Annotated in this window: 56 protein-coding genes (2 of these 56 cut by a window edge); 38 read left to right on the plus strand and 18 right to left on the minus strand. The window is 63.0% G+C overall.

From position 1 onward, the window contains the following. Window positions 1-446 carry the start of a M24 family metallopeptidase gene (locus NUH88_RS16395; RefSeq protein WP_257767472.1) on the minus strand. It extends 754 nt beyond the left edge of the window, so only the first 446 of its 1,200 coding nucleotides appear in the window; the start codon lies at window positions 444-446; its stop codon lies beyond the left edge, outside the window. Window positions 447-686: 240 nt separating this feature from the next. On the opposite strand from NUH88_RS16395, the gene NUH88_RS16400 reads away from it, so the two are divergent. Together NUH88_RS16400 and NUH88_RS16405 are read left to right on the plus strand one after the other, a co-directional pair. Beyond that, window positions 687-1,163 carry an Lrp/AsnC family transcriptional regulator gene (locus NUH88_RS16400; protein WP_257767473.1) on the plus strand — a complete coding sequence of 159 codons (477 nt, stop codon included), beginning with the start codon at window positions 687-689 and terminating at the stop codon, window positions 1,161-1,163. A gap of 106 nt (window positions 1,164-1,269) precedes the next feature. Next, entirely contained in the window at window positions 1,270-2,643 is a 1,374-nt protein-coding gene (locus tag NUH88_RS16405) for an aspartate aminotransferase family protein (protein WP_257767474.1), read from the plus strand. A gap of 54 nt (window positions 2,644-2,697) precedes the next feature. Here the strand turns inward: NUH88_RS16405 and NUH88_RS16410 are convergent, their stop codons facing one another. Together NUH88_RS16410 and NUH88_RS16415 are read right to left on the minus strand one after the other, a co-directional pair. Beyond that, window positions 2,698-4,125 (minus strand): amidase, encoded by a 1,428-nt coding sequence (locus NUH88_RS16410; RefSeq protein WP_257767475.1) that lies wholly within the window; start codon window positions 4,123-4,125, stop codon window positions 2,698-2,700. Window positions 4,126-4,127: 2 nt separating this feature from the next. Beyond that, window positions 4,128-4,340 carry a hypothetical protein gene (locus tag NUH88_RS16415; RefSeq protein ID WP_257767476.1) on the minus strand — a complete coding sequence of 71 codons (213 nt, stop codon included), beginning with the start codon at window positions 4,338-4,340 and terminating at the stop codon, window positions 4,128-4,130. A 577-nt stretch (window positions 4,341-4,917) separates the two neighbouring features. On the opposite strand from NUH88_RS16415, the gene NUH88_RS16420 reads away from it, so the two are divergent. From NUH88_RS16420 to NUH88_RS16455, 8 genes are all read left to right on the plus strand, one after another. Beyond that, window positions 4,918-6,504 (plus strand): ABC transporter substrate-binding protein, encoded by a 1,587-nt coding sequence (locus tag NUH88_RS16420; RefSeq protein ID WP_257767477.1) that lies wholly within the window; start codon window positions 4,918-4,920, stop codon window positions 6,502-6,504. 122 nt (window positions 6,505-6,626) lie between these two features. Then, window positions 6,627-7,583: an ABC transporter permease gene (locus tag NUH88_RS16425; protein WP_257767478.1), complete on the plus strand. Its 957-nt coding sequence runs from the start codon at window positions 6,627-6,629 to the stop codon at window positions 7,581-7,583. Between the two features lie 13 nt (window positions 7,584-7,596). After that, window positions 7,597-8,499, plus strand: coding sequence for an ABC transporter permease (locus NUH88_RS16430; RefSeq protein ID WP_257767479.1), 903 nt, complete (start codon window positions 7,597-7,599; stop codon window positions 8,497-8,499). A gap of 11 nt (window positions 8,500-8,510) precedes the next feature. Next, window positions 8,511-9,626 (plus strand): ABC transporter ATP-binding protein, encoded by a 1,116-nt coding sequence (locus tag NUH88_RS16435; protein WP_257767480.1) that lies wholly within the window; start codon window positions 8,511-8,513, stop codon window positions 9,624-9,626. After that, entirely contained in the window at window positions 9,623-10,645 is a 1,023-nt protein-coding gene (locus tag NUH88_RS16440; RefSeq protein WP_257767481.1) for an ABC transporter ATP-binding protein, read from the plus strand. Before NUH88_RS16435 ends, NUH88_RS16440 begins: the two co-directional genes overlap by 4 nt. A gap of 26 nt (window positions 10,646-10,671) precedes the next feature. Next, a complete protein-coding gene (locus tag NUH88_RS16445) occupies window positions 10,672-11,382 on the plus strand; it encodes a cysteine hydrolase family protein (RefSeq protein ID WP_257767482.1) in 711 nt (236 codons plus the stop codon). A 30-nt stretch (window positions 11,383-11,412) separates the two neighbouring features. Beyond that, the gene (locus tag NUH88_RS16450; RefSeq protein WP_257767483.1) at window positions 11,413-12,408 is read left to right on the plus strand and encodes an asparaginase; all 996 of its coding nucleotides are present in this window, start codon (window positions 11,413-11,415) and stop codon (window positions 12,406-12,408) included. Between the two features lie 11 nt (window positions 12,409-12,419). After that, the gene (locus NUH88_RS16455) at window positions 12,420-13,337 is read left to right on the plus strand and encodes a DMT family transporter (RefSeq protein ID WP_257767484.1); all 918 of its coding nucleotides are present in this window, start codon (window positions 12,420-12,422) and stop codon (window positions 13,335-13,337) included. On the opposite strand, the gene NUH88_RS16460 is transcribed toward NUH88_RS16455, so the two are convergent. The 3 genes from NUH88_RS16460 to NUH88_RS16470 form a co-directional block, all read right to left on the minus strand. Beyond that, window positions 13,338-14,759, minus strand: a complete 1,422-nt coding sequence (locus tag NUH88_RS16460; protein ID WP_257767485.1) for an amidase — start codon at window positions 14,757-14,759, stop codon at window positions 13,338-13,340. Between the two features lie 10 nt (window positions 14,760-14,769). Continuing rightward, window positions 14,770-14,982 (minus strand): hypothetical protein, encoded by a 213-nt coding sequence (locus NUH88_RS16465; protein ID WP_257767486.1) that lies wholly within the window; start codon window positions 14,980-14,982, stop codon window positions 14,770-14,772. A gap of 134 nt (window positions 14,983-15,116) precedes the next feature. Continuing rightward, complete coding sequence (locus tag NUH88_RS16470) at window positions 15,117-16,109, minus strand: DMT family transporter (RefSeq protein WP_257767487.1); 993 nt, start codon at window positions 16,107-16,109, stop codon at window positions 15,117-15,119. Window positions 16,110-16,405: 296 nt separating this feature from the next. Between NUH88_RS16470 and NUH88_RS16475 the strand changes: the two genes are divergently transcribed. The 9 genes from NUH88_RS16475 to NUH88_RS16515 all read left to right on the plus strand — a co-directional run bounded on the left by NUH88_RS16475 (window position 16,406) and on the right by NUH88_RS16515 (window position 26,928). Next, window positions 16,406-17,122: a GntR family transcriptional regulator gene (locus NUH88_RS16475; RefSeq protein ID WP_257767488.1), complete on the plus strand. Its 717-nt coding sequence runs from the start codon at window positions 16,406-16,408 to the stop codon at window positions 17,120-17,122. A gap of 214 nt (window positions 17,123-17,336) precedes the next feature. Continuing rightward, window positions 17,337-18,365, plus strand: a complete 1,029-nt coding sequence (locus NUH88_RS16480) for an ABC transporter ATP-binding protein (RefSeq protein WP_372743525.1) — start codon at window positions 17,337-17,339, stop codon at window positions 18,363-18,365. A 23-nt stretch (window positions 18,366-18,388) separates the two neighbouring features. Beyond that, on the plus strand, window positions 18,389-19,693 hold the full coding sequence (locus NUH88_RS16485; RefSeq protein ID WP_257767489.1) for an ABC transporter substrate-binding protein: 1,305 nt from the start codon (window positions 18,389-18,391) through the stop codon (window positions 19,691-19,693). A 70-nt stretch (window positions 19,694-19,763) separates the two neighbouring features. Next, window positions 19,764-20,621 carry an ABC transporter permease gene (locus NUH88_RS16490; RefSeq protein ID WP_257767490.1) on the plus strand — a complete coding sequence of 286 codons (858 nt, stop codon included), beginning with the start codon at window positions 19,764-19,766 and terminating at the stop codon, window positions 20,619-20,621. Between the two features lies 1 nt (window position 20,622). Further along, complete coding sequence (locus tag NUH88_RS16495) at window positions 20,623-21,462, plus strand: ABC transporter permease (RefSeq protein WP_257767491.1); 840 nt, start codon at window positions 20,623-20,625, stop codon at window positions 21,460-21,462. Between the two features lie 8 nt (window positions 21,463-21,470). After that, on the plus strand, window positions 21,471-22,214 hold the full coding sequence (locus NUH88_RS16500) for an aspartate/glutamate racemase family protein (protein WP_257767492.1): 744 nt from the start codon (window positions 21,471-21,473) through the stop codon (window positions 22,212-22,214). Next, complete coding sequence (locus tag NUH88_RS16505; RefSeq protein ID WP_257767493.1) at window positions 22,214-23,059, plus strand: GNAT family N-acetyltransferase; 846 nt, start codon at window positions 22,214-22,216, stop codon at window positions 23,057-23,059. The genes NUH88_RS16500 and NUH88_RS16505 overlap by 1 nt, the downstream gene beginning before the upstream one ends. Window positions 23,060-23,062: 3 nt before the next feature. Then, window positions 23,063-25,144, plus strand: a complete 2,082-nt coding sequence (locus NUH88_RS16510) for a hydantoinase/oxoprolinase family protein (protein WP_257767494.1) — start codon at window positions 23,063-23,065, stop codon at window positions 25,142-25,144. After that, window positions 25,141-26,928, plus strand: coding sequence for a hydantoinase B/oxoprolinase family protein (locus NUH88_RS16515; RefSeq protein WP_257767495.1), 1,788 nt, complete (start codon window positions 25,141-25,143; stop codon window positions 26,926-26,928). The genes NUH88_RS16510 and NUH88_RS16515 overlap by 4 nt, the downstream gene beginning before the upstream one ends. Before the next feature lie 22 nt (window positions 26,929-26,950). On the opposite strand, the gene NUH88_RS16520 is transcribed toward NUH88_RS16515, so the two are convergent. From NUH88_RS16520 to NUH88_RS16535, 4 genes are read right to left on the minus strand one after another with little or no spacing between them, the layout of a single operon-like run. Continuing rightward, complete coding sequence (locus NUH88_RS16520) at window positions 26,951-28,489, minus strand: amidohydrolase family protein (RefSeq protein WP_257767496.1); 1,539 nt, start codon at window positions 28,487-28,489, stop codon at window positions 26,951-26,953. A gap of 55 nt (window positions 28,490-28,544) precedes the next feature. Beyond that, a complete protein-coding gene (locus tag NUH88_RS16525) occupies window positions 28,545-29,366 on the minus strand; it encodes an ABC transporter ATP-binding protein (protein WP_257767497.1) in 822 nt (273 codons plus the stop codon). After that, window positions 29,356-30,303 (minus strand): ABC transporter permease, encoded by a 948-nt coding sequence (locus tag NUH88_RS16530; protein WP_257767498.1) that lies wholly within the window; start codon window positions 30,301-30,303, stop codon window positions 29,356-29,358. Before NUH88_RS16530 ends, NUH88_RS16525 begins: the two co-directional genes overlap by 11 nt. A gap of 3 nt (window positions 30,304-30,306) precedes the next feature. Then, a complete protein-coding gene (locus tag NUH88_RS16535) occupies window positions 30,307-31,320 on the minus strand; it encodes an ABC transporter substrate-binding protein (RefSeq protein WP_257767499.1) in 1,014 nt (337 codons plus the stop codon). Window positions 31,321-31,989: 669 nt separating this feature from the next. Between NUH88_RS16535 and NUH88_RS16540 the strand changes: the two genes are divergently transcribed. The 6 genes from NUH88_RS16540 (at window position 31,990) to NUH88_RS16565 (ending at window position 37,736) form a co-directional block, all read left to right on the plus strand. Further along, window positions 31,990-32,952 (plus strand): N-carbamoyl-D-amino-acid hydrolase, encoded by a 963-nt coding sequence (locus tag NUH88_RS16540; RefSeq protein WP_257767500.1) that lies wholly within the window; start codon window positions 31,990-31,992, stop codon window positions 32,950-32,952. Window positions 32,953-33,001: 49 nt separating this feature from the next. Then, complete coding sequence (locus tag NUH88_RS16545; protein ID WP_257767501.1) at window positions 33,002-33,664, plus strand: aspartate/glutamate racemase family protein; 663 nt, start codon at window positions 33,002-33,004, stop codon at window positions 33,662-33,664. 1 nt (window position 33,665) lies between these two features. Further along, window positions 33,666-34,613 carry a polysaccharide deacetylase family protein gene (locus tag NUH88_RS16550; RefSeq protein ID WP_257767502.1) on the plus strand — a complete coding sequence of 316 codons (948 nt, stop codon included), beginning with the start codon at window positions 33,666-33,668 and terminating at the stop codon, window positions 34,611-34,613. Between the two features lie 227 nt (window positions 34,614-34,840). Then, window positions 34,841-35,821, plus strand: a complete 981-nt coding sequence (locus tag NUH88_RS16555) for a TRAP transporter substrate-binding protein (RefSeq protein ID WP_257767503.1) — start codon at window positions 34,841-34,843, stop codon at window positions 35,819-35,821. Between the two features lie 80 nt (window positions 35,822-35,901). Continuing rightward, on the plus strand, window positions 35,902-36,429 hold the full coding sequence (locus tag NUH88_RS16560) for a TRAP transporter small permease (RefSeq protein WP_257767504.1): 528 nt from the start codon (window positions 35,902-35,904) through the stop codon (window positions 36,427-36,429). After that, the gene (locus NUH88_RS16565) at window positions 36,429-37,736 is read left to right on the plus strand and encodes a TRAP transporter large permease (RefSeq protein WP_257767505.1); all 1,308 of its coding nucleotides are present in this window, start codon (window positions 36,429-36,431) and stop codon (window positions 37,734-37,736) included. The genes NUH88_RS16560 and NUH88_RS16565 overlap by 1 nt, the downstream gene beginning before the upstream one ends. A gap of 72 nt (window positions 37,737-37,808) precedes the next feature. Here NUH88_RS16565 and NUH88_RS16570 read toward each other — a convergent pair whose 3' ends face one another. From NUH88_RS16570 to NUH88_RS16575, 3 genes are all read right to left on the minus strand, one after another. Beyond that, window positions 37,809-39,884 carry a TonB-dependent receptor family protein gene (locus tag NUH88_RS16570; protein ID WP_257767506.1) on the minus strand — a complete coding sequence of 692 codons (2,076 nt, stop codon included), beginning with the start codon at window positions 39,882-39,884 and terminating at the stop codon, window positions 37,809-37,811. Window positions 39,885-39,972: 88 nt separating this feature from the next. Then, entirely contained in the window at window positions 39,973-40,374 is a 402-nt protein-coding gene (locus NUH88_RS22350) for a DUF2946 family protein (RefSeq protein ID WP_505483640.1), read from the minus strand. Between the two features lie 144 nt (window positions 40,375-40,518). Continuing rightward, window positions 40,519-40,977, minus strand: coding sequence for a MarR family winged helix-turn-helix transcriptional regulator (locus NUH88_RS16575; protein ID WP_257767507.1), 459 nt, complete (start codon window positions 40,975-40,977; stop codon window positions 40,519-40,521). 150 nt (window positions 40,978-41,127) lie between these two features. Between NUH88_RS16575 and NUH88_RS16580 the strand changes: the two genes are divergently transcribed. The 13 genes from NUH88_RS16580 to hmuQ all read left to right on the plus strand — a co-directional run bounded on the left by NUH88_RS16580 (window position 41,128) and on the right by hmuQ (window position 51,963). Continuing rightward, on the plus strand, window positions 41,128-42,240 hold the full coding sequence (locus NUH88_RS16580) for a cupin domain-containing protein (RefSeq protein WP_257767508.1): 1,113 nt from the start codon (window positions 41,128-41,130) through the stop codon (window positions 42,238-42,240). A gap of 106 nt (window positions 42,241-42,346) precedes the next feature. Continuing rightward, window positions 42,347-42,793, plus strand: coding sequence for a hypothetical protein (locus tag NUH88_RS16585; protein ID WP_257767509.1), 447 nt, complete (start codon window positions 42,347-42,349; stop codon window positions 42,791-42,793). A 25-nt stretch (window positions 42,794-42,818) separates the two neighbouring features. Further along, window positions 42,819-43,511, plus strand: coding sequence for a MotA/TolQ/ExbB proton channel family protein (locus tag NUH88_RS16590; protein WP_257767510.1), 693 nt, complete (start codon window positions 42,819-42,821; stop codon window positions 43,509-43,511). A gap of 6 nt (window positions 43,512-43,517) precedes the next feature. Continuing rightward, window positions 43,518-43,922, plus strand: a complete 405-nt coding sequence (locus NUH88_RS16595) for an ExbD/TolR family protein (RefSeq protein WP_257767511.1) — start codon at window positions 43,518-43,520, stop codon at window positions 43,920-43,922. 3 nt (window positions 43,923-43,925) lie between these two features. Then, a complete protein-coding gene (locus NUH88_RS16600; RefSeq protein WP_257767512.1) occupies window positions 43,926-44,327 on the plus strand; it encodes an ExbD/TolR family protein in 402 nt (133 codons plus the stop codon). Next, window positions 44,324-45,373, plus strand: coding sequence for an energy transducer TonB (locus NUH88_RS16605; protein WP_257767513.1), 1,050 nt, complete (start codon window positions 44,324-44,326; stop codon window positions 45,371-45,373). Before NUH88_RS16600 ends, NUH88_RS16605 begins: the two co-directional genes overlap by 4 nt. 83 nt (window positions 45,374-45,456) lie before the next feature. Then, complete coding sequence (hemP, locus tag NUH88_RS16610) at window positions 45,457-45,723, plus strand: hemin uptake protein HemP (protein WP_257767514.1); 267 nt, start codon at window positions 45,457-45,459, stop codon at window positions 45,721-45,723. A gap of 99 nt (window positions 45,724-45,822) precedes the next feature. Further along, window positions 45,823-47,838, plus strand: a complete 2,016-nt coding sequence (locus NUH88_RS16615; RefSeq protein WP_257767515.1) for a TonB-dependent receptor domain-containing protein — start codon at window positions 45,823-45,825, stop codon at window positions 47,836-47,838. A gap of 28 nt (window positions 47,839-47,866) precedes the next feature. Further along, window positions 47,867-48,934 (plus strand): hemin-degrading factor, encoded by a 1,068-nt coding sequence (locus NUH88_RS16620; protein ID WP_257767516.1) that lies wholly within the window; start codon window positions 47,867-47,869, stop codon window positions 48,932-48,934. Continuing rightward, the gene (locus NUH88_RS16625) at window positions 48,931-49,773 is read left to right on the plus strand and encodes a heme/hemin ABC transporter substrate-binding protein (RefSeq protein WP_257767517.1); all 843 of its coding nucleotides are present in this window, start codon (window positions 48,931-48,933) and stop codon (window positions 49,771-49,773) included. Before NUH88_RS16620 ends, NUH88_RS16625 begins: the two co-directional genes overlap by 4 nt. A 6-nt stretch (window positions 49,774-49,779) precedes the next feature. Beyond that, on the plus strand, window positions 49,780-50,838 hold the full coding sequence (locus NUH88_RS16630) for a FecCD family ABC transporter permease (protein WP_257767518.1): 1,059 nt from the start codon (window positions 49,780-49,782) through the stop codon (window positions 50,836-50,838). After that, a complete protein-coding gene (locus tag NUH88_RS16635; protein WP_257767519.1) occupies window positions 50,838-51,635 on the plus strand; it encodes a heme ABC transporter ATP-binding protein in 798 nt (265 codons plus the stop codon). Before NUH88_RS16630 ends, NUH88_RS16635 begins: the two co-directional genes overlap by 1 nt. A 19-nt stretch (window positions 51,636-51,654) precedes the next feature. After that, window positions 51,655-51,963, plus strand: coding sequence for a heme-degrading protein HmuQ (gene hmuQ, locus NUH88_RS16640; RefSeq protein ID WP_257767520.1), 309 nt, complete (start codon window positions 51,655-51,657; stop codon window positions 51,961-51,963). Between the two features lie 40 nt (window positions 51,964-52,003). On the opposite strand, the gene NUH88_RS16645 is transcribed toward hmuQ, so the two are convergent. The 5 genes in view from NUH88_RS16645 to NUH88_RS16665 are tightly spaced (at most 36 nt apart) and all read right to left on the minus strand, a layout consistent with a single transcriptional unit that may run on beyond the window. Next, window positions 52,004-52,306 (minus strand): DUF2218 domain-containing protein, encoded by a 303-nt coding sequence (locus NUH88_RS16645; protein WP_257767521.1) that lies wholly within the window; start codon window positions 52,304-52,306, stop codon window positions 52,004-52,006. Then, window positions 52,306-53,112: an ABC transporter ATP-binding protein gene (locus NUH88_RS16650; RefSeq protein ID WP_257767522.1), complete on the minus strand. Its 807-nt coding sequence runs from the start codon at window positions 53,110-53,112 to the stop codon at window positions 52,306-52,308. Before NUH88_RS16650 ends, NUH88_RS16645 begins: the two co-directional genes overlap by 1 nt. Then, a complete protein-coding gene (locus NUH88_RS16655) occupies window positions 53,109-54,161 on the minus strand; it encodes a FecCD family ABC transporter permease (protein WP_257767523.1) in 1,053 nt (350 codons plus the stop codon). The genes NUH88_RS16650 and NUH88_RS16655 overlap by 4 nt, the downstream gene beginning before the upstream one ends. 36 nt (window positions 54,162-54,197) lie before the next feature. Then, complete coding sequence (locus tag NUH88_RS16660) at window positions 54,198-55,334, minus strand: ABC transporter substrate-binding protein (protein WP_257767524.1); 1,137 nt, start codon at window positions 55,332-55,334, stop codon at window positions 54,198-54,200. A gap of 10 nt (window positions 55,335-55,344) precedes the next feature. Next, a protein-coding gene (locus tag NUH88_RS16665; protein WP_257767525.1) for a TonB-dependent siderophore receptor crosses the window boundary here: on the minus strand, window positions 55,345-56,332 show its end. The gene runs 1,160 nt beyond the window's last position; only the last 988 of its 2,148 coding nucleotides appear in the window; its start codon lies off the right edge, out of view — the gene reads right to left on this strand; its stop codon occupies window positions 55,345-55,347.

The raw sequence follows: 56,332 nt of genomic DNA on the forward strand, positions 1-56,332 counted from the left end.
GCGTCCTCGATCTCGCCCTCATGGTGCTTGGTCAGCACAGAATGGGCGCGGGCGGAGTAATAGTAATTCTCCATCTCGACGCCGAGCCGGAGCCTGTTCCAGCCCTGCTCGCCCAGGGTCTCGGCGAGGTCTTCCATCGCATGGCTGTCGGCGGCCATCACGTAATCGTCGGAATAGCCGTGAATATTCTCCTCGGCCATGTAGCAGGTTCGCATCGCGCCCTTTGCATCCATCGCCCGGCCCCAGAAGATCGGCTCGCCCGTGGGGCCGACGATGACGCCCTGGTGCACGTAGAAGGACCAACCGTCATAGCCGGTCAGCCAGGCCATGTTCGACGGGTCGGAGACGAACAGCACCTCGATCCCAGCCTTCTCCATCGCCGTGCGGACCTTGGCGAGACGCTCGGCATATTCATCGCGGGAAAAGGGAAGTTTGACGTCGGGCATCGCGGGAGATCCAGGAAGGGCGTTGCGGTATTCAGGAGCTTGCAGCGATTGAGCATCAACATGGGCTGTTTGACAATCGCCGCGACATGTGGCCGATGCTGAAAAGAAAAAAGCACTATTACTTGTCTCCTTCTGAAGGAAAATTGCCTGTGAGCGGCTGGCGCGGGAACTCTCGAAAGTGACATTGAAAGGCGCGAACATGCGCGATCGGCGTGGCGGTCGGTCCGCGAGGGCCAAGCAATGCTGAAGCTTGATGCCCGCGATTTGAAGATCCTGTCGATCCTGCAGACCGAAGGGCGGATCTCGAAATCCGAGTTGGCGAAACGGGTCAATCTCTCCAATACGCCCTGTTGGGAGCGGCTGCAGCGTCTTGAGGCGGCCGGGATCGTGCGCGGCTACGGCGCCCGCATCGCGCTCGAAGCGCTGGCGGAGCATGTTACGATCTTCGTCACCGCCGAGCTGGAGAACCATCGCAGCGGCGATTTCAGCCGGTTCGAGGATGCCGTATCCGGCGAACCGGAGATCGTCGCCTGCTGGGCGCTCGGCGGCGGGTTGGATTACCTCTTCCAGGTGGTGACCCGCAGCGTTGGGACTTATCAGCTGCTCATCGACCGGCTGCTCACGGGCGACACCGGACTGAAGCGCTACTTCACCTATATCGTGACCAAGGAAGTGAAGAACGGCGGCGTCCCGCTGGAGATCTTCAAGAGCCTTTGACGGCGAAAAACTCTCTGCCGGGCGGCCCGATTTCAGGCAGATCCTCTTCGCCCTTCCGCTCTAACGTGTCGCGAATCCGCGATCCGTTGCGCGAAAGGAAATCATCATGCTCACCAACGATCAGCTCGCCCAGTGGGACAGGGAGAATTTCTTCCATCCCTCGACCCATCTCGCCCAGCATGCCCGCGGTGAAACGCCGACCCGCGTGATTACCGGAGGTTCCGGCGTCTATATCGAGGACCGGGACGGCAAGAAGATGCTCGACGGCTTTGCCGGGCTCTATTGCGTGAATGTGGGCTACGGCCGCTCCGAAATCGCCGACGCCATCGCCGCGCAGGCGAAGGAACTGGCCTATTACCACGCTTATGTCGGGCACGGCACCGAGGCCTCGATCAAGCTCTCGAAGATGGTTTTGGAGCGCGCGCCGGAGAACATGTCGAAGGTCTATTTCGGCCTCGGCGGTTCGGACGCGAACGAGACCAACATCAAGCTGGTCTGGTACTACAACAACGTGCTCGGCCGGCCCGAGAAGAAGAAGATCATCTCGCGCTGGCGCGGCTACCACGGCTCCGGGCTGATGACCGGCTCGCTGACCGGGCTCGAGCTCTTTCACAAGAAGTTCGATCTGCCGCTGGCCCAGGTGATCCATACCGAGGCGCCGTACTATTACCGCCGCCCGGATCTCGCTCAGAGCGAGGAGGACTTCGTCGCATACTGCGTATCCGAACTTGAGGCGCTGATCGAACGCGAGGGCGCGGACACCATCGCCGCCTTCATCGGCGAGCCTGTGCTTGGCACCGGCGGGATCGTCCCGCCGCCGGCCGGTTACTGGAAGGCGATCCAGTCGGTCCTGAAGAAACACGATATCCTGCTGATCGCCGACGAGGTGGTCACCGGTTTCGGCCGCCTCGGCTCCATGATGGGCACGACCCACTACGGTATCGAGGCCGACATCATCACCATCGCCAAGGGGCTGACCTCGGCCTATGCGCCGCTTTCCGGCTCCATCGTTTCGGACGGGGTCTGGAAGGTGCTGGAACAGGGCACGGACGAGCTCGGACCGATCGGCCACGGCTGGACCTACTCCGCGCACCCGATCGGGGCCGCCGCCGGGGTCGCGAACCTGGAACTGATCGACACGCTGGGCCTGGTCGGCAACGCGAAGGAAATCGGCGCCTATTTCAACAAGGCGCTGCAGGACGCGCTCGGCGGCCACGCCAATGTCGGCGACGTGCGGGGAGAGGGGCTGCTGGCCGCGGTCGAATTCGTCGCGGATAAGGACGGCCGTACGTTCTTCGATCCGGCGAAAAAGGTCGGCCCGTCCATCGCCACCGCGCTGCTCGGAGAGGGCGTGATCGCTAGGGCGATGCCGCAGGGAGACATTCTCGGTTTCGCTCCGCCGCTTTGTCTGACCCGCGAGGAAGCGGATGCCATCGTCGGCGCCACGGTGAAAGCAGTCGAGAGCGTACTCGGCGCCTAGTTCATGTCACGGATGCGGGCGGCGGGTGCGATGCCGCCGCCCGGTCCAATGTCCTCAGGCGGCGCTTGCCGCTATTGCGACGCTCATCTCCGGCCAGCGCTGGTGCCAGTCGGTGGCCTTCTCGTAGGTCTGACCCGCTTGGAACACCGTCGCCTCGTCGAAATACTTGCCGACGATCTGCATCGAGAGCGGCAGGCCGGACTGGCTGAACCCGACCGGGATCGACATGGCCGGATTGCCGGTCACGTTGAAGGGCAGGGTCTGCATCGGCCAGTTGATCGGGAAGCTTTGCTGCGGCGCGTCGATCAGTGGCGCGGGCGTGAGGGAACTTGCCGCGATCAGCACGTCGTAGCGCGAGAAGAGTCCTGCATTGATCTCCTCGCAGAGTTCGCGCCGCTGGCGCTGGGCTTGCATCAGGTCGGCCGCCGTCAGGTAGCTGCCGAGAACGATCCGCTCCATGGTCAGGCGCCCGTAATCGAGCGGCCTTGATTGCAGGTCCCGCTCATGGATCGCGAAGGCCTCGGCCAGCAGGATCACGCGGCCGCAATTGTTGTAGTCGGCATAGGGCGAGACCGCGGCCACTTCCTCGACCTCGGCGCCGAGCCCCCGGAAGACGCCCATCGCGGCATCGATGGCGGCGACGGCTTCGTCGGAAATGCCCTCGGCGTCCCGGTAAAAAGAGCTGAGCACACCGATCTTCATGCCTTTCACTCCGGCTTCGAGCCCGGAGCTGAAGTCCGGCACCGGCACATCGGCCGAAGCCGGGTCGAGCGGATCGTATCCGGCGATGCATTGCATGGTGATGGCCGCATCCTCGACGCTCTTGGAGAGCGGGCCGCAATGGTCGAGCGTGTATGAGAGCGGGAAGACGCCGCGACGGCTGACGCGTCCGTAGGTCGGCTTGATCCCGATCGTGCCGCAATAGGCGGCAGGGCCGCGGATCGAGCCGCCGGTGTCAGAGCCCATCGCGGTGCGCAGCAGGCCTGCCGCGACCGCGGCGCCGGAGCCGCTTGAGGAACCGCCCGGTCCGTGCGCCGGGTTCCAGGGGTTGCGCGCCGGCGGGAAAGGCAGATCGAAGGACGGGCCGCCGAACGCGAATTCGTGCGTGGCCAGTTTGCCGATCAGCACGCCGCCCGCGTCTTTCAGCTTTGTCGCGCACACGCTGTCCGAAGCTGGGACGTCGTCGAGGCGCAGCTTGGAATGGCAGGTGGTCCTGATCCCGGCAGTGTCATAGATGTCCTTCAGGCCGTATGGGACCCCATGCATCGGACCGCGATCCGTGCCTTCCTTTAGTTCCCTGTCGGCGCGGGCCGCGTCTTCCAGCGCCCGTTCGGACGTCACGGTGATGAAACTGTCGATCTGGCCGTCTAGGGCGGCAACCCGGTCCAGGGTCTCCTCTGTCAGGGCGACGGAGGTTAGGGAGCCGTCCCGAAGCGCCTTGCCGAGTTCCGCGATCGATTTGCTGTCTGCAACGCCACCCATGGTCAGCCCTCCCGACCAATGGTGCCGGCGACGAAGATACCCGCTGGCTCGGAGGCTGCCGTCCGCGGCCGCCGAAGTCCGTCCGCCATCGCGCGTAAGCCCTTGTAGCCTTCAAAGATCGCCTGTTCGCGGTCTGCCGGAAGGGTGAGGCCGAGTGTTTCTGTGATTTTCTGGAACGCGATGCGCGCTCCCTTATCGTCCTGGATGTCAGACATGGCTGCGCTCCCGCTGGTCCCGGTTTCGGGAAAAGTCAGCGCTTCTTGGGCGCCGTTTGTCTCAGAAGGGCAAATTGTATCCAAAAATATGACTGGTGACGCAATAAATTTGTGCATTGCACAAATATTGATCGTTTTTATGTTCCGGCGTTTTTAGAAAAGTTGAATTATTTCAGATAAATAGGATGGCAATCTTTGTGGGGCAGGGTTTTTGCGCTGTGTCAGATTGTGGCGAATTGATTAAGGATTGTGCATGCAGGTTTCCGGAAATGGGGCGCCGCATGGGTGTCTTCGGCGGTTCCTGTGGCCGTGAATTAGTGGAGCGGGCTTTCTGAAATAGGATTTTAAGTCAGGGAATTCATGAAGATTCAATCTATTGCATGAATTTGCTTTGGGTGCACTTCAGCTTTGGATCGATAGATTGGATACAATTATCTTGCCATGGCATGGCATTTGCTGTGCGGTAGTCGAATGCAGGGCGATGTGGTCGCAATGCAGCATCGTCGTTTTCCGTCCTGGAGAACGCCGGTAGCGGGGATCACACGGGGCGCCTTGCTGACAACAAGGAGGCTTCTCAATGAAAACACTCAAAAGGCTCGCCGCAGCCGTTTCGGTCACCGCCGGTCTGGCGATGGCCGGCCAGGCGGCGAACGCGGAATCCGTTCTCCGCGTGGCGATGACCGCCGGGGATATTCCGATCGTCATCGGCCAGCCCGATCAGGGCTTCGAGGGCTATCGTTTCGTCGGCTACAATCTGTATGACACGCTGACCCTCTGGGATCTCTCCCAGGGCGAAACCGCGGCGGATATCAAGCCGGGTCTGGCGACGTCCTGGAAGATCGATCCGAACGACAACAAGCGTTGGCTCATCACGCTCCGCGAAGGCGTGAAATGGCATGACGGTTGCGATTTCGTTCCCGAGGACGTGGTCTGGAACTTCGAGCGTATCTCCAAGGAAGATGCGCCGCAGTTCAACGTGAAACAGTTCGGCATGATCCGGAACCGGACCGGCAATATCGACAAGGTCGAGGTGCTGGGCGATCACGACATCGCCATCGTCACCAAGACGCCGGACGCGCTTTTCCCCTATCAGCTCAGCTATTGGTACATGATCAGCAAGTGCCGCCTGACCGAGCTGAACAACGATTACGAGGCCTATGCCAACGCGCCGTCCGGCACCGGCCCGTACAAGTTCGACAAGATCGTGCCGCAGGAGCGTCTCGAGCTGGTGAAGAACGAGGGTTATTGGGACAAAGGCCGGGTGCCGAAGCATGACCGGCTGGTATTGATCCCGATGCCGGAAGCGACCACCCGCGCCGCGGCCCTGCTCTCGGGCGAAGTCGATTTCATCGAGGCACCGTCGCCGGATACGATTCCGCGGCTGGAATCCGCCGGCATGCAGATCGTGACCCGGGCCTATCCGCACAATTGGTCCTATCAGCTGAACTTCGTGGACGGGAACTTCAAGCACAAGGAAGTCCGCCAGGCCGCGAACTATGCGCTGAACCGTCCGGAAGTGAAGGCGCTGCTGAACGGCTACATGGTCGAGGGCTACACCAACGTGCCCCCGTCGACCCCGTATCACGGCACGCCGTCGGTGAAGTACGAGTACAATCCGGAAAAGGCGACCGAGCTGCTGAAGAGCGTCGATTGCTATCCCTGCAAGATCACGCTCGCTATCTCCACCTCCGGCTCCGGCCAGATGCAGCCGCTGCCGATGAACGAACTGGTGAAAAGCCAGCTCGACGCGGCCGGTTTCGAGACCGAGCTGAAGGTGATGGATTGGAACGCGCTGCTTGATGTCGGGCGTCCGGGCCGGGAAAAGAACCCGGACATCGACGGCATCAATATCAGCCGCGCTCTGCAGGATCCGTTCAGCGCCCTGATCCGTCACGTCTATACCAAGCAGCACGCGCCGAAAGGCTCGAACTGGGGTCACTATTCCAACCCCGAGGTCGATGCTCTGATCGACGAGATCTATCTTGCCTTCGATCCGGCGGTGCGGCTGGAAAAGCTTACCAAGCTGCATGAGCTGATGGTCGAGGAAGCCACGCTTTTGTGGGTCGCGCATGACGTGAACCCGCGTGCGCTCGCTCCGAACGTCAAAGGCTTCGTGCAGGCGCAGAGCTGGTTCCAGGACCTGACTCCGATCGTCGTCGAATAACCGGATAACCCACCGCTCCGGGCCCGCTTTCCGCTTGTCGGTTGCGGGCCCGGAGTACCCGGAAATGAACCGGTGGGGGCGCCAGGCGCCTGAACCCGGCATCCGACAGGAGAGATGCGACCGTGACCGCCTACATCATCCGCCGCCTCATGTATGCGATTCCCATCGCGTTCGGCGTCAGCATCGTATGCTTCGCGCTGGTCTATATCGCCCCCGGCGATCCGCTGCAGACGATCCTTCCAGAGGATGCAAGCGAAGAGACCATCATGATGGTCAAGAAGGCCTACGGCTTCGACAAGCCGATCCCGGTGCAGTACGCGATCTGGCTCGGCAAGGTTCTGACCGGCGATTTCGGCATCTCCATCGCCACCGGACGGCCTGTCACGGACGAGATCTTCAAGGCACTTGGAAACACCATCCTGCTCGCCGCCGGCGCGGTCCTGGTCGCCTTCACGCTTGCCTTCAGCATCGGCACCATCGCCGGCTACCGGGTCGGCTCTTTCATAGACCGCGCGGTGACCGGCATCGCGGTGATCGGCGTCAGCGTGCCGAACTACTGGCTCGGCATCGTCCTCGTCATCGTCTTCGCCGTCGAACTGAACGTGCTCCCGGCGACGGGCATGGGGCCCCGCGGCTCCGACAGTTTCAATATCTTCGAGTGGAGCAACTTCCGGCATATGATCATGCCGATCGTCACGCTCTCTCTCATTCCGATCGGGATCATCGCCCGGACAACGCGTTCCGCGGTCGCGGAAGTCCTCAACCAGGATTTTGTCGAGACGCTCCGGGCCAAGGGCCTGATGGAAACCGAGATCCTGCTGCACGTGATCAAAAACTCGCTGCCGCAGGTGCTCGCCGTCATGGGGCTGCAGTTCGGCTATCTGATGGGCGGATCGATCCTTGTGGAGACGATCTTCACCTGGCCGGGCTCCGGTTTCCTCCTGAACAAGGCGATTCTGACCCGCGACCTGCCGGTCCTGCAGGGCACGATCCTCGTGCTCGCGATCATCTTCGTCGCCACCAACCTCGTGATCGACCTGCTGCAGACGGCGGTCGATCCGCGGCTGAAGCGCAGTTGAGGGGAGAGCTGACATGACCGATATCACGGCGAACAGCATCCAGCCTGAGGCGACCGAGGTCGCCCCGGCCCTCAAGGTGCGGAGCTACTGGCAGACCGTCGGCTACCGGCTGCGCTACGACTACATGACGCTGTTCTTCGGCACGGTGGTGCTCCTGATCATCCTGTCGGCCATTTTCGCGCCTCTGATCGCGCCGATGGACCCCTACCAGAGCAGCATGCTGAGTCGCTTGAAGCCAATCGGCTACAAGGATTTCCTTCTCGGCACCGATGAACTCGGGCGGGATATCCTTTCCCGTCTGCTCTATGGCGGCCGGATCTCGCTTGCCATGGGAATTCTTCCGGTGGTCATCGCCACGCTCGTCGGAGGCTCTCTCGGAGTCATCGCCGGCTTTGTCGGCGGGCGCACGAACATGGCGATCATGCGGACGATGGACGTGTTCTACGCCTTTCCGTCCATCCTGCTGGCCGTGGCGATATCCGGAGCGCTGGGCGGCGGCATCTTCAACGGCATGATGTCGCTCACCCTGGTCTTCATCCCGCCGCTTTGCCGTGTGGCGGAGACAGCGACATCGCAGGTGCGCAATCTCGATTTCGTCGAGGCGGCGCGGGCGACCGGGGCCGGTACATTCAGCATCATCCGGGTACATATCCTCGGCAACGTGCTGGGGCCGATCCTGATCTACTCCTCGAGCCTTGTCAGTGTCTCGATCCTGCTCGCCTCCGGCCTTTCTTTCCTCGGTCTCGGAGTCACACCGCCGGAGCCGGATTGGGGGTTGATGCTGAATACATTGCGGCAGGCGATCTACATCCAGCCCCTGGTTTGTGCGTTGCCCGGGGTCGCGATCCTGATCACCTCGATCTGTTTCAACCTGGTCAGCGACGGTCTTCGCTCGGCCATGGACGTCCGGATGTAAGGAGCCGACCCATGAGCATGACAGAGACAAAGCCGGCCCTTTCCGAGGTCGACAAGCGGGATGCACGGGATCGGGGCGGCGATGCGCAGCCGATGTTGATTGCACGGGGTCTGAAGAAGCATTTTCCGATAACCGGAGGTGTTCTCAACCGCGCCGTCGGCCATGTCCGCGCGGTGGACGGGGTGAATTTCACGGTGATGAAAGGCGAGACCCTAGGCGTGGTCGGCGAGTCCGGCTGCGGCAAGTCCACGCTTGCCCGCCTGCTGATGCACTTGATTGTTCCGGACTCGGGCGAGTTGATCTTCGACGGCGACGAGGTCGGCGCGAAGGACGGGCTCGAGATCCGCGACATGCGGCGCCTGATGCAGATGGTATTCCAGGATTCCTACTCGTCCCTGAATCCCCGGATGCCGGTGGAGGATTCCATCGCCTATGGCAAGACCGTGCACGGTGCGAGCAAGGCCGAGGCCAAGGAGGCGGCGCGGGAACTGATGGCGAAGGTCGGGCTCGATCCGAACCTCTTCGGCCCGCGCTATCCGCACGAGCTTTCGGGCGGGCAAAAGCAGCGGATCAACATCGCACGCGCCCTGGTGCTGGAGCCGCGGGTCGTCATCCTCGACGAAGCGGTATCCGCCCTCGACAAATCCGTTGAGGCGCAGGTCCTGAACCTGCTGCGCTATCTGAAGGATGTCTTCAACCTCACCTACGTCTTCATCTCGCACGATCTGAACGTTGTGCAATATGTGAGCGACCGGGTGCTGGTCATGTATCTCGGCGAGGTGGTCGAGATCGGCCCGGTGGACGAGATCTACGAAAGCCCGAAACATCCCTATACGGCGGCCCTTCTGGCCTCGCGCCTTTCCATGGACCCCGACGACAGGGTCGAGGAACCGCCGCTGGTAGGCGACCCGCCGAACCCGATCAATCCACCCTCCGGCTGTCGCTTCCGGACCCGCTGCGAGTTCGCGGAGAAGATCTGCGAGGTTGAGTCCCCGGTGCTTCCCGATACCGAGGGGCGGGCGGCGCATGCCTGTGCCTGCCACATGTTCGTGCCGAAATCCGGGCACTCGAAAGCGGCGAGCCTCGAGATGCCGGCCCCGAAGAAAGCTGCACGGAGTGCCTCATGAGCGCGGAAAAGAAAACGCCCCTGGTCTCCATCGAGGATCTGAACGTCAAGTTCGTCAGCCGCGAGGCGACGGTGAATGCGGTGAACGACGTGAACCTGACCCTGAACCATGGCGAGGTGCTTTGCATCATCGGCGAATCCGGTTCGGGCAAGAGCGTGAGCATGAAGGCGCTGATGCGCCTGTTGCCGGAACGGCGCTCGAAGATCGCCGGTAAGCTCTCGGTGGACGGCCAGGACGTGCTCGCCCTCAAGGGCAAGGAGCTTTCAAAGTTCCGTGGCGGCGAGGCGGCGATGATCTTTCAGGAGCCGATGACGGCGCTCGACCCGGTCTTCACGATCGGCCACCAGATCGCCGAAACGGTGCGCCGGCATGAGGGCTGTTCCTTCGAACAAGGCCTTGCGCGGGCGCTGGAGCTGCTCGAACTGGTGAAAGTTCCGTCGGCCGAGCGCCGCCTGAAGGCCTTTCCGCACGAGCTCTCCGGCGGTCTCCGCCAGCGCGCCATGATCGCTCTCGCGCTTTCCTGTCGGCCGAAGCTTTTGCTCGCGGACGAGCCGACCACGGCGCTGGACGCGACGGTGCAGATCCAGGTGCTGATCCTGATGCGCAAGCTGCAGCAGGAGCTCGGCATGGGCATGATCTTCGTGACTCACGATCTCGGAGTTGCGGCCGAGATCGCCGACCGAGTAGCGGTGATGTATGCCGGCCGCATCGTCGAAACCGGTACGGTGCAGGAAGTCCTGACCGATCCGAAACATCCCTACACCAAGGGCATGCTCTCCTCGACCGTGCACGGGAACATGCGCGGTAAGGATATCGAGGCCATTCCGGGCAGCCCGCCGGACCTGCGCGCACTGCCGACGGGCTGCAGTTTCGCGCCCCGCTGCCCTAAGGCTGACGAGACCTGCCGGGCGCAGCTTCCGCCCGAGGTCACGCTTGGACCGGGGCGGGTCGCGCGCTGCCTGAAGCTGGACGACGCGCCGCCCGCGGCGAGGCCGGAGCGGGAGTCCGTACTGGCCTGACAATCAAACCAAAAGGGAGAGTGAAGATGCATGAGATCGCCATACCGCAACGCGTCGTGGACTCCGTTGTCGCTCGCCGCGGCACGGCCCATCCCTTTGCCGATCTCGATCCGTCCAAGACCGCTCTGATCGTCGTCGATCTGCAGAACGGCTTCATGATGGACGGTGTCGCTCACGCGCTCTGCACCATGGCGCGGGAAATCGTGCCGAACGTGAACAAGCTCGCCTCCGCAGTGCGGGCGACCGGCGGTCAGGTGTTCTGGATCCAGAACACCCATGACGAATCCTGCCTGGAGAGCTGGTCAAACTTGCATGCTATGACTCTGCCCGAGAAGACGGCGAAACGTGTCGAGTCGATGAGCGAGGGGACGGTCGGACACGATCTTTGGGCCGACCTCGACGTCAAACTGAACGATACCAAGGTATTCAAATACCGCTACTCCGCCTTCCTTCCCGGTTATTCCGATCTGCCGGACATCCTGCGCGCGCGGGGGCTCGACACGGTTCTGATCACCGGGACTGTTACGAATGTGTGCTGCGAGTCCTCTGCGCGCGATGCGATGATGATGAACTTCAAGACCATCATGGTGACGGACGGCAACGCCGCGAACACCGACGAGGAGCACAACAGCTCCCTCGTCAATTTCTACCTCACCTTCGGTGATATCATGAGCACCGAGGAGGTGATCGACTGCCTCAACAAGAACGCTGCGGGCGCCCGTTCCGCCGCGGAGTAATTCCTTTAGTACCAACCTGATAGGTAAAAGATGAGCAAGCCCAAGGTCGCGGTCATCGGCACCGGCGGAACCATTGCGTCGATCGGCAAGACCCCGCTCGACATCCTCGACTACGGCGCCAACAAGAAGATGGTCGGCATCGAGGAGATCCTCGCCATGTTCCCGATCGTGCACGAGGTCGCGGACGTTGTTCCCGTGCCATACCAGGCGATCCCGAGCCCGTCCGTCGGCTTCAAGGAATGGCGCGACCTGGTGCTGAAGATCGACGAGCTGGCCAAGGATCCGGATCTCGACGGTATCGTCGTCACCCACGGCACGGCCTCTCTCGAGGAGACCGCCTACGCGCTGCACCTGACCGTGAAGGCGGATATTCCGGTCGTCGTGGTCGGCTCCCAGCGGCCGTCGAGCGCGCTCTCGACCGATGCCGGCTTCAACCTTGTGAACGGCATCCGCACGGCAGGCTCTCCGGAGGCGCAGGGCATGGGCGTGATGACCCTGCTGAACGACGAAATCCAGTGCGCCCGCGAGGTCACCAAGACATCGACCTACCGCATGCAGACCTTCCGCACGCCCGATTTCGGCTGTCTCGGTCATGCGGACGGAGACGCGGTAGTGTTCTACCGCAAGCCGCTGCGTAAACACGCGCCGGATACCGAGTTCGATATCCGCAAGATCGATGGCATGCCGCGAGTCGACATCGCCTATGCCTATACCGGATCCGACGGTACCGCCTGCCGCGCCTTTTTGGAGGCAGGAGCCGAGGGGATCGTCTCCGCCGGTTTCGCACCCGGCTTTTGCGGCCCGGGCGACGAGGCCATCCTGCGCGAGGCGGTAGAGAAGGGCGTCGTGGTCGTGCAATCGACCCGGGCCGGCAGCGGGCGGACCTTCATGAGCACGAAGATCAAGGAATGCGGCTTCCTGATCGCGGACAACCTCAATCCGCAGAAGGCCCGCATCCTGCTCTCCCTCGCCCTCACCGTGACCAAGGACCCGGCCGAGATCGCGAGGATCTTCCAAACCTACTGACGGGGCGGGCGATGTCTTCGGATCCCGCACCGGCCTTGCCCGCGCGTGTCGTCGATCCGGACGCGCGCACGGGCATTCTGCTGACCATCCTCGGATTGATCCTGTTCTCGGTTCTGAACGGGGTGGTGAAGGCGCAGACCGAGATTTTTCCGGTCGTGCAGATCATGTTCTTCCGCAACGCTTTCGCGCTGCTGCCGCTGGCCCTCTTCATCGGCTTGACGGCCGGCTGGAAATCCGTCCGGACTGAACGTCCCGCCCTGCATCTGCTGCATGCCTTTCTGGTCAGCGGCGCGATCGGCTTCATCTTCCTCGGTTACAATGCCCTGCCTCTGGCGGACGCAACGGCGATCAATTTCGCGGCGCCCTTGGTGGTGTGCGTGCTCTCCGTGCCGCTGCTGAAGGAACCGGTCGGGCCGCTCAAATGGTTCGCGGTGCTGATTGGCTTCGCCGGCGTGATGATCATGGTGCGGCCGGGCGGGGATGTGATCCGCGAGGGGGCGATCTACAGCTTCTCCGGCACGGTAATGAGCGCCGGCGGGCTGTTGCTGGCGCGCCATCTCAGCCGGTTCGACGCGACGACGACGATCGTCTTTCTCTTCATGGCGCTCTCCTCGGCCATGATGCTGCCGCTGCTCTTCTTCTTCTGGGTGACGCCGACGCCGCTGCAGCTCGCCGGGCTGGTTGCCATGGGGATCGCGTCCGGAGTTGCGCAATACATGACCACGCGGGCTCTGTTCCACGCGTCTGCCGCGACGATCGCGCCGCTCGGCTACACGAAGATGATCTGGGCCCTGCTGATCGGCTATTTCGCCTTCGGCGATTGGCCGGCGCCGGTGGTGCTTGCCGGCGCCGGCCTGGTGCTGCTCAGTACCTGGGTGGTTTATCGCAGGGAAACCGTTTCCTCCCAACGCAGACCCGCCGCAGAGTGATCACTCCGCGGCGAGAGCCCCGTCCGCGCTCAGCGGGGGACGCCGACTGCGCCAGTCGCTTGCCCGCTCGTAGGCGGCGCCGACGCGAAACACCATGGCTTCGTCGAAGGGTTTGCCGACCACCTGGAGCGAGATTGGCAAGCCGTCTGAGGTGAAGCCGCAGCAGACGGACATGGCCGGGCTGCCGGTCACGTTGAACGGCACGGTCATGTAACCCGAGAGCGCCAGCGGATCGTTCGGCTGGGCATCGAAACGACCGGCCGGAAGCGAGGTCGCGGGCGCGATCACGGCATCGTACCTGCCGAACATCTCGGCATTGAACTGCATGGTCATCTCGCGGCGCATGCGCAGGGCCTCGACATAGTCGGACCCGCGCACGAAGGCACCGGCCATCAGCCGTTCGCGTGTCGGCCTGCCGTAGAGCTCCGGGCGTTCCTGCAGGTCCTTCTCGTGGATCGCGTAGCATTCCGAGAGGATGATCATCCGGCCGCAGGCATGAAAGATCTCGTGCGATGGCAGGGTGACCTCTTCGACCGTCGCGCCGTCGGCGCGAAGCGTGTCCAGCGCCTCCCTGAGTGCCGCGCGGATCTCCGGATGGGTATGCTCGTCCTCGTCGAGCCAGTTTGCGACATAACCGATATTAAGGCCCTTCACGCCATCCTTGAGGCCCGCGCTGTAGTCGGAGACCGGAACGTCGGCAGAGGCGGGGTCGAGGGGATCGAACCCGGCCATTGCCTGCAGCGAGATCGCGGAATCCTCGACGTTCCAGCTGAGCGGGCCGCAATGGTCCATGGTGAAGGAGAGCGGGAAGACGCCACGCCGGCTGACCCGCCCGTAGGTCGGCTTGATGCCGACCGTGCCGCAATAGGCCGCCGGACCGCGGATCGAGCCACCTGTGTCGGAGCCGAGTGCCATCCGGGCCATTCCCGCGGCGACGGCGGCGCCGGAGCCGGAGGAGGAACCGCCCGGCACATGCTCGATATTCCAGGGATTTCGAGCCGGCGGGAAAAGCGTCTCCTCGCTCGGTCCGCCAGTGGCGAATTCGATGGTGGCGCATTTGCCGAGCAGCACGGCGCCGCCGTCGAGCAGTTTCTGTACCGAATGGGCGTTGCTCTCGGGAACCACGTCCGGCCGCAGTTTCGACTGGCAGGAGGTCAGGATGCCCGCGGTGTCGTAGATATCCTTGGCGCCGAACGGAATACCGTGCATCGGGCCGAGGTCGGTGCCGGCCATCAGCTCTTCCTCGGCCTTCTGCGCGCGTTCCAGCGCTAGCTCGGCTGTGACCGTATTGAAGGCCCTGACGGTTCCGTTGAGCTCGGAAATGCGGTCCAGCGCATCCTTCGTTGCCTCCACCGGCGAGAGGGAGCGGTCGCGGTAGGCCTTTCCGAGCTCTGCGATGGAGAGTTCCTTGATGTCTGACATGGCGGGGCTCCTACCGGCTCTCGATCACGCGCGTGATCGTCTCGAGGAAGTAGGCGTTCGAGGGCTCCAGCGTTGCCGGGCGCGGCCGGTTACGGACCATCTCCGACCATTCCAGAACATTCCTGTAAGTGTTGAGCATGGTGTCTTCGCGATCCGCCGGGATCTTCAGTCCGGCGCGCGTGATCACGGCGTCGTATTGCTGCTTTATCGCTGCATCGTCCATCGGTGAAGCCTCGTTCTGCCTTGTTTCTTTCGAAAAAGGCTATCAAAGCTTCAAATTGGATACAATCTGAGGGCTGTGTCTATTTTGGATGCAAATGGCTGGCGAGTCGGAACGAAACGGGTCCTCGCGAAGCGCTAGGCCTTGCGCTCCGCAGCCCGTTTTTCGGCCCGGACGGTGTAGAGCGAGGTCGCGATGATCAGTCCCGCGCCGGCTGCCGTCGCGATGTCCGGTATTTCGCCGAAAATGATGAAGCCTATCAGGGCGGCGAAGACCAGCCGGGTATAGTCCATGGGGGCGACCGCGGAAGCTTCGCCTTCCTTGAAGCCTTGAATGTTGGAGAGCTGACCGAACACGGACAGGACCCCGATCGCGGCCATGACCAGCCATTCGCGCGGGCTTGGGGTGACCCAGTAGGCGATCGTCGGAGGTATCATGATCAGTCCGACCAGAATGGCCTGGTAGCTCAGGATCGTCACCGAGCGGTCGAACTGCGAGACCTTGCGGATGATGACCATTACGGCCGCCGCCGAGGCGGCTCCGGCGACGGCGAAGACGGAATAGAGATTGAACCCCTCCGGGCCGGGTTGAACCATCACCAAAACGCCGGCGAACCCGATCAGGACGGCGAACCAGCGCCGGGGGCCTGCGACCTCACTCAACAGAAAGAGGGCGAAGATCGTCACGAACAGGCTTTTGGCGAAGCCAAGCGCCGTCGCTTCCGCAAGCGGCAGGTGAACGACCGCTGTGAATCCGCAGGTCATGGCGATCACCGCGAACAGGACGCGGGCAAGATGGAGCGGTACATGGTTGGTTTTCAGAATGCCCGGAAAGCCGGAAATCAGGATCGGCATGACCGTGCAGGTCATTACGATTTGCCGGAAGAGCAGGATCTGTACGACCGGGATTGTATCACCGATAGATTTGATCAGCGCCGTCATGACGGTGAAGAACAGCCCTGCAATCACCACCCAAATCGCGCCGCGAGCATTGCCGGGCAGGGCCCGGAACGGGGCCGAAACCGGTTTCAGTATGGTGTCGAGAATTCCGGATAACCGGTTGAAGACAGATCGTGTCGACGCTAAAAGCCCCGTTGCCGGGGCGGAGGGTTTCTCTGGTTCGCTGACCACTTGAATGGGTCCTTGCTGGCGCGTGCCGGGTCTCGAGGATGCGGAGACAAGAATAGTTCGCCGGGCGCGGCGTGTGAAATTGGATTCAATCTTCGCAGAAATGTCCTCTAGCTGTCTACCTCCGGAGGCCGTGCTGTGATATAGTCTCGCGCGCGAACCGAAATTTCGGCGCGATGGGAGAAATGCGAAACACCGTCTGCGCAAGCGGCGGCCGGGAAGTGCGGTTAAGCAAGAGTGCATTAAACGAAAAGGCATTGGCGCCATCGGCCCGTGCCGAATGCGACTAGGGTGAATGAATGTCAACTCGCGGTCAGTCGGTCGTGCGCTCCCTGCGGGACAGGGTGCTGGACGGTCAGTACGCGCCGGGCGCGCGTCTCAACGAAATCGAGATATCCAATTCGCTGAACGTATCGCGGACTCCGGTCCGTGCGGCGCTCGCGATCCTCGCGGCCGAGGGGTTGCTCGATTACGTGCCGAACAGCGGCTACGTGGTCCGGAGCTACACGGTGCAGGATATCGAGGGCGTCTATGCCGCGCGGTCGGTGCTGGAGGGTCTCGCCGCCAGAACCGTCGCGGAGAAAGGGCTGTCGGACAGCGCCCGCGGGCTGCTGCACAAGAACCTGTCCGAAACCGAAGCTTTGCTTAATTACTCCGATTGGTCGGACGAGGTGCGCGACGCCTGGGCTCGGCTCAACGAGGAGTTCCACGAGGCGATCTTCGCCGATGCGGGTAACCGGCATCTGAGCGAGTTGATCGGCAAGTCCCGTTCGATCCCTTTGCTCAAGGGGGTCAAGTTTCGCTGGCATGACCTCGAGACACTGGCCACGTCCTTTGCCGATCACGCCGAGTTGTTCGACGCGATCGCCAACGGGCAGGGATCGAGGGCGGAGTATCTCGCGCGGGAGCATGTCTACCAAGCCGGCCGCCGGCTGATCGCGAACTGGCGCAGGGCAGGTGCGGATACGGCGTCTTCTGGGCGCCGTCCGGCCCGAAGGGTATCTCGCGCCGCCTGAGCGTGCAGCTCAAACGCATGAGGCGGGGGGCGCCAAGCCCAATGTCCGTTTTTTAGCCAGAAACACGCGCCATTCTGCAAAATTAATAGGCATGGCGGGATTGCCTCGCAGCCGTTCTCCCGGATTCCGCTGCGCTTGCGGGCATGGCATGCATATTGCTGTTCCATGATCGAATGTTGCGCCGCAGCAAAAACGCTGATCGGGGAGACAAGGCGTGGTGCGCACCGGTGGTGAAATCGAGCTTGTTGGCCTGACCAAACGCTACGGATCCGTCGAGGCCGTGAAGGCGATCGATGTGAGAATCCCGGAGGACAGCTATTGCTGTCTGCTGGGGCCGTCCGGCTGCGGCAAGACCACGACGCTGCGCATGATCGCCGGGCACGAGAGTGTCTCGGAGGGGGATATCCTGATCGGCGGCGCGAACGTCTCCGACCTGATGCCGGCCAAGCGCGGCACGGCGATGATGTTCCAGAGCTATGCCCTGTTTCCTCATCTGAATTGCGCCGAGAATGTCGCCTTCAGTCTGAAGATGCGCGGTATGGGCAAGAGCGAGCGGCGTGAGACCGCGATGGAATATCTGGCGCTGGTCGAGATGGACCAGCACGCCGAGCGCCTTCCCTCGCAGCTATCCGGCGGACAGCAGCAGCGTGTAGCACTGGCCCGCGCGCTGGTGACGAAACCTGATGTCCTGCTGCTCGACGAACCGCTTTCGGCCCTCGACCCGTTCCTGCGCATTCGCATGCGCGAGGAATTGAAGCGTCTGCAGTCCGAACTCGGCATCAGCTTCATCCACGTCACTCACAGCCAGGAAGAGGCGATGGCGCTTGCCGATCTGGTGGTCGTCATGAATGACGGCCGCATCGAGCAGGCGGCGCCTCCGCGCGAAGTTTTCGAGAAACCCGCGAGTGTCTTCGTCGCCCGCTTCATCGGGGGACATAACGTGATGAGCGGAGCGATTGCCGGCGAGGATCCGGCGAGTTCGGTCGCGATCCGGGCCGACAGGGTAAGCCTTTCCCGCGCCGGGGGCGCCATCGGCGACGGCAGTCACAGCGTCGAGGCGAAGATCGCCGCCATTGAATATCTCGGGCTCTGGGCGAAGCTGCGACTCGATGCGCCGGAACTTCAGGATTTCACCGTGTCCCTGCCGGATTCCCAGTTCTTCGCGGAAGGCTTCCGGGTGGGTGAGAGCGTCACCGCGTCATGGCGTTCTACCGATCTGCACCGGCTGAGTGCCGATCGGTAGGACATCAAAAGAGGAGGCTTCAGATGTCGAATACCAAGGACCTGAAAAAAACGAAAACGTCCAAAGGAGCTATCTCGCGTCGTGGCGTGCTGAAGGGAATGGCCGCGGGGGCGGTCGCCGGAGGTACGCTGATCAAGGGAGCGCCCTTCGTGCATGCGTCGGAGCCGATCACGCTTCGCATCGCCGGCACGGGCGTCAATCAGTTCAAGGAACTGGCCGACAAGGCGAAGGAGGATCTGGGCTTCACGATCCAGTACACCTCGCTCACTTCGGACGACGTGGTGAAGCGGGCAGTAACCCAGTCCTCGTCCTTCGACATGCTCGATGCCGAATACTGGATGCTCAAGAAGATCGTGCCCTCGGGCAAGATGAAGGGCATGGATGTTTCGAAGATCAAGTATTACGACCAGATCGTGCCGATCTTTACCAAGGGCGAGCTGCCGGATGGTACCAAGATGTCCCGCCAGGGCATCGCGCCGATCAAGGTGAGCTACCTGAAAGGTGCTGAGTCGAGCGAGTTTGCCGATGACCCCAGCGGCTACATGACGCTGATCCCGACGGTCTACAATGCCGATACGCTCGGCATCCGGCCGGACCTGATCAAGCGCCCGATCAATACCTGGGCCGAACTGCTGAATCCGGAATTCAAGGGCAAGGCCTCGATCCTGAACATTCCCTCTATCGGCATCATGGATGCCGCCATGGTCTGCGAAGCCTCCAAGCTCGTCAGCTACGGCGACAAAGGCAACATGACCAAGGAAGAGATCGACGCCACCATGAAGGTGCTGACCGAGGCCAAGAAAGACGGCCAGTTCCGCGCCTTCTGGAAGGAGTTCAACGAGAGCGTCAACCTGATGGCCTCGGGCGAAGTCGTGATCCAGTCCATGTGGTCGCCGGCGGTCACCAAGGTCCGCTCGATGGGCGTGCCCTGCATCTACCAGCCGCTGAAGGAAGGTTACCGGGCCTGGGCCGGCGGCCTCGGCCTGCCGTCGCATCTCGACGGCAAGAAACTGGATGCGGCCTACGAGTTCATCAACTGGTACATGTCCGGCTGGACCGGCGCCTTCCTGAACCGCCAGGGCTACTACACCGCCGTGCTGGAAACCGCGAAACCCTTCATGTCCGAGGACGAATGGGGCTTCTGGATGGAAGGCAAGCCGGCCAAGTCCGACATCATGAGCCCGACCGGCCAGAAGATCGAACCGGCGGGCGCGACCCGCGATGGCGGCTCCTTCTGGGACCGCATGGGGAACGTGACCGTCTGGAACACGGTGATGGACGAGGACCGTTACATGGTCCGCAAGTGGAACGAGTTCATCGCCGCCTGATGAATCTTATGCCGGAGGCCGGTCTGGCCGGCCTCCGGTTCCTCGAACGAGCCGAACCGGGACAAGCCTGATGGAGCGATTGAGCGCCTGGACCGCCTATCTGCAGGCGTTGCCGCTGACCCTGATCTTTCTGGTTTTTTTCGCGCTACCGATCGCGCTCGTCGTGGTGGTCAGCTTCTTCGATTACCAGACCTACCAGATCCTGATTCCGGATTTCGTGCTGTTTAACTACGAGGACGTCTTCTCCTCCTCGGTCACCTACCAGACCTACCTGATCACCTTTCGCTTCTGCCTGATGGTCTGGGCGATCACGCTCGTCCTCGGCTTCACGATCGCCTACTTCCTTGCTTTCCATGTCCGCACGATCACCATGCAAATCGTGCTCTTCCTGCTCTGCACGATCCCGTTCTGGACCTCGATCGTCATCCGCATGATCGCCTGGATCCCGCTGCTCGGGCGGAACGGCCTGGTGAACAAGGCGCTGCTCGCGATGGGGGTCACCGACGCGCCGGTGGAATGGCTGCTCTACAGCGAGTTCGCCGTGGTGATCGGCTATGTCCACCTCTACACGCTGTTCATGATCGTGCCGATCTTCAACTCGATGATGCGGATCGACCGCTCCCTGCTTGAAGCCGCGACCGATGCTGGCGCGAGCGGCTGGCAGACGGTCTGGAACGTCATCGTACCGCTCTGCAAGCCTGGCATCGCCATCGGCTCCATCTTCGTGGTCGCTATGGTGATGGGGGATTTCGTCACCGTGAACGTGCTCGGCGGAGGCCAGGTTGCCTCTGTCGGCAAAGCGATTGCGGCGGAACTCTCCTATCTCCAGTTCCCGCCTGCCGCCGCAAATTCCATGGTGCTGCTTGGTGTCGTGATCCTGCTGATCATGCTGCTGATGCGTTTCGCCGATGTGCGCAAGGAGCTTTGAGATGGGCGCCCGTTCCCGCAGCTTCTACATCCTCGCGACGATCTTTGGCACCTTCGTCTTCTTCCTCTACGGGCCGATGTTCGCCGTCATCCTGCTCGCCTTCCAGGGGCCGGACGGCGGCCTGACATTCCCGATGAATGGTATCTCGCTGCATTGGTTTGCGGACATCTTCCGGCCGCAGTCGATCGGCGACATCTGGGGGTCCTTCGACCGCTCGATCAAGCTCGGCCTGATGGTGATGCTCGCGACGGTGGTGATCTCCTTTCTTTCGGGGCTCGCCTACCGTAAGCGTTTCCGCGGCAGTTCCGTACTGTTCTACGTCGTCATTGCGAGCCTGATCATGCCGTCCATCGTGGTCAGCCTCGGCATCGGCTCGATGTTCGAGTTGCTCGGGATCGAACGGTCCTGGTGGAGTTCGGCCTTCGGCGCACACCTGACCTGGACGCTGCCGTTCGGCCTGCTGATCATGTTCGCGGTCTTCAACCGGTTCGATCCGGCCTTCGAGGAGGCGGCGCGGGATCTTGGCGCGAGTGGCTGGCAGACCATCCGCCATGTCGTGCTCCCGATTGTGGCTCCAAGCCTGATCGGCGTCGCGCTATTCGGCTTTACCCTCTCCTACGACGAGATCGCGCGGACCTCGCAGTCGGTCGGAGCGCTGAACACGCTGCCGATGGAATTGCAGGCGATGCAGACCAACGTGACGACACCGGTGATTTATGCGCTCGGTGCCTACACCACGGCCCTCTCTCTCGTGGTGATCGGTGCTAGCCTGACCGGCGTCCTGATCTTCCGCTGGCGCCAGAAACGTCACGGATCGGACGCCGACAAGGGAATGGTCTGAGGAATGTCATGAAAATTCTGGTCGTCAATCCGAACACTACAGCCTCGATGACGGACAAGATCCGCGAGACGGCACTCGCCGTCGCCGCGCCGGGGACTGAGATTGTCGCGGTCAACCCGTCCGACGGACCGGTCAGCATCGAAGGGCACTACGACGAGGCCTATTGCGTGCCCGGCTTGCTCTGCGAAGCGAAGAAAGGTGTGGCGGCGGGGGCCGATGCGCTCGTCATCGCCTGTTTCGACGATCCGGGGCTGGAAGCCTGCCGCGAGGTGCTGGAGATTCCGGTCATTGGCATCTGCGAGGCGGCGATGGCCGCGGCCTCCATGGTCGGACATGGTTTCTCCGTCGTGACCACTTTGCCGCGCGCCGTGCCAATCATCGAGGCGTTAGCCTTCAAATACGGCTTCGAGCGGCAGTGCCGGAAAGTGCGCTCGGCCGAAATCCCCGTGCTTGCGCTTGAGGAAGAGGGCGGCGGTGCGGCGGCGAAGGTTCGCGAGGAGGTACTGGCCGCGATCGAGCAGGATCATGCGGAGGCGGTGCTGCTCGGCTGCGCCGGGATGACCGACCTCGCAGATGCACTGACGAAGGAAACCGGGGTGCCCGTGATCGACGGCGTCGCGGCGGCCGTGAAGTTCGCGGAGGCCATGGCCGGGCTCGGGCTCAAGACCTGCAAACGCCGGGCCTACGAGACGCCCCGGGCGAAAAAATACACCGGCGCCTTTGCCTTCGCGGCGCCGGAGGCGGGCGCCTGATGGGCGACAATTACGTCATCAGGCCTATGAGTGCCGCGGATATCGACGACGCGGTGGCTTGGGCGGCGGCGGAAGGCTGGAATCCGGGCGACCGGGATGCGCAATGTTTCGCAAGCGTCGATCCGGCGGGATTCATCGGCGGTTTCCTCGACGGACGGATGATCGCCTCGATCTCCGTGGTGAATTACGACGACGCCTTCTCCTTCCTCGGCTTCTACATCGTGCAGCCGGAGTATCGCGGCAAAGGTTACGGCTACAGGCTTTGGCAGGAAGGCATGGCGCATGCGGGAGGCCGCACTGTCGGGCTCGACGGCGTTGTCGCCGAGCAGGAGAATTACCGGCGTTCGGGCTTTGCTCTCGCCTACCGCAATATCCGTTATGGCGGAACCCCGGTCCTGCCGACGGCCCTGCCCGGACTTGAGATCCGCGCGCTGAAGGCGCCGGACGAAGTGCTGAAGGTATTCGACCGCACGGTCTTCCCCGCGCCGAGAGACATGTTTCTCGAGGCTTGGCTCGGCACGCCGCGCCACGCCGCCTTTGCGGCTTACCGGGATGAGGCGCTTGCCGGCTACGCGGTGGCGCGTCCTTGCGTTGCCGGGGCCAAGATCGGACCGCTCTTCGCGGCGGACGAGGAGGTCGCCGGAGCGCTTGCGACGGCGGCCATCGGTGCGGTCGACGCCGACGAGATCTTCCTGGACGTACCGGAGCCTAACGCGGCGGCGATCTCGCTCGCCGCACGTATGGGACTGGCACCGGTCTTCGAGACCGCGCGGATGTACCGGGGGGCGGCCCCGGTTATCGATCTCGCCCGCATCTACGGGGTCACTTCTTTCGAGTTGGGGTAAGTCATGAAGCTCATCGGCGTCGATGTCGGCGGCACCTTCACCGACCTTGTCTTCACGGACACGGGCAGCGGGTTCGTCTCGATCCATAAGACGCCGACGACGCCGGACGATCCCTCGCGCGGTGTGATTGACGGTATCCTCGAACTCTGCCGCCGGGTCGAGGTCGAGCCTTCTGAGATCGACAGCGTCAAGCACGGCACGACGATCGCCACGAATGCCGTGCTCGAATACAAGGGCGCCGATACCGGCATGATCACAACCGAGGGCTATCGGGACGTGCTCCATATCGGGCGCCACCAGCGCCCGCAGCATTACTCCATCATGCAGGAGATTCCCTGGCAGGACCGGCCCCTCATCAAGCGACGGCATCGCAAGACCGTCGCCGAACGCCTTGCACCTCCAAAAGGCGACGTGCTCGTTGCCCTCGACGAGGCGGCTGTGCGGAAAGCCGCGCGGGAACTCAAGGCCGCCGGTGTGGAGGCGGTCGCTATCTGCTTTCTGTTTTCCTATCTCGATCCGGCGCATGAGGAGCGCGCCCGCGCGATCGTGCTGGAGGAATATCCGGACTGCTTTGTCACCAGTTCGGCCGCCGTCTCGCCTCAGTTCCGCGAGTTCGAGCGGTTCACCACGGCGGCGATGAATGCTTTCATTGGCCCGAAGGTGCGGAATTATGTGGACCGGCTCGAGACCGTCATGGGCGAGAAGGGGCTGACGGCCGACCTTCATGTCATGGGCTCGAACGGCGGAGCGGCAACGGCGCAGATGGTTTCCGAAAAACCTGTGCTGACCCTGTTGTCCGGCCCGGCGGCCGGCGTGCTCGGCGGGATTTGGTGCTCGGAGCTTTCCGGCAAGAACAACCTTATAACCTTCGATGTCGGGGGGACCTCGGCCGATATCGGCATTGTTATCGACGGAGTGTCCACCGAGGCGACGGCGCGCGATACCTGGATCGGCGGCTACCCGGTTCTGGCGCCGATGATGGACATCCACACGATCGGCGCCGGGGGCGGCTCCATCGCTTCGCTCGATGCGGCGGGCGCCTTCCGTGTTGGACCGGAAAGCGCCGGCGCCCGTCCCGGTCCCGCAGCCTACGGTCACGGCGGCGATAAACCGACGGTGACGGACGCGCATGTCGTGCTCGGGCGCCTCGACCCGGATCGGTTCCTCGGCGGCGAGATGTCGCTCGATACCGCCGCGTCCGAAAAGGTGGTCGGCGCCCTCGCGGACGAAGTCGGGCTCGGCCGGCACGAGACCGCGTCCGGGATTCTCACCATCGTCAATGCCAACATGGCCAACGCGATCCGCTCCCGAACCGTGCAGAAGGGGCTGGACCCGCGCGATTTCGCGCTGGTCGCTTTCGGCGGGGCGGGGCCGCTGCACGCCGCCGACGTCGCCGATCTGCTCGGCATCTCCTCGGTGCTGGTGCCTGCCTATCCGGGGATCACCTCGGCGGTAGGGCTGCTGACGACGGATCTGAAATACGATGCCGTTCGCACCGAATTCCAGGTCAGCACCGGCTTCGATACCGGGCGGCTGAACGCCGATTTCGTGGCCATGCAGGAGCAACTCGCCGCCCAGCTTGTCGCCGACAAGGTGGACCCCAATTCCGTCACCTACAGGCGCGCGGGCGATCTTCGTTATGTCGGCCAGGGATACGAGCTCCGCGTCGCCATTCCCGACGGCGATCTCGACGCGGCGTCGCTCAAGGCCGTGGTCGATGCCTTTGCCCGGGCGCATGAGGCGGAATACGGACATGCTTTCGAGGACAGTCCGATCGAACTGGTCAATATCCGTCTGACGGCATTCGGGGAGGTCGCGAAGATCGAGCCGGAAGCGGGTAACGGAGGGGACAGTCTGGCTGGAGCGACGGTGCGTACCGGGACCTGCTACTTCGCCGAAATCGGCGGACCGACCAAGGGCTACGAGACGCCGTTCTTGGAGCGCACACTTCTGCCGGCGGGCGAGACATTCGCCGGGCCGGCGATCGTCCTGCAGAAGGACACCACCACGATCGTGCCGCCGGGGTGGAATTTCGGGGCCGACAGGGCTGGCAATCTGATGATGGGCAAGGGAGCAAGGCCGTGAACGAGGTGCTGACATCCCCGAAGAGCGTGACCGTCGACCCGGTGACCGTCGCGGTCGTACAGGGCGCGCTGGAGAATATCGCCGTCGAGATGGGCTACCGGCTGATGCGGATGTCCTATTCCTCGATCATCCGGGAGTCCGAGGATTTCGGCGCCGGCCTGGTCGATGCCGAAGGCCGGGGGCTTGCGGAGTCCGCGCAGTCGACCCCGCTGCAGTCCGGGCCGATCCCGGGCTACATCAAGGGTATCAACCGGATCATGGCGGAGCGCGGGGAAACTGTCCGGCCGGGCGACGTGATCATGCACAACGATGCCTATTCCGGTGCCAGCCACGGCCCGGACGTCGCCTTCATGGTTCCGGTCTTCCATGGCGACCGGCTTGTTGCCTGGGCGGGAACGACGGCCCACCATCTCGATATCGGTGCGCTGACCCCCGGAAGCTGTGGCATCGTTAACGCGATCGATGCCTATGCCGAGGGGCTGCAGTTCAAGGCAATCAAGGTTTATGACGAGGGCCGGAAAGTCATGCCGGTCTGGAACATCCTGCGCGACAATATCCGCGTCTCCGACCTAGTGGTCGGGGACATGGAGGCGCAGATCGCCGCGGCCCGCATCGGTGCGAAACGGTTCGAGGAACTGATCGACCGCTATGGGATCGAGACACTGGAGGCGGCCTGCACAGGCGCCATGGATCATGCCGAGCGGCTGATGCGCGGCGCCATCGCGGCGCTCCCCGACGGGGATTACGCCGCAACGACCTACATCGACGGCTTCCTCGACAGCGACGATCCGGGCCGCAAGGAGTTGCCGATCACGGTCACACTGAGGGTTCGGGGCGAGGAGATCGAGGTCGATCTCACCGGCACGGCGCGCCAGGTCGACGACGCTCCGATCAACATGCCGCTGGTGGGGACGGCGGACATCGCGATCTGGCTCACCATCCGCTCCGTCCTCTTGGACACGGCCGTGCACGGCCATATCCCCGTGAACGAGGGATTGACCAGGCCGATCCGGATCGTGGCACCCGAGGGGTGCCTTGCGAATCCGATCTTTCCGGCCCCGACCATCGCCCGCTTCTGTCCCGGCAACCAGCTTGCCGACACGGTGATGAAGGCGCTTGCCCAGGCCGCGCCGGAACAAGTTTCCGGCGGGATCGGCAACCTCAAGGTCATCGCCTTTTCCGGTCTCAATCACGGCAAGCATTGGGTCCATATGGAGATTTTCGAGGGCAGCTATGGAGGCCGCTACGGGCGTGATGGCATGGACGCGGTCGATACGCTCTACGCCAACACGCGGAACAACCCGATCGAGGATATCGAGACCCACCTGCCGCTGCGCGTGTCGCGCTACGAGCTGCGCGAGGACGTGGCCGGTGCCGGCAAGTGGCGCGGCGGACTGGGGTCGATCCGTTCGTTCGAGTATCTCGGCGACGGCGCGGCCTCGGTCGAGGGCGAGGGGCACGGCTTCGCGCCCTGGGGCTTCCGCGGCGGCGCGGTCGGCAAACCTGCGGAACTCTGTCTGCACGGCGTTGCCGGCGCGGCGCGCGAATTGCCTTCCAAGGTCCCGCACATGCCGATCGCCGCGGGCGAACGTTTCGAATGTCTGGGCCCGGCCGGTGGAGGTTATGGAAATCCGCTGGAGCGGTCGCCCGAGGCTGTGCTGGAGGATGTTCTGGACGAGCTCATCTCGCGGGAGACGGCTCTCGCTGATTACGGCGTGGTGGTTTCGGAAACACTCGATCTCGACCTTGCCGCGACCGAAAAAGCACGGGGAGAGCGGTGCTAGCCCTCCCCGTCGGGAGTCCGGCTCAGAAGCGCGAGCTCGGCCGGTAGAACGGCTCGTGTTTCTCGGGGTCGTAGTAGTTCGCGTAGAATTCTTTGACGTGGGGAAGCAGGGCCTTTGAGAGCTCCCGCCGCTCGACCTCGTCGTCCGAAAGGGCGGACTGCAGATCGTCGTGCAGCGCCTTCAGCGCACCCTCCTTGTCGACCTTGGTGAAGACGCCGTCGCGGTAGATGATTTCCCCGTCGCACATCACCATACGAACCCCCTCCGTCTTTGCCCGCTGTACGACCGCATCGAGCAGCGGCATTTCCTCGTCGAGATAAGGATAGGAGACTTGGCTCCAGTCGATTAGCGAGAGATCCGCCTTCTTGCCGACCTCAAGCGCGCCGATGGTTTCGCCGTAGGGCGTGGTCTTGGCGCCGCCGCTGGTCGCCATGCGCAATACTTGCGGCGAGGTCGGAACCACGTCGTCCATGCCGGGCACCCGGTGGGCGCGCAGCACCATGCGCATTTCCTGCAGCATGTCGCGGTCGTCGTTGATCCCGGCCTCGTCGAGACCGATCGCCGTGTTGACGCCCTTGATCTCGAACACGTTGAGTGCGGCGAGGCCGGAGCGCAGGCGGAAATTGGAGGAGCAGTTGTGGCAGACGCAGACACCGGTCTCGGCGATCTTGTCGATGTCGCTCTCGTTCAGCCAGACGCCGTGCCCGAGGGTCAGGCGCGGGCTCAGAAGGTCGAACCGGTCGAGATATTCGAGCGCCGTGCAATCGCCACGGCGGCGCGCGTACTCTTTCTGATAGGCCGTCTCCACAAGATGCATGTGCAGCGGCGCATCGTACTTCTTCGACGTGTCCGAGAGCGCGGTCAGCGCCTCGTCGGAGCACCAGTGCAGGTTCGCCGGGGCGAGCTGGATCTTGGTGCGGGACTTGTTGTGGTGCTTGCCGTAGAGGCTCTCGAACATCGCCATGGAATCGTCGAGGCTCATCTGGAAACGCTCAAACCAGCGTTTCATCGGGTCCTGCAACGCCTTCGGCAGGGAGGCGACGAATTCGTCGTCCGCCTGATAGACGAGCCGGTTCTGGTCGCGCACGGCGAAGCAGTAGGAGACCCGCATGCCGATATCGTCATAGGCCTTGATCACCTGCTCCGAATAGCCTTCGACCTGGTTCAGCTTGCCCGGCATCCAGCCATGGATGTGCTGCACCGTTGTGATGCCCGATGAGATCATCTCGAAGGCAGAGTAGAGCGTATCGAGATAGACATTCACGTTGCGGCAGATCATCCGCGTGATGAACCAGAGCTCCAGCGGCATGTCGGGCGAGCCGAGCTGTACCGGTGTTAGACCGACATGGTGGTGGCCGTTGACGAAGCCGGGCAGCATTACCTCGCGGCCGGTGCCGACGACGGGCACGTCCGGATGCTGGCGGGAGAGGTCGGCATAGGTGCCGATCTTGGTGATGACGCCGTCTTCCTGGAGGACCGCGCCGTCGGCGATCTCCTCGACGGTGTGGCGGTCGATGGCGCGCGTGATCATGGCGCGGCTGCGGATCAGGGAACTGGACATGATGTCCCTCCGTTGAAAAGAATTCGGTTGTCGAGCGGGGTGCGGTCGAGGCGCTTCAGACGGCTTCGGCCATGTTCTCCTGCTCCTCGAAGGCGCGGTCGACCTCGTCCTTCAGTAACTGGGTCAGCTGCTTGCGAAGCTCTTCGCATTCCGGCGAGAAGGGATCGCGGGGACGGGGCAGATCGACCTTGACGGTCTCCTTGATCCGGCCGGGACGAGCCGTGAAAACGCAGACCCGGTCGGCAAGCGCGACGGCCTCGTCGATATGGTGGGTGACGAAGACCACCGAGGCCCCGCTGTCCCGCCAGACATCGATCAGGAAGTCCTGCATCTTTTGCCGGGTCTGCACGTCGAGCGCCGCGAAAGGCTCGTCCATCAGCAGCACCCGTGGCCGCATGGCGAGCGCCCGGGCGACGGCAACGCGCTGGCGCATACCGCCGGAGAGCTCGTCCGGGCGTTTCGAGCCCGCCTCGGCAAGCCCGACCCGCTGCAGCACTTCCTTCGCCGCGGCGCGCCGGTCCGGCTCGCTGTCGCCCCGGATCTGCAGGCCGAAACTGACATTCTCCCAGACGCTGAGCCAGGGGAAGAGCGAGGTCTCCTGGAAGATCAGGCTGCGGTCCGGCGAGGGCGCGGTGACCGCATCGCCGAAGTAGGTCAGCAAGCCGGAAGTCTGCTGTTCGAGTCCGGCGATGAGGTAGAGCAGTGTGCTCTTGCCGCAGCCGGAGGGGCCGAGTAGGACGACAAATTCGCCGGGTTCGATCTCGAGATCGATATCCTGCAGCGCCTCGTGTGCCCGGGAGGTCCCGGCCGCCCAGATCTTGCCGACGCCGCGGCAGGAGACCGCAGGGCCGGCGGTTTCGTTTGTGTTAGAGGCCACGGAGCACCCCCGACGGGTCATTGACCCAGTAAAGCACCCGCTTCTGGACGGTTCGCATGGCATAGTCGGTGGCAAAGCCGAGAAAGCCGATCAGCGCGATGCAGAAGAAGACGAGCGACGGATTGAAGGTATTGCGCGCAAGCATGATGACCTGGCCGAGGCCGTAGCCGACGCCGGTGGATTCGGCGATCAGCACCACCATCCAGGCACCGAAGAGATTGAGGCGCAGGATCACGAAGACGCCCGGCAGGATCGCCGGAATGATGACGCGCCGGTAGATCTGCGCCTTCGTCGCCCCCATGGTGCGGGCGACGTTGATCAGGTTCCGGTTCACGCCGTCGATGTGATTGATCGTCGCGATGGTCATGTGGAAGAACAGCGCGATCACCACCATGAAGATGGCCGGCTTGTTGCCGATGCCGAAAAGGAAGATCGCTACCGGCAGCCATGCGATCGGCGACACCGGCGAGAGCAGGGTGACGGTCGGCAGGGTGAGCCGCTCGACGACGATCCAGTAACGGATCGCGACCCCGAGCGAGAGCGCGAGCAGCGAGGCGATGGTGATGCCGACGAAGACCCGCATGGCGGAGGAGACGACGGTGATCATCACCGCCTGCCAGGGCGTCGGCCCCGACGCTGCGGAGACACCGATGGCCCAGCGCTGGGCGGTATTGAAGAACTTGGCCTGGTCTGCGAAATCGCCGAGGAAAACATGCGGCGGCGGCAGCAGTTTCGGGTCCGCCCAGCCGATGGCCCAGAGAACTTCCCAGAGCAGGGCGAACATGCCGACGGAAACGATCGTCCAGCCGAGTTTAGGCAGGATTTCTCGGAGGGATTCCGGCAAGGCGCGGCCGGCCAGCGCCGGCGGACTTTTTCGTCCGCCGGCGGCTTTGCCGGTCCCGCTGACCGGATCCCGGTCAGTTGAGACCGCGGCCATGGATCAGGCCGCCTTGTACTTGAGTTTGCCGAAGAGATCCGCGTTCTCGGCAATGACCTCCTCAAGCGGTCCCCAGTCGATGGCGTTCCGGTCGGGCTTGTTCTTGATGTAGCCCATCTCGACCAGGCTGTCGGTCCGGTCGAGGATGAAGTCGGTCTGCGAGCGGGCGTCGACCACCGCCGGCTGCTTCTCCATCGCGACCTTCGCGTTCTCCATCGAGGTCTTGTAGTAGGTGCCGACCAGCTTCTCGAGGGTGCCCGCCGGGTCGGACTCGGCCATGGACTGGGCTTTCATCATACCCTTGATCAGCGCCTTCAGGCCGTCACGGTTCTCGTCGATCAGCGAAGAGCGGGCGGCAAGCACACAGTCCGTATAGCCCTTGCCGTAGATGTCCGTGCCGTCGGAAAGCATCACGGCGCCCGGCACGTCGTTTACCAGCGCGGTGCCGTAGGGCTCGATGGTGCAGATCCAGTCGACCGCGCCCGCCTTGAAGGCCTCGACGGCTTCCGGTGTGGAGCCCATGTAGCGGACCGTGATGTCGTTGAAGCTGACGCCATGCTTTTTCAGCCAGTCGTAGGGCATGACTTCCAGCGTATCGAGCTGGAAGGTCGCGAGCGTCTTGCCCTTCAGCTTCTCGGCGCTGTCGAGACCCGGACGGGCAACGATGACGCAGCCTTCGATGCCGCCACCGGCGACGACCTTCACCGGCGCGCCGGCGTCATAGAGCGCCATGAAGCTGGTGTAGGGCATCAGGCCGACATCGACCTGGCCGATGCCGAGAAATGTGACCTGCTCGGCAAAGGTCGGCGTGTTGACGAACTCGAGCGTCAGGCCGTCTTCCTTCGCGGTTTGCACAGCGTGCGATAGGAAGATGTTTAGGTTGCAGAAACCCGAGCCGTGGGTGGACTTGATCGTGCTGTCCGCAGCCATCGCGGCGGAGCCGAACATGCTCGGGCCGACCGCCATGGTGATGGCGCCGGCAGCGGCCGTGGTTTTCAGGAACTTGCGGCGATCCATTCGGATCGCTTCAAAGTCGGGCAGATGGTTGCATCCATGTCGTTCGCACATGCTAAGCACTCCCTGTTAGCAATGCGCCGCCGCCGATTTTTCGGTTCGGTTCAGCGCCATCAGAAAGCCTGTGAAGCCTTCCGATCACCCCGCGAGGATGCGGGGCGGTGTTACGGGATTGCCTTGCACTCAATGCGTCCGGCAAAAAAAGGTCGAGGGAGGACCCCCTCAAGTGCCGTCCTAGCCAGCCAGGTTGCGCCCGGCCGGCACCATTGTGGAATGCAGGAGCATCGCCGCAACAGTGGGTGGCACGCCAACCAATAAGCTATCGTAGAAACGATGCTGCGCTGACCAAAGGATTGGCAATTCCCGTACCATTTGCGTTTTTGGATTGAGTCCAATCGGTTAGTCGATCGCGCCGAAAATGCCGGATCGAAATTCGTACTAATTTTTGTGCAATGCAAAACGGTATTGCCGAAATTGTGTGCAATCGGGCGACAAATTTTCGGTTCGTGTCCAATCTTCGCCTGGGGACCGAAATTCGGTGGCAGCGTTGCGGGGCGCAAGACTTTTTGGGGCGTTTGCCTCACGCTCCCATTGCCGCGCCATGTGGACGGTCCGCATCTTGCAGATTTCCGACAACTGATCTTCCACGCGAGCCATGTCCGGAGCGTGTCCATGAGAAATGTAACCGTTGCCGCTGCCCAGATGGGCCCGGTCGCCCAGACCGAAACCCGGGCCGCGGTCGTCGACCGGCTGATAGTGATGCTGGAGCAGGCCGCCGGTCACGGCGCCGACCTGGTCGTCTACCCGGAGCTGGCGCTCACCACCTTCTTTCCGCGCTGGCATTTCGAGGAGGATGCGGAGCTCGACGCCTATTACGAGCGCGAGATGCCGGGACCGGAGACCGCACCGCTGTTCGCGAAGGCGAAGCAGCTCGGCATCGGGTTCTCTCTCGGCTATGCCGAACTGACGCCGGACGGCAGGCGTTTCAACACCGCGATCCTGGTCGGCCCGGACGGCGCACTGCTCGGCAAGTACCGCAAGATTCATCTGCCCGGGCACAGGGAGAACGAGCCCTGGCGTGCCTTCCAGCATCTGGAGAAACGCTACTTTCTGCCCGGCAACCTCGGCTTCCGGGTCTTCGACGGTTTCGGCGGGCGCGTCGGCATGTGCATCTGCAACGACCGGCGCTGGCCGGAGACCTATCGGGTGATGGGGCTGCAGGGCGTGGAAATGATCCTGCTCGGCTACAACACCCCGATCCATAATCCGCCCGCCCCGGAACATGACCGGCTGTCCTGGCATCACAACACGCTGGTCATGCAGTCGGCCGCCTACCAGAATGCCACTTTCGTCGTCGGTGTCGCCAAGGCCGGGATGGAGGAGGGGGTGCACCATATGGGCGGCACCCAGATTATCGCGCCCACCGGAGAGACGATCGCCTCCGCGGTGACCGAAGGGGACGAGGTGATCTTCGCGGAGTGCGATCTCGGTCTCTGCAAATCCTACCGGGAGAGTGTCTTCGCTTTCGAACGGCATCGGGAGCCGGATGCATACCGGCTGATCACGGGCACGAAGGGATGCGTTTCCCCGGAGGAGGCGGTCCTGATCGATCCGGCGCTCGGTCATGAGGATTGACCCGGCCACTTATATTTTCGAGCGGACACCGCATACAGGGGACGAAGTCATGGCAAAAGACCGCCGTATTCTGCTGATCAATCCGAACGCGACCGAATACGTGACCGAACGCATGGCGGTCGCCGTGCGCGAGGAACTCGGCGATGGCTGGTATGTCGAGGAGATGACCAATGAGGGTGCCCCCTCGATCATTACCGACGATGCGGGGCTCGAATTGGCGACGAACCTCATGGTGGAGGCCTTCGACAAGGGACGCGATCCGCTCGACGGTGTGATCGTCGCCGCTTTCGGGGACCCGGCGCTGCAGGAACTGCGCGCGAAGCTCCCCGTGCCGGTCGTCGGCATAGCGGAGTCGGGGATGCTGGAAGCCGCCGAATACGGCAACTTCGCCATCGTCACGCCGACGCCTAACTTGTTCGATCCGATCAACGGACTGGCCGAGCGCTACGGCGTGCGCGACAAGCTCTCGGTCCAACTGACCACCAAGACCGACGCCTATGTCCTGATGAGCCAACCGGAAGCGCTGGTTGAAACCCTGCGCGGCATGATCGACGAGGTGGTCGCGCGCGGCGATGTGAACGCCGTGGTGATCGGCGGCGGGCCGCTGGCGGATGCCGCCAAGACTCTCGCGGCGAGCAACCCGCCCTGTCCGATCGTCGGGCCCGTTCCGGCCGCGGCGCGGCGGATCCGGAACATGATCGAAAGCGCCTGAGATGGGCGGACGGGACTTTCTCGGCTACGGCAAGACGCCGCCGCATGCCGAATGGCCGGACGGTGCGCGGCTCGCCGTATCTTTCGTCGTCAACGTAGAGGAAGGCGCGGAATACTCGATCAGTCTCGGCGACGATCGGAACGAGGATGTCTACGAAATCGTCGAGCGGGTCGACGGCGCGCCCGATCCCTGTAAGGACACCCACTTCGAGTACGGCACCCGCGCCGGATACTGGCGCGTCATGGACCTGCTCGACCGGTACGGGGTGAAGGCCTACGCCAATTGCTGCGCCCGGGCTCTGACCTTGTCACCCTGGATGGCCGAGGACCTGGTCGCGCGCGGCCACGAGATCGGCTGCCACTCCTATCTCTGGGAGCGACATGCCGGGATGGACGAGGCGCGGGAGCGTGAGGTGATCGCGAATTGCGTCCGCGATATTCGCGCTGTCGCTGGGGTGCGGCCGGTCGGCTGGCACACTCGCTCGGCACCGAGTGCGAACACCCGCCGCCTGCTCGTAGAGGAGGGCGGATTTCTCTATGACAGCGACGCCTATAACGACGATCTGCCCTTCGTCATGGAGGTCGGCGGCCGGAGCCATGTGGTCGTGCCCTACGGTTTCGACACCAACGACATGCGCTTCCAGCGCGGCGGCGGTTTCGTCTTCGCGGAGGATTTCGCGAAGTACTGTATCGACGCCATCGACTGGCTCTGGGCCGAAGGGGCGGAGCGGCCGAAGATGATGACCATTGGTCTGCATTTGCGGATCATCGGCCGACCGGGGCGAATTGCCGGGCTCGAAGCGGTGTTGAAACATCTGTCCGGTCTGGACGGCATCTGGTGCGCCCGGCGCGATGACATAGCGCATCATTGGCGCCGGCTCGCAGGTCTGCCAGAATGGCAAATGGGAAAGGGTGCTGAGGTTCTACTGCCCGGTATCCAGTCAGAATGACACCGGCTCTGCTCAGAAAGTGAGCAAGAATATAGTCCGGCGACAGCAGAGAATCCCCGGAACATACGGATTCTAAAGAAAAAAATCTGAGGGGAATCTGGACTCTAATTTGCAAATGGTCGGCAGGCGCGCGTTTGGACCGCTCTCTTGCCGGTTCCGGACACCTCGACGCTCTCTTCCTCTCGGGCGGTTCCTCGCCGCCTCAATCCAAAGAACAGGAGTGGCAAATGGGTAATCTGAAGACTCTTCTGGCATCGGCCGTCATCGGCGCCGGCATGCTGGCGACTGCCGGCTCGGCCCAGGCCGTGGAATGGCTCATGGCTTCCGGCTATCCGGACAGCAACTTTCACACCAAGAACATCAAGGCGTTCATCGAGGACGTGAAGGCGACCACCTCGGTCGACATCAAGCTGAATTCCAACGACAGCCTGATCAAGCTGGACGCGATCAAGACCGCCCTGCAGCGCGGGCAGATTCCGATCGGCGAGATTCGTCTCGGCGTTTATGGCAACGAAGACCCGATGTACATTCTCGCCGGCCTGCCGTTCATCGCTTCGACCTATGCCGAAGCTTGGCTGCTGAAAGATCTGCAGAAGGAATATTTCGACAAGATCTTCGACGAAGCGGGCCTGAAGATCCTCTACTACACCCCGTGGCCGGGGCAGGGCTTCTATACCAAGTTCCCGGTGACGAAGACCGCCGACTTCTCCGGCAAGAAGCTGCGGATCTACTCCACCGCGACCCAGAAGATGGGCGAGATGCTCGGCTTCGATGCCACCATCCTGCCGTTCGCGGAAATCCCGCAGGCCTTCTCCACCGGCCTGATCGAGGCGCTCTTCACCTCGCCGCAGACCGGTATCGACATTCAGGCCTGGGACAATACCAGCAACTTCACCTACGCGGGCGCGATCTTCTCCAAGAACGCGGTCGTCGTGAGCAAGCAGTATTTCGACGCGCTGTCGGCTGAAGACAAGGCCGGCATCCTCGCCGCCGCCGCGAAGGCGGAACTGCGCGGCTGGGAAATGAGCGCCCAGACCACGGCGGATCAGATTGGCGTTCTGAAGAAGAACGGCATGGAAGCCGCCAACGCGCCGGAAGAAGTCGTCGCGAAGATGAAAGGCATCGGCCAGGAAATGATGAAAGGCTGGCGCGAGGGCGCGAGCCCGGAAGCGAACGCGATCCTCGATCGCTACCTCGCTCTGCAATAAGCATCTGACGACGGCGGCCGCGGAACTTCCGCGGCCGCCGTTCTTACGGATTTTCCAGACCCATCCCCGAGGGACACTTCATGGCGGTTCGACGGCTTCTCGACGGCCTCTATCTCGGCAGCGGCTATCTCTCCGCTCTGTTTCTGGTGGCGATCTCTCTCACCATTGTCGCTCAGATCATCGGCCGCTTCTTCGGCGTCGCAATCGATTCCACGGAAAGCGCCGGCTTCAGCCTGGCGGCTTCGACCTTTCTCGGGCTCGCCTATACCTTTCGCCATGACGGCCACATCCGCGTGACCCTGCTGATCCGGCTTGCCTCCGGACCCCTGGCGAAAGTGACCGAGCTTTGGGGCGTGGGCTTCTGTGCGGCCGCGATGGGCTATCTGACCTACTGGAGTTTCGACCTCGTCTACTTCTCCTACGTCTTCGGCGATATCAGCCCTGGGCTGCTGGCGATCCCGTTTTGGATCCCGCGCTCGGCGATGGCCGTAGGCGCGTTGATCCTGACGATCGCGTTGATCGACGAGCTCATCGGCATCCTGCGCGGCCAGACCCCGAGCTACGTCGCCAATTCCTCGGCACTCTTCAAGGACGGGGGGGACGACTGATGGACGCAGGTGTCATTTCCGCAATTCTCTTCATCCTGATGCTCGGCCTGCTGGCCTCGGGCATCTGGGTCGCGCCGGCACTTCTCGCCGTCGGTTTCTTCGCCCTCGAATTCTTCTCGCCCGCGCCGGCCGGCTCGCTACTTGCCAGTACGGTCTGGGACGCGAGCTGGAACTGGGCGCTGACCGCGCTGCCGCTCTTCGTCTGGATGGGCGAGATCCTGTTCCGCACGCGGCTCTCCTCCGACATGTTCAACGGGCTCTCGCCCTGGCTGGCGCGCCTGCCGGGCGGCCTTTTGCACGTCAATATCGTCGGCTGCGGCGTGATGGCGGCGGTCGCCGGCTCGAGCGCGGTGACCTGCGCAACCGTCGGCCGAATGAGCATCCCCGAGTTGAAGAAGCGCGGCTACGACGAGAGGATGTCGATCGGCACGCTGGCCGGCTCCGGCACGCTCGGCCTGCTGATCCCGCCCTCGATCATGCTCATCGTCTATGGCGTGATCGCCCAGCAATCGATCTCCCGCATGTTCATCGCCGGGGTCGTCCCGGGTATTCTGATCATCGGGATCTTCATGACCTATGTCGCTATCCGCGCCCTCATGAACCCGGCGCTCGCACCCCGCGAGGAACAGAGGCTGAGTTTCCTGGAAAAGGTAAAGGCCTCGCGCCTGTTGTTCCCTGTGGTGCTGCTGATCTTCTGCGTGATCGGCTCCATCTACGGCGGCTTCGCCACGCCGACGGAGGCCGCGACGATCGGTGTGCTCGGTGCTCTTGGTCTCGCCTGGTGGTCGAAGTCCCTGAACTGGGCCTCCTTCATGGAAAGCCTGATGGGCGCGGTCCGCACCTCCTGCATGATTGCGTTCATTCTGGCGGGGGCGGCCTTCCTCTCCATCGCCATGGGCTTCACCGGCGTGCCGCGGGTGCTGGCGGGCTATGTCGATGCCTGGAACCTCTCGCCGGCGATGCTGCTGGTGCTTCTGACGGTGCTCTACATCTTCCTCGGCTGTTTTCTGGACGGCGTCTCCATGATGGTGCTGACCGCAGCCGTGGTGCTGCCGATGGTGGAGAATGCGGGGATCGACCTGATCTGGTTCGGGATCTTCACGGTGATCGTCGTCGAGATGGCGCAGATCACACCGCCGGTCGGATTCAACTTGTTCGTCCTGCAGGGTATGACCGGTCGCGACATTATCCAGGTGACGAAGGCGTCGGTGCCGTTCTTCTTCCTTATGCTGCTCGGCATCCTGATCATCGGGGTCTTCCCCGAGATCGTGACCTGGCCGGTCGAATACATGATCCGGAAGAACTGACAGCTTTCTAAATTTGTCAGCAAAATAAACCCCGGCATCCATAGGATGGCGCCGGGGTTGCTAAGCTGATGTTTACCAGCGGAAACGTATGCCGGCAAAAACCGAACGAGGATCGCCGGGAAAGTAACTCGCGCTATCAGCGCCGTTCACATTGTCACGCACGAGCGTGCTGGAAACATACGCTTCATCTGTCAGGTTCCGGGCATCGACAAACCACTCGGCTTTTTCGAACAGGTTCCCTGACACGCCGAGATGCAATAGGGCGTGACCGTTGTCATTGACAGTGTTCGCATGGTCGATCCAAGTCTTTCCGCCCCGCCACTCGACCACAGGAGAGACAGTCAGCCACGACACGGGTGCCCACGAAAGCCGGGCATTGAGGATGTGGGGTGGAACGCCGGCCAAGTTGTTGTTTCCGAAGCTGGCATCGTCATCGAATCGGAAGTCGTTCCACGTGTAACTGGCCTTCAGCGCCACGGTCTCGCTCAGCGGAAAACTGGCGCCAAACTCGAAACCACGATGGACGGTCGCATCAGCATTTGTGGTCCCGAGAGAGGCGCCGTCTTCATCGACGAGTGCCAGGAACTCATTATCAATCGTCGAGTAGTACGCGGCGGCTTCAATGTTCACTCCGCTAACTCGCCGACGCCAGCCGATCTCAAAAGTCGTTGCCTCTTGCGCATCCGGCAGGGGGAGATCAGGCAGGACCCGCGCCTCTCCGAAGGGCGCAGGCTCGAAGCTGCGACTGATATTCGCGAAAACCTGATCGGCATCGCTGATCTCGTAGAGAACGCCGAGCTTCGGACTCAAGCCGTAGAACGATTTGTCATAGCTTTGAGTTGGCGATGACAGATTATCAAGTGTCCGGTCGGCGCGCGTAAATTGGGCGCCCGCTTGGATTGTTAGGGTATCACTGAGACCGTGAGAATATTCGGCGTAGGTGGTGTAAGTCCTCCCGTCGAGCTCCGTCCGTCCTCGGTAGGTTCCACGCTGACCATCTGAATTTGAGTAACGGTCTTCATCCGCAAGGTATTGCGCACCCGTTACGCCAACCACAAGCCGTCGCGCAGCATCTGTTTCCGCGAAATCAAAGACGCCCCGTACATCCACTCCCATATTCCGTGCGTCTTGATCGAGAATGCCGAAAATCGTCGGATGATGGCGATCTCTCTCTGAATAGAAGACGGACGTGGTGATTTCAGCGTTCTCGACCGGTGCCCATGTAAAGCGGAGCGCTGCCCGGCCCATCTCATAGTCGTTGGAAGCATTGAGCTCACTATAGCGTGAAGCTGCCTGCTCCGGGTCGTCGTTGGTCTGGGCGAGGGTGAGGGCGCCGGGTAATTCCAGTTCCGAGTCCACATAATTGAGGTAGAGGCGCGCTTCCAGGCTGTCACTGATGCGGTGACCGACATTGGCCGAAGCTCTTGTCGCTCTTGTTGCGGACTGATCTCTCCATCCGTCCTGTTCACCCAAGCTCAGATTGAGGAAGCCATCCAGATTTCCCTGCGCTCCTCCCGCCTGTAGATTGACACGCCGTTGACCGAAAGAGCCGGCATCAAGCCTCGTGGCGACCGGAGCCGAGGTTTGCCCGGTCGGCGTAACGAAATTGACGGCCCCGCCAAGCGTGCTGGCCCCGTATTCGAGCGCATTGGCGCCCCGCCATATTTCGACGAACTCGAGTGCAAGTGGATCGATAGACTGAAAATCCCCCGCTCCATCGGCGAAGTTCAAGGGAATACCATCCTGATAAAGCTGGATACCGCGAAGTTGGAAACCGCGCTGGATGCCTGAACCGCGAATAGACAATCGTGTCTCCTCGCCATGGCGGGTTTGTGCCACCACGCCCGGCGCGAATATGAGAACGTCGCTAAGCGTTGTTGCGCGGCTGTCCTCAAATTCCTCGGCGCCGATCACTGACGTACCGCCCGCCCGCAGATCTAGCTTTTCCCGTGCATCATCCTGGGCCGAACGGGGGGCCGAAACGCGGATGGGGTCAAGGGTTGCCTGAACTGCGGTGCTTTCGGCTTCAGAAGAAGATACGGCATTGCTTTGCGCTGATGGTGAGCCGGTGTCTTGCGCAAAAACCGGTGCGGCGATTGCCACAAGTGCCGCTCCGTAGACGAAGCGAAGATACAATTTCGATTGCATAGAAATTCTCGCGATCAGCTCGGTGAGCGGGCTTTAGAAAAGCGCGCTCTGAAACGGCACCTTTAGGGCGCCGGTCGGTTTATTCCGTTCAAGAGCGATAAGGAGGCCCGCGAGAACCGAGCGATGATCCATGGACCTTGCAAGTACAGCAGTTGCGATCAGAACGGGTGTAGTCCGCGACTGACGTATACTCTGCGCGGGCCGCTACAGCGTAGGGCTCGGGCAGGGACATCGCCTGTACAAGGCTGCAAAACGAGCAATGTCCACTCGGTGGTTGATGGTCTGCAGCATCGCTGCCAAGGAGCGCTGCAATCCGTTTACCTGCGGCGATCGCGTCCGCCGATGGCTGTTCGTGTGTCGCACAGATGAGAGATGAAACATCGGCGCCATTCGAGGCTGCAATGGCGAGTGTACCTGGCCATAATACTTGCAGCGCAATAGCCAGCATTGCGAGAAGGCTGGCAGCCTTAAACTTGATCCCCCGCTTCATGGTTAAAGAGATAGCTGAGAAGGTCCACCGTACCCAATCTTAATTTGCCAAAACCTGAAAAAAAATCTGGTTTCTTTGTATTGGATAATTGACCTCGGAGAGTGATGCCGAGCTTGCCGGCGAATTTCGGATAGGGGGGCAGCGTTAGGTGATCAATGGCGCACGGCTGCGCTCATTGCCCGCTGTAGCAAGTTTCTCCGCGAGCCGGATGAAATCCTGCTGCTCCTCCGGCGTGAGGCCGTCGACGATGAGGTCCTGGATCTCGCGCACGACCGGTGACACGGCGTGCAGGAGCTGTCTCCCGCTCTCTGTCAGATAGAGTTGCCGCGCGCGCCGGTCCTGTGAATTGACGCGCCGGTCGACCCATCCCCGCTCGACCAGACGCTCCAGTACGGTTCCCATCGTCGCGCGGTCGTAGGCGATCAGTCCGGCGAGGGTGGCCTGATCGATGCCGGGATAGCTTTCCAGCACGGTCATCGCGCCGTACTGCACCTGCGTCAGCTCATATCCCTCCGCTTTCAGCCGGTCCTGAAAGATCGAGACCGAGATTTGGTTCAGGCGCCGGATCAGGTGTCCGATCATGCCGTGGATTTCGAGTGTCATCGCCGGTTCGCCTGCTGCGCGCGCTATAATAAGTATACTTATCAACTTGACCCGTGATCGCAACGGGTATTCAGTTGAGTAAATGCCGGAAAGAAATGTGGTCGCATCGAAGACGGCCCCGGCAAGAACCGATCAGAGAGGAGACGGTCGATGAGCGCGGAACAGGACAAGGGCGCGGCCCCGCATGGAATGCAGCCGGAGGACACGCCGGAGCTGCGGGCGCTCTACAAGGGCTTCGAGGAAGAGTCGTTGCTGCCGCTCTGGACCCAGCGCGCCGATCTGATGCCGCCGCATCCGTCTCCGAAGGCGGTGCCGCATGTCTGGAAATGGTCGAAGCTGCTGCCGCTCGCGGAGAAGTCCGGCGAGCTGGTGCCAGTCGGCCGGGGCGGGGAGCGCCGGGCCATCGGCCTCGCCAATCCGGGGCTCGGCGGGAACGCCTATGTCAGCCCCACCATGTGGGCGGCGATCCAGTATCTCGGGCCGAACGAGACCGCGCCGGAGCATCGTCATTCCCAGAACGCTTTCCGCTTCGTCGTCGAGGGCGAGGGGGTCTGGACGGTGGTGAACGGCGATCCGGTCCGGATGAGCCGCGGCGACCTGCTGTTGACTCCTGGCTGGCATTTCCACGGTCACCAGAATGTCACCGACAAGCCGATGGCCTGGATCGACGGGCTGGACATCCCGTTTTCGCAGCAGAACGATGTCGGTTTCTTCGAGTTCGGGCCGGAGAAAGTGAGCGACAGCTCGACACCGGAATTCTCCCGCAGCGAGCGCCTCTGGTGCCATCCGGGACTGCGTCCTCTCTCCCGCCTGAAGGCGACGCCCAGCTCGCCGATCGGTGCTTATCGCTGGGACTATACCGACCGGGCACTGTCCGAGCAGCTCAAGCTTGAGGACGAAGGCTATGACGTCATGGTCGAGCCGGGACATGCGGCGATCCGCTATGTGAACCCGACAACCGGCGGAGACGTCATGTCGACGATCCGCACGGAGTTCCATCGCCTGCGCGAGGGCAGCGAAAGTGCCCCACGGCGCGAAGTCGGCTCCTCCGTCTTTCAGGTGTTTGACGGCGAGGGCTCGGTGCTCCTGAACGGAACCGAACACAAGCTGGAGACGGGAGACATGTTCGTGGTGCCGTCCTGGATCCAGTGGTCGCTGCGGGCGGAGACACGGTTCGACCTCTTCCGTTTTTCCGATGCGCCGATCATGGAACGGCTGAACTTCGCCCGTACGGAGCTGGACGGAACGGTCCTCGACGATTGAGCGCGATTCCGTCGCGGACAGCGGTTGCATTCGCAGAGGCCTTATTGTACCAAGGTCCATGTAATGCGAATGACTCGCAATTCGTTCTTTCCGCGAAGGTACGCACATGCGCTTCCGGCGTTTTCCCTGGACGGCTCTGGCCGCGCTGACCGCTATCGTTCTTCCGCTTTCCGCCGAGTCGGCGGATCTCGCGGATAAGAGGCTTCTGATCGAGCTCAACAAGGTGGAGCCGGCCGGTGCCGATTGCCGGACGACCTGGGTGTTGAACAACGCAACGGGCATGGATCTCGCGCGACTGAAACTCGATCTGGTCGCTTTTGACGCGGACGGTGTGGTCGCGCGCCGGGTGGGCCCTGAACTCGGTCCGATCAAGCACGAGCACACGCGGGTCAAGCTGTTCGATCTCAAATCAATCGAGTGCGGTAATGTCGGGCGGATGCTGATGAACGGCGTGCTCGCCTGCGAGATCGACGGCGCGGAAGCGGTGGCGCCGGAGCTCTGCGCCGACAGTCTCGAAACCGCCTCGCGGACGGACGTTCCCTTCACCCAGTAGCCGGTCCGGCTTCAGGAGTAACATCATGACGTCAGCTTTCGATCAGGTGTGGGAGTTCATGGAGGCCGGCGGGCCGATCATGTATCTGCTCGCGCTGCTTTCCGTGCTGGCGACGACGGTCTTCGTCTCCAAGCTCGTTCAGTTCCTGATGCTGCGCCTCTGGGGCGGCGGCGAGCGGGACGAGGCCCTGAAGCTCTGGCGGGCCGGTCAGGGGCGGGCGGCTGTCGGGCTGATTACCGGCAACGGCAATCCGGCCGCGGCGCTCTCGCGATACGCGATGCAGCTCCGGTTGAGCGGAGAGCTGCCCGAGGAGGGCGCCCGCGAGGAGGTTGAGCGTGTCGCCGGTCTTTTCCTCGACCGCCTCAACTCAGGTCTCCGCCTGCTGGCGTCGATCGCCATGCTGAGCCCTCTGATCGGCCTGCTCGGTACGGTGATCGGCATGATCGACGCCTTCCAGGCGCTCGAGGAGGCTGGAAACAAGGTCGATCCGTCCATTCTCTCGGGCGGTATCTGGGTCGCCCTGCTGACCACGGCCGCGGGCCTTGTGGTCGCGATCCCGGCGACGGCGGCGCATCAGCTACTCGACGGGGTGGTGGAGCGTGCCGGGCGGGACATGGAGGACGCGGTGACGCAGGTCTTCACCGCGGCTCCAGGGCTTGCGCCGGAACCGGTTGAGGCGCCGGTACAAGCTGCCGCCGCCCTGCAGGGTGCGGAGTAGGCAGTCATGCGCCTCGCTGCGCGACGGCGTCGGCAGGCGGCGGAGATCTCTCTCACGCCTCTGATCGACGTGGTCTTCATTCTCCTCGTCTTCTTCATGCTGGCTTCGAGTTTCCTCGACTGGCGGGCGATCGGTCTGCAGACGGCAAAGCTGGGTGGGGCCGGCAAGGCGTCCGAAGGCTCTGTGATGGTGAAGCTGCGGACTGACGGCAGCTACCTCGTTTCCGGCGAGGAGATGGATTATGCCCGCTTCTCGGAGCGTTTGGTGGTGCTTGCCGGGCGCGAGGAAAAGCCGAAGCTGGTTATCGAGGCGGAGCGCGGCGTCAGGCTGCAGGCCGTGGTGGACACGGTCGATCAGGCGGCGGCGCAGGGTTTGAGCGACGTCACGCTCGCCAGCCGGCCGGAGCGCTGAGCGATGCAACTGGTCAAGCCGAAGCGGAAATCCGCAGCCGAGAATGTGCTGCCGCTGATCAATGTCGTCTTCCTGCTGCTGATCTTCTTCATGCTGGCGGGCGCGCTGGAAAAGGCGGACCTGCTGGATATCGAGCCGCCGGAAACCCTAAGTACCGAGACCCCGGACGATACGACCGCGATGCTCCTCGTGGACGATGACGGGACGCTTTCCTTCCGTGACGAAATCGTGCCGCGCGCGCAAATCGTTGCCCGGTTGCAGGCCTATTTCGCCGAACATCCGGACGGACGCCTCAAGTTGAAAGCGGATGCGGGAAGCGATGCGGCGGACGTGATTGCGTTGATCGAGGAACTCCGCGCGGTCGGTCTCAAGGAACTCGGCCTCTTGGCCACGGGGGCGTCATGAGCGCGGCAATCGATATCCGCGGTAATGTTTCCTCGAAGGTGACGGGATTTACCGTCGCGGTCGCTCTGCATGGCGCAGTGATCTGGTCGATGGCCGTGTTCGAGGATCCGGCGACCGGTGCGTTCGATACCGCCTCGGGCGGTCTGACGATCATGATCGGCGAGGCAGGGGGCGCTCAGGAACTCGGAGAGGTTGCGACGACGCTGGTTGAAGGCGTCACCGAAGGCCAGGCAGACGAAGTGTCCCTTGAGCAGGCGCCGCCGGTCGCTCCAGTAGATGTCCCGGAAACTGCCGAAGAAATCATGGAGCCGGTCGATACCGTGCCGGTCACGGATCTCGTCGAAACCGTCGAAGCGGCGCCGGCCGAGCCGGTGGAGGTGGCGGAGGCCGTCGAACCGGATCCGGTCGAGGTGCCTGTTGAACCCGAAGCTGTTTCGGTGGAGGCCGTCGAGGTTCCGGAGGTCGAGACAGAGACTGTCGAAACCGTGGATGTGGCCGATGCGCCGCCGCCGGTGCCCCAGTCTCGTCCGAAACCCGCGCCGAAGGTTGAGACCGCGGCCGCCCCCGCAACGGTCCCGCCGAAACCGGCGGAGCCGGTCAAGCCGGCCGAGGTGCCTGTAGCTGAGCCGGCGCTTGAGCGGAGCCTGGCGCAGCAGAAGAAAGGCAATAGTACCTTCAATGCTTTGGCGTCGGCTCCGACCAGATCCGCGGTCGCGGGTGCTTCGCAGGCATCGTCGGGCGGCGGCGGGGCCGCCGGAGCACAGAAATCCTATTATGCATCGCTGCAAAATTGGCTTGAGCGGCACAAGAAATACCCTCGGGCGGCTCGTTTGCGGCGCTATGAGGGAACGGTCCAGTTTCGATTCATGATCGATCGCTCGGGGAGCGTCCTGGAACACGCGATCGTGCAGAGCTCCGGCAAGCGCGTTCTCGACGACGCCGTTTTGGATCTCCTGAAACGTGCCGATCCGCTTCCGTCCATGCCGCCCGAGATCGCAGGGGCGACCCTGGAGCTGACCACCTCCATCGACTTCCGGCTGCGCTGAAGCGGCCTCGGTAAGACGTTTGTCATGAAAGAGTATTCCATCGATGAAATGCGAATGATTTGCATTTACGAAATCAATCCTTTATGACACAGATCAACGGTATGGCGGGCAACGCCGTTTCGTGTGGTCTGGGATCGGCAGGAGTAGCTGAGTTGTTGGCGGGGACACCTTCGGACAAGCCGCAAGGCGACATGACCGTTTCCGAGCCGGAAACGCAGGGTTCGATCGAGAAGAACCGTATTCATGTCAGCGATCTGATGGGAAACGACCGGGAGGTCTTTCTCCTTTTTAACGGGGCCGAGTATCGCCTCCGCGTCACGAACAACAACAAGCTCATTCTGACGAAATAACCGGACCAACGGAGCGCCGCTCCGGCCAGCATCATCAGCCACCCAGCCTTTTCGCTAGGCAGCTAACTATCAGCGACCTTGAGACGAAGAGGCTCTTGAATGCGTGTGTTTATCGCTGCGGCGGCGACCATCGCCACCGCTGTGGCACTGCCGGCTCATGCCGACGAAGCCACACAGCTCGACCGGATCGTGATTTCCGCAGGTAAGGAAAAAGTGGCCATCGAGACCCCGCAATCCGTGTCCGTCGTGGACCAGGAAGACCTGGAGGCGGCGCAGCCGACAACCATCGGCGATGTGCTGACGGATCTTCCCGGCGTGAAAGCCATCGGCTCGGAGCGCATCCTCGGCGAGAGCTTCAACATCCGCGGCATCGGCACGCTCGGCGCCTCGGACGAGAATCGTCTGATCGTGCGGGTCGACGGTGCGACCAAGTTCCACGAGCAGTACCGCCTCGGTTCCTTCTTCTCGGATCCCGAGCTCTACAAGCGGGTCGAAGTGCTGCGTGGCCCGGCCTCCTCGACGCTTTACGGCGCCGGGGCGCTGGCAGGCGTGATCGACCTGACGACGAAGGACGCCGCGGATTACCTGCAGGGCGAAGACCAGTATGCCTTCCGGCAGAAATTCGAGTTTCACAGCAACAAGGAAGGTCTGCTGTCCTCCAGTGTCGCCGCCGCGCGGCCGACCAAGAATCTCGATCTGCTCGGCGCTTTCATCTACCGACGGGCAAACGAATACGAGGACGGGGACGGCAACGCGGTTTCCGGTTCCGATTACGAGGCGCCGTCGGGCCTGATCAAGGGCTCCTACAAGTTCGGCGAAAGCGAGGCCCATAAGGTCACGTTGTCCTACCAGCACTGGGAAACCGAGGCGAACGACAGCGACTACGCGCAGACCAACACCTCCTCGGCCTTCGGAACTGTCGATCGTGAGGTGACCGATCAGACCGCGGTTCTGAAATACGATTTCCAGCCGGCGAGCAACGAGCTGATCGATCTGGAACTTTTCGGCTCCTACTCGAACACCGAGGTCGATCAGTCCGACGCGTCGCTCGGCGCTGTCAGCACGTCGCAGCTTTTCGCCGATACCTTCTATGCTTACGAGACTTGGCAGGCACGGATAGAGAACACCGCTGCATTTCACGGCGACGGCTATGAGAACTACCTGATCACGGGTGTCAGTACCGCGTTTCAGGAGCGTACGGCTGATCAGCCGATCACTGCCACCAACACCAGCGGCAGCATCGATTTCCACCCGGGCGGCGAAAGCGAGCAGTACGGCGTCTATGTGCAGAACGAGCTCATCCTCTGGGACAAGTTGACCCTCATTCCGGGGCTGCGGCTCGACTATCAGGAGCTGACGCCGGCCGGCAATCTCGCGGTCTCCGAGGGCGTGGACAACACCGCGCTCTCGCCGAAACTCGCCGCGCATTATCAGATGAACCAGAACTGGGGCATCTTCGGTTCCGTCTCCTACACGGAGCGGCTGCCGGTGCTGGACGAGGTCTACGACGCGAACAGCGGCAACCTCAATCTCGATCCGGAAAAGTCGACCAATATCGAAGGCGGTATCGCGGCCTCGTTCCGCAACGTCGCGCTCGATACCGATGCGGTCACCGCGAAGGCGACGCTTTTCCATAACGACATCAAGGACCTGATCGAGCGCGAGAACACCCGTTCGACCTATTTCAATGTCGGCGAGGCGGAGATCTACGGAGTCGAGTTCGAGGCCGCTTACGAGTCCACCTTCTTCTTCTCCCGCGCGGCCTACACGGCAATCCGCGGCGAGAACAAGGAAGACGGCACCGATCTGAACTCGATCCCGGCGGACGAACTCGTGCTGACCGTCGGCGGCCGGGTCCCGGATTACGATCTCGATTTCGGCTGGCGCGGTGTGATGGCCGCCGGTCAGGACAAGGTCTCCGGCAGCACGTCGGAGACGCCCGGCTACACCGTGCACAACCTGTTTGCGAGCTGGAAGCCGTCGGAAGGCATGCTGCAGGGCTCGGAAGTCCGGTTCGGCATCGAGAACGTCCTCGACAAGACCTATCGCGAACATCTGTCCGGCGACAACGGCAACGGCCGGACGTTCCGGCTGACGCTGGCCAAGCAATTCTGACCAGCCGACTTACCTGAGGGAGACGACAATGCGGACCAAACCGGCGGAAAACCTGCTGAAAGAGCTCAATCGCATGAAGGAGGAGCAGGGAGGGATCCGGGCGCGGACGGCGGCCGAAGCCCTCGGCGTTCCCGAGGCGGCTCTTCTGGAGGCGCGCGAGCTTGAAGGCAGCGTCCGCCGGCTTTCGGTTTCCGGCATGGATGTCGTCCCCCTCATCGAGCGGATGCCCGAGGCCGGGGATGTCATGGTTCTCACGCGCAACGAGTACTGCGTGCACGAGAAGACCGGCATCTTCGAGAATATGCGCTTCAATACGCATATGGGCTCCGCCTTCGGTCGCGAAATCGACCTCCGGATGTTCTTCACCCGCTGGGTAACCGGCTTCCACGTGGTCGACGAGTCGCCGAAGATGACGCGGCATTCCCTGCAATTCTTCGATGCGAGCGGTACCGCGGCTTTCAAGATCTACGCCGTGAGCGGCACGGATCTCGATGCGTTCCTGGCGCTAGTCGGAGATTTCGTCGATCCGGACCCGCAGCCGCTTTCATTCACCGATCTGGAACCCGCAGCGTCCGAGAAACCCGACAGCGAGGTTGACGTGGACGATCTCCGCGGGCGCTGGAGCCGGCTCGGCAACGGTCACCAGTTTAACCGGATGCTCGCGGAACTTGGTCTCAGCCGCCGTCAGGCGCTGCGCCTCGCCGGTGAACATTATGCCCGCCCGGTTCCTGTCAGCTCCGTCGAGTACATGCTGAACAGCGTCGCCGAGAGCGGGTTGCCGATCATGTGCTTCGTGCGCGGCCCCGGTTGCGTGCAGGTTCATTCCGGCCCGGTAAAGACGATCAAGCGCGCCGCCGGGTGGCTCAACATCCTTGATCCGCGCTTCAATCTTCATCTGAAGGACGATCAGATCGACAGCTGCTACGCGGTCTGCAAGGTCTCGACCGAAAAGGGCCTCGATATTACTTCGCTCGACTGCCTCGCCGCCGACGGCTCGACGATCTGCCAGTTCTTCCCGGTCCGGGGCGAAGGCGAGGAAGAGCCCGAGGCCTGGCTGAACCTGATCAACGGCTTCGTCACGGGAGAAGCGGCATGAAGCAAGCCGTTTTCGCTCTGTTCGCCGTTGCCTTGCTGTTCGGCAGTCCGGCGGCGGCGGAAACGCCGCAGCGGATCGTGTCCGCGGGCGGCGACATCACCGAGATCATCTACGCGCTCGGCGCCGGCGACCGTGTCATCGCGGTAGACACCACCTCCAACCATCCGGCGGAGGTTTCCAGCAAGGAGCAGATCGGCTATATCCGCAGACTTGCAGCGGAAGGCATTCTCTCGCTCCAGCCCGATTTGCTTCTGGCCGCGCATGACGCCGGCCCTCCTACTGCGGTCGAACAGCTCCGGGCGGCTGGACTTCGGGTCGAGCTCGCTCCCAAGGGGGACTCAATGGACGGCGTCCTGGCTAAGGTTCGCTTTGTCGGCAAGGCGATCGGTCTCGAAGCCGAGGGATCGGCGCTCGCCGAAAAGATAGAGAGCGAGATGAAAGCGGCGCTTGCGGTCGCGAAGGGGTATAGCGACCATCCGCGGGTCATCTTTGTGCTGAGCGAACGCGACGGCGCCCCGCTGGTGGCCGGCAGCGGAACCTCGGCAGACGCCATCATCTCCCTCGCGGGAGGCGACAATGCCGCCGGCGGCTTCCCCGGCTACAAGCCGATGTCCCAGGAAGCGATCATCGAGGCGGCGCCGGATGTGCTGCTGATGATGTCGCAGACCGTCGAGCGGCTGGGCGGGATCGACACGATGCTCACCCGTCCGGAATTCGCGCTGACGCCGGCCGGCAAGAACCGCCGCTACGTCGCGATGGAAGGCATGCTGCTGCTCGGCTTCGGCCCGCGGGTCCCGGAAGCGGTCCGCACGCTGGCGACCGAACTGCGCGGCGGCTGAGCCCGGATGTCCGAGACAACGGCCCTGCCGCGCCGGGTTGCGGACCGCCGAGGCGGTGTTCCCATCTTCGGACTGATGGGGGCGGCGCTGCTCGTCATCGTCTTCGCGGAACTCGTCCTCGGTCCGGTGCAGCTCGGGATGGGCGACCTGCTGGCCGTGCTTGTCGGCGAGGGCGAGCGCGGGCCGACCGCCATCCTGCTGCAGATCCGCCTGCCGCGCGCCGTGCTGGGCCTCGCCGTCGGTCTCGGCCTTGCGCTTTCCGGTTGCGCCATGCAGGGCGTGTTGCGCAATCCGCTTGCCGATCCCGGCCTGATCGGCGTCACCGCCGGTGCGGCCGTCGGCGCGGTGACCGTCATTGTCCTCGGAAACTACTTCGTCGGCGATCTGCCGGCGCCTGTCCGCCCCTATGCCCTGCCGCTCGGCGCCTTCATCGGCGGCATGGCCGTGACCGGGTTCGTCTTCTCGCTCTCGCATCGCAGCGGCGGCACGAACGTGGCGATGCTGATCCTCGCGGGTGTCGCGGTGAACGCCATCGCCGGCGCCCTGATCGGCGCCATGGTCTATATCAGCGACGACCAGCAGCTCCGTGACCTGACCTTCTGGTCGATGGGCTCGATTGCCTCCGGCAACTGGATGCAGGTCTCGGTTACGACCGCGCTCGCCCTAGCGGCGGCGCTCGGCCTGCTCACCATGGGCCGTTCCCTCGATCTCTTTCAGCTCGGCGAGCGCGCGGCGTTCCACGCCGGTATCGATATCGAACGGGAGAAATGGCGCATTGCGCTGCTGACGGCGATCGCGGTCGGCGCGGTGACCGCGGCGGCCGGCCCCATCGGGTTCATCGGTCTCGTCGCGCCGCACATGGCCCGCCTCATTGTCGGCCCGGCGCACCGCAATGTGCTGCCGGCAGCGGCTCTGATCGGCGGCGCGCTGATCCTCGGCGCCGATCTCGCGGTCCGCATGGTGGTGCCGCCGACCGAACCGCCCATCGGGCTTGCCACCAGCATGATCGGCGGGCCTTTCTTCCTCTGGCTGCTGATGCGCCGCATGAAGCGCGGAGGGCTCTGATGCTGGAAGCGCAGGGGGTCGGACACAGCTTTGGCAGAACGCGGGTGTTGCAGGACGTGAGCCTCAAGGTGCGGCCGGGAGAGATGGTCGCGCTCTGCGGGCCGAACGGTGCGGGCAAGTCGACCCTGCTCGCCGCGATGGCCGGGGATTTCGCGCCGGACGAGGGGAATATCCATCTGGACGGGCGGATCGTCACCAGCCTGTCGCCGGCGGATCTCGCGCGCCGCCGGGCGGTGCTGGAGCAGGCGCCAACCCTGAGTGCGGCCTTCACGGTCCGCGAGCTGCTTGCCCTGGGCATCCCGCGCGACGTGCCGCCGGAGCGGGTGAATGTGCTGATTCGGGAGACGCTGCGCGATGTCGCGCTGCTCGGCCGTGCCGACGACAATTGCCTGATCCTCTCCGGCGGGCAGCGCCACCGGGCCCATCTCGCCCGGGTGCTGGTGCAGCTCGCCGCCTCCGACAAGGCTTGCGGCTACCTCATGCTGGATGAGCCGACCGCCAGCCTGGATATCGCGCACCAGATCACCACCATGCGAATCGCCCGCCGGGCGGCGCGGCTGGGCGAGGGGGTTCTGGTCGTGTTGCACGATCTGAACCTCGCGGCTGCCTTCGCCGACCGCGTCGCGCTGATGCATGAGGGACGTCTTGTCGCGGACGGTCCCGGCGCGGACATCTTAACAGCCGAGCGCCTGAGCGCCATTTATGAAACCGAGATCGCCGTGGAAGAGGCCGAGGGGGGCCGTCCACGCATCGTGCCGGTCTACGATCCGGACACGCACCCGGCCGCAGAGGCCTGAGAAACCAGAGGAGAGACCAATGTATATCGCCATGAACCGGTTCAAGGTCACGAAGGGATCCGAAGCGGATTTCGAGACCGTCTGGAAGACCCGCGACAGCCAACTCGATCAGGTGCCGGGCTTCGTCGAGTTCCGTCTCCTGAAGGGACCGGAGGCCGAGGATCACACGCTCTACGCGTCGCACACCCTTTGGAAGGACTACGATGCCTTCGTCGCCTGGACCAAGTCGGAGCATTTCCGCAAGGCTCATGCGAATGCCGGCAACAACAAGCCGCTCTACCAGGGCCATCCGCAGTTCGAAGGCTTCGAGACGGTGCAGAAGCTCTAGGCAGGCAGCCGCTCAGCGCATTCAGGCAAGGCGCCCGGGCTCAGGCCTCGGGCGCTTTTTCGTTGTCTTTCCAGTCGACGCTAAGCTCTTCCTTCCAGCCGAACCGGACCACATGGTCCTCGACGACATATTTCACCCGGCCAAGTCCCTCCAGCTCCGGCGACCGACATTGGAGATGGAGGACGCCGTCTTCCGCCTTCATCTCGCAGGTTCCGAAGCCGAAATCGGCGTGACCTTTGTCTTCCGCCCAGCTGGCCGGGATCTTGTGGGCGAAATGTTTGCAGAGTTGGACCAGATAACGACCGGCCTTCTCTGTCGGGATCGTTGCGCTGGATGTGTGCATCAGTCTCTCCGTGGGGTGGTTTCTTGATCCGTTACGTCATCGGCGAGGATGATCGGACGGCCGCGTGAGCAGGTTTCTATACGTGCCTCGACGCCATACGCCGCGCGGATCATCTCCGGGGTCAGACCGCCAACGACCGGTCCCTCCGCGAGCAGCTTTCCATTCTTCAGAAGCACGAAGCGGTCGCAGAACCGCATGGCGAGATTGAGGTCGTGGAGGGCGACGAGACAGAGGGCGCCGCCCCGATCCGCCCGGTCGCGCATCAGGCCGAGCGCCTCGATCTCCCATTTAAGGTCGAGCGCGCTGGTCGGCTCGTCGAGCAGGTAGAGCAAGGGCTCCCGTGCGAGCACCTGGGAAAATCCGAGCCGCTGGCGCTGCCCGCCCGAGAGGGCGCCGACCGGCTTGAAGAGCTGGTCTGTCAGGCCCAGCCGTTCGAAGGCCGTCTGGATCCGCCTCTCCTGCTCGGCGTTGCCGAGTTCAGGCAGCGCGGCACGGAGGGCGCTCCAGGCATATTCATAGGCCAGCAGCGCGCTGGCCTGCGGCGCCGTCTGCGGGCTGTAGCCGATCGTACGAAGTTTCTCTGCCTGGCCGAGGCCGGTTACCTCGCGATCCCCGACCTTGACCGATCCGCTATGGCGCAGGAGCCCGGCGATGGTCTTCAGCAGGGTGGACTTGCCCGCTCCGTTCGGGCCGAGGACTGCTACCATGCTGCCGCCCCGCATGACCGGCAGGGTGATGCCGTCGAGGACGGTATCCTTTCCGTAGCTGCAGCCGAGATTCTCTATCCGGAGTACCGCGCCGCTCATTTGCCCCTCCGCTGCAGGACGATCAGCGTCACGAAGACCGGGATCCCCACCAGCGCCGTCACGATTCCGACCGGAATGACAATCCCGGAGACGATCAGCTTGGAGCAGATCGAGGCGAGGGACAGCAGGGCGGCACCGACGATAACGGCGCCGGGCAGATAGAAGCGGTGATCCTCGCCCAGCAGCATGCGCGTGATATGCGGGGCGACGAGGCCGACGAAACCGATCGCGCCGACAAAGGCGACCGCCATGGCCGAGGCCAGCGCCGCTCGCATCAGCGCGCCGAGCCGCAGGCGATGGATCGAGAGACCGATGCTGCGCGCATGTTCCTCTCCGCCGCGCAGCACCGTCATCTGCCAGACGCCGCGGATCGCGAACCCGAAGACGACGGCGAGAGATACCGTCACGGCGCCGACCGACTCCCATGTCGCACGGGTCAGCGAGCCGATGCTCCAGAGCACGCTTTCCTGCACGTCCTCCGCGTCGGCGACGAACTGCAGCAGGGAGATCAGCGCCGAGCAGCTGAAGAGCAGGGCGATACCGAAGAGAATGATGGTTTCCGTGTTCGAGCCGAACGTGTGTGCCAGCGCCAGGATCAGCAGGCCCGCCAGCGCCGCGAATATGAAGGCGAGCAGGGGTAACGTGACTGCAAGGCCGATGCCCGGCAGTTCCAGGTCGAAGACGATGGCGAGCGTCGCGCCGAGGATCGCCGCCCAGGAAATGCCGAGGGTATAGGGACTGGCGAGCGGGTTGTTTAGGGCCGTCTGGGTTTCGGCGCCTGCGATGCCAAGCGAGCCGCCGACGACGATCGCCATAAGCGCGACGGGGAGGCGGATATCGAACAGAATGATGCGCTCGGATATCGACAAACCCTCCGGTTCGAACAGGCCCGCGAGCGCGGTGCCCGCGTCGAGCGATGACGGGCCGGTCAGCAGATCGGCGGCGAAAGAACCGCAGGTCAGGAGCAGGAGACCCGCCAGCAGCAGGATGCGGCGGGTCCGGAGTTGCCGGACGCGGAACGCGAAGCTCCTGCTGTCTGAAGAAGGCATGTCACGCAAACTTGAAAGGGTCATCTCACGGCTGTCTCACTCACTGAGGCTGACCGCGTAGACACCGTCCATGTCCGCGGGTTTCAGCCGGCCGAGTAGCGCCGCTTTTGTGGCTTCAGGATCGAGCTCGGCGAACAGCTCCGGGTGCAGCCACTTGGCGAAGACCTGGAGGGCATAGACATTGAGCGGCGAGTTGTAGAAATGGTGCCAAATCCCGTAGGCGCGCTTCGCTTCGACCGCCGGAAGCGAGGAAATACCGGGCCGAACGGTGACGCCTGCAAGGGTCTTCGTGGCGGTCTCTTCGTCGACGCCCGCTCCGAGGACAATGGGGCCGCCCGGCGTCGCGCCTCTCTTCAGAGAGCCGACGGCGGTTCCGATATAAAGGTCGGGATTGCTCTCGATGACATATTCGAGATTAAGCGGCCCGGCCGCACCGGGGACGACGTCCGCGGCTATGTTCCGTCCCCCGGCCGCGTCGATCAGCGTGGAGAGCATGCCGCGCGCGATGGTGAAGCAGCAGCCGGAGCCGAGGCCCGCCCGCACGTCCAGGAAGACGGACGGTTTTGGGCCCGCGAAACCTTTCAACGGGCCGGTCACGCGCGCGATCTCCGTCCGGTAGAACGCATTATATTCCTTTGCCTCGGCTTCCAGGCCAAGGACCTGGCCGATGATCTCCATGCTCCTGGCGGTATGTTCCAGCGGGTTGTCGCGGAAATCGATGAAGAGCACCGGAATGCCGGCTTCCGTCAGCGCGTCGATCACCACTTGCGAGCGCTCGTTCGGCCCGTGCCCGCTCAGACCGAAAAAGGCGGCATCCGGTTGCAGCGAGAGCGCCGTCTCCAGGCTCACGCTCTCGGTCGTGGTCTGGCCGTAGGTCGGGATGTCCTTCAGCGCTGGGAAGGCGGCGGAGAACCGCGCATAGCCGTCAGGGTCGAAGCGCTGGAATTCGCCGAGCATGCCGGCGGTGCGGGCCACCGGATCCTCGGTCAGAAGCCCGAGCGCGATCAGGAAGCGTCCCTCTCCGAGCAGTACCCGTTCCGCCGGATTTTCCAGCGTTACCGTCCGGCCCTTGAGATCGGTGATCTCCATGGCCGAAACGCCGACAGCTCCCCCGGTCAGGAGAGCTGCGGCGAGACCCAGAAGCCCGCTGAGGGCCGAGATCTTTCTTTGCATCAAGTCATCCTCAGAAACGTCCGGTCAGGCGGAAGGTCGCGGTCAGCGGATCGCCGTAGAAAACACCGCGCGCGGTCGTGTTGTTCACCCGCTCGACATATTCGTTGTCCAGCAGGTTCTCGACGAAGAGGCCAATCTCGAAATTCTCGTTGATCGGGTAACCAGCTGCGGCGTTGACGACAGCGTAACCGGGCGCATCGATCTTCACGCCATTGGAGATCGCCTCGAAATCGCCGACTGCCTGGACACCGGCGCCGACATAGAGGTCCTGCAGCGGACCCTCGAGGAAGGTGTAGCGGCCCCAGATCACGCCGCTATGTTCCGGGGTCGGGTCGGTGTCGAGGTCCGTGTCCACATAGCTGTAGCCGGCGCTGATCTCGACGCCCGGATAGGGGCTGCCGGCAAGGGAGATCTCGAACCCGACCGTGTCTTCCTCTTGTGACTCCACGAAAGACCCGACATTGTCCGGATCGTCGGCCGCCCGGTTCTCGTCCTGCAGCCAATAGACCGCGGCCTGTCCCTGCAGGAAACCGTCGAAGAGGGATACCTTGGTGCCGATTTCGACCTGCCGGCCTTCGATCGGATCGAGCTGGGAGCCGTCGGCCTTCTGTTCGCTCTGCGGCTGGAAGATCTCGGAATAGCTCGTATAGACGGTCGCTTCCGGCACGATGTCGTAGCTGAGGCCAACCATCGGCACGAAACGGTTCTCGTCGATGCTGGTCACCGTCGAGCGGCCGGTATCCTCGGTCTCGCTGTCATAGACCGCATAGCGGCCGCCGAGAGTCAGGTTGAGCCCGTCATAGACTTGCAGGCGGGCATAGCCGTAGCCGCCGAACTCGTCGGTTTCTGTCTCGGTATTGAGCCGGAAACCCGGCCCGACGCCGGGATAGGTGATCTCCGGCTCGACCAGATCGTAGGGATTGAAGGTGTTGATGTTCTGGGTGCCGAGCGAGAAGTCGAAATTCTGCTTCATGTCCTGCTCGGTGCGCCGGTAGTCC

Origin of the sequence: Nisaea acidiphila (assembly GCF_024662015.1) — a bacterium.
In the GTDB taxonomy this organism is placed as follows: Bacteria; Pseudomonadota; Alphaproteobacteria; order Thalassobaculales; family Thalassobaculaceae; genus Nisaea; species Nisaea acidiphila.

Bases quoted from the DNA above. Each gene is read 5' to 3' on its own strand.
- NUH88_RS16560 (WP_257767504.1), top strand. From the start codon at position 35,902: ATGGCGGTTCGACGGCTTCTCGACGGCCTCTATCTCGGCAGCGGCTAT.
- NUH88_RS16430 (WP_257767479.1), top strand. From the start codon at position 7,597: ATGACCGATATCACGGCGAACAGCATCCAGCCTGAGGCGACCGAGGTC.
- NUH88_RS16450 (WP_257767483.1), top strand. From the start codon at position 11,413: ATGAGCAAGCCCAAGGTCGCGGTCATCGGCACCGGCGGAACCATTGCG.
- NUH88_RS16585 (WP_257767509.1), top strand. From the start codon at position 42,347: ATGCGCTTCCGGCGTTTTCCCTGGACGGCTCTGGCCGCGCTGACCGCT.
- NUH88_RS16510 (WP_257767494.1), top strand. From the start codon at position 23,063: ATGAAGCTCATCGGCGTCGATGTCGGCGGCACCTTCACCGACCTTGTC.
- NUH88_RS16530 (WP_257767498.1), bottom strand. From the start codon at position 30,303: ATGGCCGCGGTCTCAACTGACCGGGATCCGGTCAGCGGGACCGGCAAA.
- NUH88_RS16570 (WP_257767506.1), bottom strand. From the start codon at position 39,884: ATGCAATCGAAATTGTATCTTCGCTTCGTCTACGGAGCGGCACTTGTG.
- NUH88_RS16565 (WP_257767505.1), top strand. From the start codon at position 36,429: ATGGACGCAGGTGTCATTTCCGCAATTCTCTTCATCCTGATGCTCGGC.
- NUH88_RS16635 (WP_257767519.1), top strand. From the start codon at position 50,838: ATGCTGGAAGCGCAGGGGGTCGGACACAGCTTTGGCAGAACGCGGGTG.
- NUH88_RS16495 (WP_257767491.1), top strand. From the start codon at position 20,623: ATGGGCGCCCGTTCCCGCAGCTTCTACATCCTCGCGACGATCTTTGGC.
- NUH88_RS16500 (WP_257767492.1), top strand. From the start codon at position 21,471: ATGAAAATTCTGGTCGTCAATCCGAACACTACAGCCTCGATGACGGAC.
- NUH88_RS16590 (WP_257767510.1), top strand. From the start codon at position 42,819: ATGACGTCAGCTTTCGATCAGGTGTGGGAGTTCATGGAGGCCGGCGGG.
- NUH88_RS16505 (WP_257767493.1), top strand. From the start codon at position 22,214: ATGGGCGACAATTACGTCATCAGGCCTATGAGTGCCGCGGATATCGAC.
- NUH88_RS16620 (WP_257767516.1), top strand. From the start codon at position 47,867: ATGCGGACCAAACCGGCGGAAAACCTGCTGAAAGAGCTCAATCGCATG.
- NUH88_RS16575 (WP_257767507.1), bottom strand. From the start codon at position 40,977: ATGACACTCGAAATCCACGGCATGATCGGACACCTGATCCGGCGCCTG.
- NUH88_RS16485 (WP_257767489.1), top strand. From the start codon at position 18,389: ATGTCGAATACCAAGGACCTGAAAAAAACGAAAACGTCCAAAGGAGCT.
- NUH88_RS16435 (WP_257767480.1), top strand. From the start codon at position 8,511: ATGAGCATGACAGAGACAAAGCCGGCCCTTTCCGAGGTCGACAAGCGG.
- NUH88_RS16445 (WP_257767482.1), top strand. From the start codon at position 10,672: ATGCATGAGATCGCCATACCGCAACGCGTCGTGGACTCCGTTGTCGCT.
- NUH88_RS16540 (WP_257767500.1), top strand. From the start codon at position 31,990: ATGAGAAATGTAACCGTTGCCGCTGCCCAGATGGGCCCGGTCGCCCAG.
- NUH88_RS16475 (WP_257767488.1), top strand. From the start codon at position 16,406: ATGTCAACTCGCGGTCAGTCGGTCGTGCGCTCCCTGCGGGACAGGGTG.
- NUH88_RS16455 (WP_257767484.1), top strand. From the start codon at position 12,420: ATGTCTTCGGATCCCGCACCGGCCTTGCCCGCGCGTGTCGTCGATCCG.
- NUH88_RS22350 (WP_505483640.1), bottom strand. From the start codon at position 40,374: ATGAAGCGGGGGATCAAGTTTAAGGCTGCCAGCCTTCTCGCAATGCTG.
- NUH88_RS16545 (WP_257767501.1), top strand. From the start codon at position 33,002: ATGGCAAAAGACCGCCGTATTCTGCTGATCAATCCGAACGCGACCGAA.
- NUH88_RS16420 (WP_257767477.1), top strand. From the start codon at position 4,918: ATGAAAACACTCAAAAGGCTCGCCGCAGCCGTTTCGGTCACCGCCGGT.
- NUH88_RS16460 (WP_257767485.1), bottom strand. From the start codon at position 14,759: ATGTCAGACATCAAGGAACTCTCCATCGCAGAGCTCGGAAAGGCCTAC.
- NUH88_RS16555 (WP_257767503.1), top strand. From the start codon at position 34,841: ATGGGTAATCTGAAGACTCTTCTGGCATCGGCCGTCATCGGCGCCGGC.
- NUH88_RS16600 (WP_257767512.1), top strand. From the start codon at position 43,926: ATGCAACTGGTCAAGCCGAAGCGGAAATCCGCAGCCGAGAATGTGCTG.
- NUH88_RS16415 (WP_257767476.1), bottom strand. From the start codon at position 4,340: ATGTCTGACATCCAGGACGATAAGGGAGCGCGCATCGCGTTCCAGAAA.
- NUH88_RS16490 (WP_257767490.1), top strand. From the start codon at position 19,764: ATGGAGCGATTGAGCGCCTGGACCGCCTATCTGCAGGCGTTGCCGCTG.
- NUH88_RS16655 (WP_257767523.1), bottom strand. From the start codon at position 54,161: ATGCCTTCTTCAGACAGCAGGAGCTTCGCGTTCCGCGTCCGGCAACTC.
- hmuQ (WP_257767520.1), top strand. From the start codon at position 51,655: ATGTATATCGCCATGAACCGGTTCAAGGTCACGAAGGGATCCGAAGCG.
- NUH88_RS16400 (WP_257767473.1), top strand. From the start codon at position 687: ATGCTGAAGCTTGATGCCCGCGATTTGAAGATCCTGTCGATCCTGCAG.
- NUH88_RS16410 (WP_257767475.1), bottom strand. From the start codon at position 4,125: ATGGGTGGCGTTGCAGACAGCAAATCGATCGCGGAACTCGGCAAGGCG.
- NUH88_RS16580 (WP_257767508.1), top strand. From the start codon at position 41,128: ATGAGCGCGGAACAGGACAAGGGCGCGGCCCCGCATGGAATGCAGCCG.
- NUH88_RS16440 (WP_257767481.1), top strand. From the start codon at position 9,623: ATGAGCGCGGAAAAGAAAACGCCCCTGGTCTCCATCGAGGATCTGAAC.
- NUH88_RS16660 (WP_257767524.1), bottom strand. From the start codon at position 55,334: ATGCAAAGAAAGATCTCGGCCCTCAGCGGGCTTCTGGGTCTCGCCGCA.
- NUH88_RS16595 (WP_257767511.1), top strand. From the start codon at position 43,518: ATGCGCCTCGCTGCGCGACGGCGTCGGCAGGCGGCGGAGATCTCTCTC.
- NUH88_RS16520 (WP_257767496.1), bottom strand. From the start codon at position 28,489: ATGTCCAGTTCCCTGATCCGCAGCCGCGCCATGATCACGCGCGCCATC.
- NUH88_RS16625 (WP_257767517.1), top strand. From the start codon at position 48,931: ATGAAGCAAGCCGTTTTCGCTCTGTTCGCCGTTGCCTTGCTGTTCGGC.
- NUH88_RS16630 (WP_257767518.1), top strand. From the start codon at position 49,780: ATGTCCGAGACAACGGCCCTGCCGCGCCGGGTTGCGGACCGCCGAGGC.
- NUH88_RS16550 (WP_257767502.1), top strand. From the start codon at position 33,666: ATGGGCGGACGGGACTTTCTCGGCTACGGCAAGACGCCGCCGCATGCC.
- NUH88_RS16465 (WP_257767486.1), bottom strand. From the start codon at position 14,982: ATGGACGATGCAGCGATAAAGCAGCAATACGACGCCGTGATCACGCGC.
- NUH88_RS16645 (WP_257767521.1), bottom strand. From the start codon at position 52,306: ATGCACACATCCAGCGCAACGATCCCGACAGAGAAGGCCGGTCGTTAT.
- NUH88_RS16650 (WP_257767522.1), bottom strand. From the start codon at position 53,112: ATGAGCGGCGCGGTACTCCGGATAGAGAATCTCGGCTGCAGCTACGGA.
- NUH88_RS16615 (WP_257767515.1), top strand. From the start codon at position 45,823: ATGCGTGTGTTTATCGCTGCGGCGGCGACCATCGCCACCGCTGTGGCA.
- hemP (WP_257767514.1), top strand. From the start codon at position 45,457: ATGACACAGATCAACGGTATGGCGGGCAACGCCGTTTCGTGTGGTCTG.
- NUH88_RS16605 (WP_257767513.1), top strand. From the start codon at position 44,324: ATGAGCGCGGCAATCGATATCCGCGGTAATGTTTCCTCGAAGGTGACG.
- NUH88_RS16405 (WP_257767474.1), top strand. From the start codon at position 1,270: ATGCTCACCAACGATCAGCTCGCCCAGTGGGACAGGGAGAATTTCTTC.
- NUH88_RS16535 (WP_257767499.1), bottom strand. From the start codon at position 31,320: ATGGATCGCCGCAAGTTCCTGAAAACCACGGCCGCTGCCGGCGCCATC.